Source organism: Paraburkholderia sp. BCC1885 (assembly GCF_900996235.1).
Lineage (GTDB): Bacteria > Pseudomonadota > Gammaproteobacteria > Burkholderiales > Burkholderiaceae > Paraburkholderia.
The window spans coordinates 1-57671 of record NZ_CAAJGM010000133.1; the positions used below are offsets into that span (position 1 = coordinate 1).

52 protein-coding genes and 2 pseudogenes (1 of these 54 running past the window's edge) are annotated in these 57671 nt (G+C 62.0%); 33 read left to right on the top strand and 21 right to left on the bottom strand.

Features of this window, described 5'->3' with window-relative positions:
• From FQ755_RS13675 to FQ755_RS13710, 8 genes and pseudogenes are all read left to right on the top strand, one after another.
• Positions 1-485: YoaK family protein (locus FQ755_RS13675; protein ID WP_144154989.1), on the top strand; the 485-nt coding region annotated here is incomplete at its 5' end.
• A 132-nt stretch (positions 486-617) separates the two neighbouring features.
• Complete coding sequence (locus FQ755_RS13680; RefSeq protein ID WP_260858575.1) at positions 618-1019, top strand: two-component system response regulator; 402 nt, start codon at positions 618-620, stop codon at positions 1017-1019.
• 128 nt (positions 1020-1147) lie between these two features.
• Complete coding sequence (locus FQ755_RS13685) at positions 1148-1594, top strand: hypothetical protein (RefSeq protein ID WP_186308524.1); 447 nt, start codon at positions 1148-1150, stop codon at positions 1592-1594.
• 57 nt (positions 1595-1651) lie between these two features.
• The gene (locus tag FQ755_RS13690) at positions 1652-1915 is read left to right on the top strand and encodes an HPr family phosphocarrier protein (RefSeq protein ID WP_144154993.1); all 264 of its coding nucleotides are present in this window, start codon (positions 1652-1654) and stop codon (positions 1913-1915) included.
• A 61-nt stretch (positions 1916-1976) separates the two neighbouring features.
• A pseudogene (locus FQ755_RS13695) lies at positions 1977-2740 on the top strand (fused MFS/spermidine synthase).
• Positions 2741-2834: 94 nt separating this feature from the next.
• Positions 2835-3062: a hypothetical protein gene (locus FQ755_RS38120; RefSeq protein ID WP_144154995.1), complete on the top strand. Its 228-nt coding sequence runs from the start codon at positions 2835-2837 to the stop codon at positions 3060-3062.
• A gap of 168 nt (positions 3063-3230) precedes the next feature.
• Positions 3231-3428: a ribbon-helix-helix protein, CopG family gene (locus FQ755_RS13705; protein ID WP_144154997.1), complete on the top strand. Its 198-nt coding sequence runs from the start codon at positions 3231-3233 to the stop codon at positions 3426-3428.
• Positions 3429-3554: 126 nt separating this feature from the next.
• Positions 3555-3953 carry a hypothetical protein gene (locus FQ755_RS13710; RefSeq protein ID WP_144154999.1) on the top strand — a complete coding sequence of 133 codons (399 nt, stop codon included), beginning with the start codon at positions 3555-3557 and terminating at the stop codon, positions 3951-3953.
• A 126-nt stretch (positions 3954-4079) separates the two neighbouring features.
• Here the strand turns inward: FQ755_RS13710 and FQ755_RS13715 are convergent, their stop codons facing one another.
• Entirely contained in the window at positions 4080-4895 is an 816-nt protein-coding gene (locus tag FQ755_RS13715) for a fused MFS/spermidine synthase (RefSeq protein WP_144155001.1), read from the bottom strand.
• A gap of 593 nt (positions 4896-5488) precedes the next feature.
• Between FQ755_RS13715 and FQ755_RS13720 the strand changes: the two genes are divergently transcribed.
• A complete protein-coding gene (locus FQ755_RS13720) occupies positions 5489-6466 on the top strand; it encodes a beta-ketoacyl-ACP synthase III (protein ID WP_144155003.1) in 978 nt (325 codons plus the stop codon).
• Between the two features lie 128 nt (positions 6467-6594).
• On the opposite strand, the gene FQ755_RS13725 is transcribed toward FQ755_RS13720, so the two are convergent.
• The 3 genes from FQ755_RS13725 to FQ755_RS37330 form a co-directional block, all read right to left on the bottom strand.
• On the bottom strand, positions 6595-6909 hold the full coding sequence (locus FQ755_RS13725) for a hypothetical protein (protein WP_260858566.1): 315 nt from the start codon (positions 6907-6909) through the stop codon (positions 6595-6597).
• 136 nt (positions 6910-7045) lie between these two features.
• Positions 7046-9358, bottom strand: coding sequence for an NADP-dependent malic enzyme (locus FQ755_RS13730; protein ID WP_144155005.1), 2313 nt, complete (start codon positions 9356-9358; stop codon positions 7046-7048).
• A gap of 173 nt (positions 9359-9531) precedes the next feature.
• Positions 9532-9762 carry a hypothetical protein gene (locus FQ755_RS37330; protein WP_186308518.1) on the bottom strand — a complete coding sequence of 77 codons (231 nt, stop codon included), beginning with the start codon at positions 9760-9762 and terminating at the stop codon, positions 9532-9534.
• Positions 9763-9889: 127 nt separating this feature from the next.
• Here FQ755_RS37330 and rpoD point away from each other — a divergent pair, with 127 nt between their 5' ends.
• The gene (gene rpoD / locus FQ755_RS13740; protein ID WP_144155195.1) at positions 9890-11968 is read left to right on the top strand and encodes an RNA polymerase sigma factor RpoD; all 2079 of its coding nucleotides are present in this window, start codon (positions 9890-9892) and stop codon (positions 11966-11968) included.
• A 217-nt stretch (positions 11969-12185) separates the two neighbouring features.
• Positions 12186-12641 carry a 3-hydroxyacyl-ACP dehydratase FabZ gene (fabZ, locus tag FQ755_RS13745; protein ID WP_144155009.1) on the top strand — a complete coding sequence of 152 codons (456 nt, stop codon included), beginning with the start codon at positions 12186-12188 and terminating at the stop codon, positions 12639-12641.
• Positions 12642-12656: 15 nt separating this feature from the next.
• Here fabZ and FQ755_RS38125 read toward each other — a convergent pair whose 3' ends face one another.
• Positions 12657-12782: a hypothetical protein gene (locus tag FQ755_RS38125; protein WP_260858568.1), complete on the bottom strand. Its 126-nt coding sequence runs from the start codon at positions 12780-12782 to the stop codon at positions 12657-12659.
• On the opposite strand from FQ755_RS38125, the gene FQ755_RS13750 reads away from it, so the two are divergent.
• Complete coding sequence (locus tag FQ755_RS13750) at positions 12781-13818, top strand: isocitrate/isopropylmalate dehydrogenase family protein (protein ID WP_144155011.1); 1038 nt, start codon at positions 12781-12783, stop codon at positions 13816-13818. The two genes, FQ755_RS38125 and FQ755_RS13750, sit on opposite strands and share 2 nt — an antisense overlap.
• 329 nt (positions 13819-14147) lie before the next feature.
• Here the strand turns inward: FQ755_RS13750 and FQ755_RS13755 are convergent.
• A pseudogene (locus tag FQ755_RS13755) lies at positions 14148-14300 on the bottom strand (IS110 family transposase); the annotation flags it as partial.
• 836 nt (positions 14301-15136) lie between these two features.
• Between FQ755_RS13755 and FQ755_RS13760 the strand changes: the two are divergent.
• Positions 15137-15805, top strand: a complete 669-nt coding sequence (locus FQ755_RS13760) for an H-NS family nucleoid-associated regulatory protein (RefSeq protein WP_144155013.1) — start codon at positions 15137-15139, stop codon at positions 15803-15805.
• 380 nt (positions 15806-16185) lie between these two features.
• Here FQ755_RS13760 and FQ755_RS13765 read toward each other — a convergent pair whose 3' ends face one another.
• On the bottom strand, positions 16186-17139 hold the full coding sequence (locus FQ755_RS13765; protein WP_144155015.1) for a DNA-binding protein: 954 nt from the start codon (positions 17137-17139) through the stop codon (positions 16186-16188).
• Between the two features lie 179 nt (positions 17140-17318).
• On the opposite strand from FQ755_RS13765, the gene FQ755_RS13770 reads away from it, so the two are divergent.
• The 3 genes from FQ755_RS13770 (at position 17319) to FQ755_RS13780 (ending at position 20034) form a co-directional block, all read left to right on the top strand.
• Complete coding sequence (locus tag FQ755_RS13770) at positions 17319-18461, top strand: tyrosine-type recombinase/integrase (RefSeq protein WP_144155017.1); 1143 nt, start codon at positions 17319-17321, stop codon at positions 18459-18461.
• 188 nt (positions 18462-18649) lie between these two features.
• Entirely contained in the window at positions 18650-19285 is a 636-nt protein-coding gene (locus tag FQ755_RS13775) for a LexA family protein (RefSeq protein WP_144155019.1), read from the top strand.
• Positions 19282-20034, top strand: a complete 753-nt coding sequence (locus FQ755_RS13780) for a DUF5131 family protein (RefSeq protein ID WP_144155021.1) — start codon at positions 19282-19284, stop codon at positions 20032-20034. Before FQ755_RS13775 ends, FQ755_RS13780 begins: the two co-directional genes overlap by 4 nt.
• Positions 20035-21037: 1003 nt before the next feature.
• Here FQ755_RS13780 and FQ755_RS13790 read toward each other — a convergent pair.
• Positions 21038-23614: an adenosylcobalamin-dependent ribonucleoside-diphosphate reductase gene (locus FQ755_RS13790; protein WP_144155023.1), complete on the bottom strand. Its 2577-nt coding sequence runs from the start codon at positions 23612-23614 to the stop codon at positions 21038-21040.
• 296 nt (positions 23615-23910) lie between these two features.
• Here FQ755_RS13790 and FQ755_RS13795 point away from each other — a divergent pair, with 296 nt between their 5' ends.
• Complete coding sequence (locus FQ755_RS13795; protein WP_144155197.1) at positions 23911-24417, top strand: thioesterase family protein; 507 nt, start codon at positions 23911-23913, stop codon at positions 24415-24417.
• A gap of 36 nt (positions 24418-24453) precedes the next feature.
• On the opposite strand, the gene FQ755_RS13800 is transcribed toward FQ755_RS13795, so the two are convergent.
• On the bottom strand, positions 24454-24756 hold the full coding sequence (locus tag FQ755_RS13800) for a DUF3331 domain-containing protein (RefSeq protein WP_144155025.1): 303 nt from the start codon (positions 24754-24756) through the stop codon (positions 24454-24456).
• Between the two features lie 357 nt (positions 24757-25113).
• Here FQ755_RS13800 and FQ755_RS13805 point away from each other — a divergent pair, with 357 nt between their 5' ends.
• On the top strand, positions 25114-26241 hold the full coding sequence (locus tag FQ755_RS13805; protein ID WP_144155027.1) for an AI-2E family transporter: 1128 nt from the start codon (positions 25114-25116) through the stop codon (positions 26239-26241).
• Positions 26242-26264: 23 nt separating this feature from the next.
• On the opposite strand, the gene FQ755_RS13810 is transcribed toward FQ755_RS13805, so the two are convergent.
• Positions 26265-27377 carry an OpgC domain-containing protein gene (locus FQ755_RS13810; protein ID WP_144155029.1) on the bottom strand — a complete coding sequence of 371 codons (1113 nt, stop codon included), beginning with the start codon at positions 27375-27377 and terminating at the stop codon, positions 26265-26267.
• Between the two features lie 291 nt (positions 27378-27668).
• Here FQ755_RS13810 and FQ755_RS13815 point away from each other — a divergent pair, with 291 nt between their 5' ends.
• The gene (locus FQ755_RS13815; protein ID WP_144155031.1) at positions 27669-28823 is read left to right on the top strand and encodes a porin; all 1155 of its coding nucleotides are present in this window, start codon (positions 27669-27671) and stop codon (positions 28821-28823) included.
• A gap of 40 nt (positions 28824-28863) precedes the next feature.
• Here FQ755_RS13815 and FQ755_RS13820 read toward each other — a convergent pair whose 3' ends face one another.
• Positions 28864-29448 (bottom strand): NUDIX domain-containing protein, encoded by a 585-nt coding sequence (locus FQ755_RS13820; RefSeq protein ID WP_144155033.1) that lies wholly within the window; start codon positions 29446-29448, stop codon positions 28864-28866.
• Positions 29449-29552: 104 nt separating this feature from the next.
• On the opposite strand from FQ755_RS13820, the gene FQ755_RS13825 reads away from it, so the two are divergent.
• The 7 genes from FQ755_RS13825 to FQ755_RS13855 all read left to right on the top strand — a co-directional run bounded on the left by FQ755_RS13825 (position 29553) and on the right by FQ755_RS13855 (position 38320).
• Positions 29553-30308: a DeoR/GlpR family DNA-binding transcription regulator gene (locus FQ755_RS13825; protein WP_144155035.1), complete on the top strand. Its 756-nt coding sequence runs from the start codon at positions 29553-29555 to the stop codon at positions 30306-30308.
• Positions 30309-30691: 383 nt separating this feature from the next.
• Complete coding sequence (locus FQ755_RS13830; protein WP_144155037.1) at positions 30692-33520, top strand: xanthine dehydrogenase family protein molybdopterin-binding subunit; 2829 nt, start codon at positions 30692-30694, stop codon at positions 33518-33520.
• Entirely contained in the window at positions 33517-34170 is a 654-nt protein-coding gene (locus tag FQ755_RS13835; protein WP_144155039.1) for a (2Fe-2S)-binding protein, read from the top strand. The genes FQ755_RS13830 and FQ755_RS13835 overlap by 4 nt, the downstream gene beginning before the upstream one ends.
• Positions 34171-34172: 2 nt before the next feature.
• Positions 34173-35432, top strand: coding sequence for a c-type cytochrome (locus FQ755_RS13840; protein ID WP_409937510.1), 1260 nt, complete (start codon positions 34173-34175; stop codon positions 35430-35432).
• A 72-nt stretch (positions 35433-35504) separates the two neighbouring features.
• A complete protein-coding gene (locus FQ755_RS13845) occupies positions 35505-36407 on the top strand; it encodes a DMT family transporter (RefSeq protein ID WP_144155043.1) in 903 nt (300 codons plus the stop codon).
• A 160-nt stretch (positions 36408-36567) separates the two neighbouring features.
• Positions 36568-36864, top strand: a complete 297-nt coding sequence (locus FQ755_RS13850) for a hypothetical protein (protein WP_144155045.1) — start codon at positions 36568-36570, stop codon at positions 36862-36864.
• Positions 36865-37000: 136 nt separating this feature from the next.
• Positions 37001-38320: a serine hydrolase domain-containing protein gene (locus FQ755_RS13855; RefSeq protein WP_186308519.1), complete on the top strand. Its 1320-nt coding sequence runs from the start codon at positions 37001-37003 to the stop codon at positions 38318-38320.
• Between the two features lie 46 nt (positions 38321-38366).
• On the opposite strand, the gene FQ755_RS37335 is transcribed toward FQ755_RS13855, so the two are convergent.
• Positions 38367-38516 carry a hypothetical protein gene (locus tag FQ755_RS37335; protein WP_186308520.1) on the bottom strand — a complete coding sequence of 50 codons (150 nt, stop codon included), beginning with the start codon at positions 38514-38516 and terminating at the stop codon, positions 38367-38369.
• On the opposite strand from FQ755_RS37335, the gene FQ755_RS13860 reads away from it, so the two are divergent.
• The gene (locus tag FQ755_RS13860; RefSeq protein ID WP_144155048.1) at positions 38515-39057 is read left to right on the top strand and encodes a DUF1003 domain-containing protein; all 543 of its coding nucleotides are present in this window, start codon (positions 38515-38517) and stop codon (positions 39055-39057) included. The two genes, FQ755_RS37335 and FQ755_RS13860, sit on opposite strands and share 2 nt — an antisense overlap.
• A gap of 195 nt (positions 39058-39252) precedes the next feature.
• Here the strand turns inward: FQ755_RS13860 and FQ755_RS13865 are convergent, their stop codons facing one another.
• Positions 39253-39618 carry a hypothetical protein gene (locus FQ755_RS13865; protein WP_144155050.1) on the bottom strand — a complete coding sequence of 122 codons (366 nt, stop codon included), beginning with the start codon at positions 39616-39618 and terminating at the stop codon, positions 39253-39255.
• A 742-nt stretch (positions 39619-40360) separates the two neighbouring features.
• Between FQ755_RS13865 and FQ755_RS13870 the strand changes: the two genes are divergently transcribed.
• A complete protein-coding gene (locus FQ755_RS13870; protein WP_409937504.1) occupies positions 40361-41428 on the top strand; it encodes a peptidoglycan DD-metalloendopeptidase family protein in 1068 nt (355 codons plus the stop codon).
• A gap of 23 nt (positions 41429-41451) precedes the next feature.
• Here the strand turns inward: FQ755_RS13870 and prpF are convergent, their stop codons facing one another.
• The 3 genes from prpF to prpC all read right to left on the bottom strand — a co-directional run bounded on the left by prpF (position 41452) and on the right by prpC (position 46566).
• Positions 41452-42642: a 2-methylaconitate cis-trans isomerase PrpF gene (gene prpF / locus FQ755_RS13875; RefSeq protein ID WP_144155052.1), complete on the bottom strand. Its 1191-nt coding sequence runs from the start codon at positions 42640-42642 to the stop codon at positions 41452-41454.
• Positions 42643-42665: 23 nt separating this feature from the next.
• Positions 42666-45263 carry a Fe/S-dependent 2-methylisocitrate dehydratase AcnD gene (gene acnD, locus FQ755_RS13880; protein ID WP_144155054.1) on the bottom strand — a complete coding sequence of 866 codons (2598 nt, stop codon included), beginning with the start codon at positions 45261-45263 and terminating at the stop codon, positions 42666-42668.
• 136 nt (positions 45264-45399) lie between these two features.
• Complete coding sequence (gene prpC / locus FQ755_RS13885; RefSeq protein ID WP_144155056.1) at positions 45400-46566, bottom strand: 2-methylcitrate synthase; 1167 nt, start codon at positions 46564-46566, stop codon at positions 45400-45402.
• 227 nt (positions 46567-46793) lie between these two features.
• On the opposite strand from prpC, the gene prpR reads away from it, so the two are divergent.
• Complete coding sequence (prpR, locus tag FQ755_RS13890; protein WP_144155058.1) at positions 46794-48734, top strand: propionate catabolism operon regulatory protein PrpR; 1941 nt, start codon at positions 46794-46796, stop codon at positions 48732-48734.
• A gap of 129 nt (positions 48735-48863) precedes the next feature.
• On the opposite strand, the gene FQ755_RS13895 is transcribed toward prpR, so the two are convergent.
• Positions 48864-49262, bottom strand: a complete 399-nt coding sequence (locus FQ755_RS13895; protein WP_144155060.1) for a hypothetical protein — start codon at positions 49260-49262, stop codon at positions 48864-48866.
• 168 nt (positions 49263-49430) lie between these two features.
• Here FQ755_RS13895 and FQ755_RS13900 point away from each other — a divergent pair, with 168 nt between their 5' ends.
• The 3 genes from FQ755_RS13900 to FQ755_RS13910 are packed head-to-tail and all read left to right on the top strand — an operon-like array spanning position 49431 to position 53473.
• Positions 49431-49886, top strand: coding sequence for a (2Fe-2S)-binding protein (locus FQ755_RS13900; RefSeq protein ID WP_144155062.1), 456 nt, complete (start codon positions 49431-49433; stop codon positions 49884-49886).
• Between the two features lies 1 nt (position 49887).
• Complete coding sequence (locus FQ755_RS13905; protein ID WP_144155064.1) at positions 49888-52179, top strand: xanthine dehydrogenase family protein molybdopterin-binding subunit; 2292 nt, start codon at positions 49888-49890, stop codon at positions 52177-52179.
• 13 nt (positions 52180-52192) lie between these two features.
• Positions 52193-53473 carry a c-type cytochrome gene (locus tag FQ755_RS13910; protein WP_144155066.1) on the top strand — a complete coding sequence of 427 codons (1281 nt, stop codon included), beginning with the start codon at positions 52193-52195 and terminating at the stop codon, positions 53471-53473.
• A 124-nt stretch (positions 53474-53597) separates the two neighbouring features.
• Here FQ755_RS13910 and FQ755_RS13915 read toward each other — a convergent pair whose 3' ends face one another.
• The 3 genes from FQ755_RS13915 to FQ755_RS13925 all read right to left on the bottom strand — a co-directional run bounded on the left by FQ755_RS13915 (position 53598) and on the right by FQ755_RS13925 (position 55973).
• Positions 53598-54254, bottom strand: coding sequence for an amino acid ABC transporter permease (locus FQ755_RS13915; protein WP_144155068.1), 657 nt, complete (start codon positions 54252-54254; stop codon positions 53598-53600).
• A gap of 2 nt (positions 54255-54256) precedes the next feature.
• Positions 54257-55000 carry an amino acid ABC transporter permease gene (locus FQ755_RS13920; RefSeq protein WP_144155070.1) on the bottom strand — a complete coding sequence of 248 codons (744 nt, stop codon included), beginning with the start codon at positions 54998-55000 and terminating at the stop codon, positions 54257-54259.
• 133 nt (positions 55001-55133) lie between these two features.
• On the bottom strand, positions 55134-55973 hold the full coding sequence (locus FQ755_RS13925; protein ID WP_260858570.1) for a transporter substrate-binding domain-containing protein: 840 nt from the start codon (positions 55971-55973) through the stop codon (positions 55134-55136).
• Positions 55974-56292: 319 nt separating this feature from the next.
• On the opposite strand from FQ755_RS13925, the gene FQ755_RS13930 reads away from it, so the two are divergent.
• The gene (locus tag FQ755_RS13930; RefSeq protein WP_144155072.1) at positions 56293-57168 is read left to right on the top strand and encodes a LysR substrate-binding domain-containing protein; all 876 of its coding nucleotides are present in this window, start codon (positions 56293-56295) and stop codon (positions 57166-57168) included.
• Positions 57169-57231: 63 nt separating this feature from the next.
• On the opposite strand, the gene FQ755_RS13935 is transcribed toward FQ755_RS13930, so the two are convergent.
• Positions 57232-57671 carry the 3' portion of a calcium:proton antiporter gene (locus tag FQ755_RS13935; RefSeq protein WP_144155074.1) on the bottom strand. 643 nt of this gene lie beyond the right edge of the window, so the window shows 440 of its 1083 coding nt (coding positions 644-1083); the start codon falls outside the window, past its right edge; its stop codon occupies positions 57232-57234.

Genomic DNA, 57671 nt, shown 5'->3' on the forward strand with positions numbered 1-57671 from the left:
ATTGGGGGCGACGCAGGCGACTGAACAGTCAGTACGCTTCACCCTTGCTGATCGAGGCTGGGCTGCTCCTTTGCTTCGGGCTGATCGGCAGTCATCTGGCGCTGTGGGAAGCCCTGTTCGTCCCAGCGACGGTCGTGCTTCTCTACTTCATCATGGGGCTGCAAAACGCGATGATCACGAAGCTCTCGGGCGCGGAAATCCGTACCACCCACATGACCGGTATCGTGACGGATATCGGCATCGAGCTCGGCAAACTCTGCTACTGGAATTCCTCCAGGGGTGGGCCTGCAGAGCCGGTGGTGCTGGCCAACCGGACGAAACTGAAACTGCACGGCACGATGCTGGTAATGTTCTTCGTCGGCGGCATCACCGGAGCGCTGGGATTCAAACACATCGGATACGCGGCCACCATTCCTCTCGCGGGACTGTTGATCGTGCCGCTGATTGACGACCTGCGCGACCAGATATACCGGCTTGACCGCTAGTGCTACCGCTGAAGATCGCCGGATGGAGGAACCTGCATTGCGTCAACCCGGGCGGTCCCGCCCCATGTTGAGAATCTTCTCGTTGAGCACTCGATCTCCGTCAGAAGAGGCGTTGCCGCGCTCCTTGAAACCATCGAAGGGGTCGAGCTTGTCGGCGCAGCGGACGAGCCCGGCGTGGCATTGGCTGACTTCGCGGCAATGCATGCAGATTTCGCCATTGTGGATCTGAGATTGACCGGTGGTAGACCAGAAATCATCGGTGGCCTTGAGCGAAACAGGCCGCTTGTCATCACGATAGTGCTGACCAGTTATTCGGGCAAGGGATACCGGAAGGCCTGCATGCTGGCCGGAGCGAGCTATTACTTCGACAAGACGACGGAGTTCGATCTTGCCCTGAGCGTGATCAAGCGGATCGCCGTCGAACATTCAGCGGGCGCCGCCGGGCAAACACGCACTGATCTCCTCTCACCTGAAGGGTGGTGGTCCGCTCGCGAAATCGCTACCAACTCCAGGAATTGTACGCACATTGTATGATAATGAAATCATCATTTGTTTACGCTACAATTAAACCTGAATGGCATCCATGGCCCGGTCCATCGATGCAAGGGGTGATCAGATCAGGCAAGGTGGATCGTTCACTGGCGCTTGGCAAGGAGGTTGATGTGATCGACGCGAGTGTTGCCCTGCTGTCGCATGACTACACGCACCGGTTTTTGCGGGATGTGATGGGGATTCGTGGATTGATCGTGATCGGTGTTGGCAAGGCGGGCGAGCGCGGATTTCAGATGCTTTACCGCTTTTCGGACATTTGCGATCGCCTGGAAGAGTGCGGGATCAATGTGATCTTCGTCTATCAGAAGGAATCGGCACGACACGTTCAGGATGCAACGTCGCGGTTCGGGGCCCGGTACAGGCAAAAGCCCTGTCTGTTTCTGGACGATGATGGCCAGTTCTTTCGCGGTCCACCCCATCCAAAGTCACTTCGCGTCGAGTATCTGGATCGGGTAATGCGGCGGCTCGCGACGGTCGAAATTCCGTTGCGGGATGAAACATGGGATCCGCTGCTGCGAAACTTCCTTGTCGAGGTCGTCGCGGGTTCCATGCACTGAGCGGGACCGGGAGGGGATGTGTGACCCCGGGTCGCGATTACGCACAAGGGGAGCAGGGTGGTTGAGGCATTGATTAAGGTAGGCGGGCGGTGGGGCCTGCACGGGCAAGGGTCGGCAAGACTCGCGGTGAGTGCAGCCGGGTTTGCCAGCGACATCGTCTGCATGGCGAACGGTCGGTCCGTCAACGCAAAGGACGTCATGTCGGTCATGTCGCTGCGGGCAAGACCGGACACGCTCGTGCGCATCCTCGCAACTGGGCCCGACGAAATTGCGGCGCTTGAAGCGCTTTCGGCCCTCCTGCGCACACAGGAATCCTTCTGATCTGACGGATGCAAGACCTCACGCACCCGAAAACCGGCCGCGCAACGACCCACGTTCGATCATGCCCAGGAAAAGAAAGAGAAATCTGAACAGGCCGCTGGTCATCCAGAACGAGCAGGTTGTCTCACTGTACTTTGACGCGCGCGGAGTCCAGAGCACGATGTTGCGGCGCGATCCCTGCGCCCTTGCGCTGGGCTATACGCGGACCATGATGGGTTTCCTGCTGTTCAGACCGTCCCCGCGCCGCATTTCGATGATCGGTCTGGGTGGCGGCTCACTGGCGAAATACTGCTATCGCCACTTGCCCGACACCACCATTACTGCGGTCGAAATCAATCCGGAGGTGATCGCGCTGCGCGACCAGTTTCACGTGCCGCGCGATGATGAACGTTTCAGGGTGGTTTGCGCAGATGGTGCGCAGTACGTCACCGTTCCGGACCACCGACCCGATGTGCTGCTGGTCGATGGCTTTAACGCCGAGGGCCTGCCTCCCGAGCTAGGCAGCCAGACGTTCTACGAGGCTTGCCGCCGCCGGTTGAGCGATGACGGGGTGCTGGTGGTCAACCTTGTGACGGACGAGCCGGATTTCCATCGTTACCTACGCTGCTCAGGGACGTTTTCGCGGGTGCAGTGACCCTGGCGCCGTCCGAAGGTAGCGATCACAACATCACTGTTTTCGCATGGAAAGGAACGGACGGACTGCCGTCCTTTGCGGCCATGCTTGACCGGGCGGGCGCGCTCGCCCCGAGACACACGGTGAATCTTCATGCGACGGCCACGCGCATCGAGTACGGCAAGAAATTTAACTGGAACCGATATGGCTAGGCCTGATTGGTAGAAACCGTCTGCCGCGGGGCACGGGGCGCGATCCCTACACCTGCGCAGACTATCTGGGTGAGCGCACTCTTGAGGTAGGAAGATGACAACCGAACGCGACAATCCCGGCCGCACCTTGACACTTGCGGCCGTTTGGGCACTTGAACGTCTGGCGCAACAGCGATATGGCCGCGACGCCCCCGCTCTGAACTGGTCGGTCGCGCAGGAATTGCGTAATGCAGGGTTTGTTTCCTCACCGGCAAACTGGAGGGGCGCCGTGTCAATTACCCGGGCTGGCCAGAACTACCTGCGTGCCAGAGTGGAGCTTTAGGACGCCGGCCGCGCGTTGCGTTTTGTCGGCTCTGCGACGGCCCAGCGGCTGACCACAGGCAAACGCACGAGAATCGCCCCCGAACGAATGCTTCTGGCACCGCGAAAATGACTGCGGTCGCGTGGTGTATTATAATTACATTAACATACTTGGACATCGCACCCCGTCATGGAAACGAAAAGCGCTCGACTCACGATTTTAATCGATCCTGTGAAGAAGGAAGCGTTCGAAAAACTGTGCGCAGCGCAGGACCTGACGCCTTCACAGGTGGTGCGGCAACTGATTCGCGAATACCTTGAGCATCACGGCGTCACCTACAAGACAAAGAGCACCGTCGGTGCGCGCCCACGTCGAAACACTGCTTGAGCTACGCCTGCGCCAGGCCAGCGATGTGATCTCGCGCAGGCACCGCGCTGGCTCCTGGTTCCGGGGCACCGCAGGTCTCTCCGGGCAGCGCGCATCGGTAAGATAGCGCGATGTGAGAACGTGGCGATGTCCGGCGGTCGCGGACGCAACGATATGACAGGCCGCAGGATGCACCGACTTGAGACGAATGCAGAACTGCTGTGCTTTCTCACGTTCTCCGAGATATTTGCATTTCGCACCACCGGAGCGTGGCTGCAGCCCGATCATCTTGTTGAAAGCACGAGGATCTGGCTGAGTTGTCACGATCATCATGCCGACTGGCGCCTGCGGGTTCACTTGAGCCGAATGGCCGCAGATCTCGCGCAGCAACTCGTGAAGGCCGGCGACATCGTGCGCGGCCAGCCGGACGCCTCCTGGTTCTTTACCCGCGACATGCAGATCAACTTCGCATCACCGCGGGTGATCGTCGTCTACGCCCGATGCGTGGCTACCCTGAGCCGGGACATTAGCGGCGGTGCGGTATAGCCCCGGCATTCAGCGCGCCACCTATGCTGCCTGGACCATCCCGGTTTCCGGCACCTCGAATGTCATGTCTTCCGCGGCCCCCTTCATGAGGGGCTGTATCGACCGTCGCGCGAGCCTGCCGTTTCGTCAGCCGGTCAGTTTCTGCCTGAATGTCCAGTCCGAAGCGAACCCCACGCCTTGCTTCAAACGGCGCGCGGTCCTGCGCAGGTTGAGGGGATGTGTTCTGGCTAGGACGCGTGCACGCGCGAGGAGCTTATCCCGGGAGGGAAGTCCCGGTGCGCCCTTCCAGACAAACAATGTGTAGTTGCAACTGTCCTCGGCCATGAAAATGGAAAGCGACTCGCCGAACACCGAACGCGCCTCTTCCAGGTAGTATGGAGTATGAGGATCATCGTCGACGAAATTGGCGACCAGCACGCCACCGTCGGCAAGCCGCGCATGGCAAGCCGAGTAAAAGGCGGCGTTGCCCAGCTGTCCGGGCATACCCCGCGCCAGAAAGCCATCGACCAGAATCACGTCCGGGCGCGCATCGTGGCTTTTGACGTATTCCGCCCCGTCCGCACAGATTACTTCGAGTCGCTCATCATCGGGCGGAATGTGAAATGTATCGCGCAACGCGATCACCCCGGGATCGATCTCGATGGCCACTATCCTTGTGTCCGGAAGATGCCTGTAGCAGTACTTGACCAGCGATCCGCCGCCTAAACCGATCATGGAAATTCTGATGGGCGCTGGCTGCAGCAGCAGGAATCCCATCATGGTCCGGGTGTAGCCGAGCGCCAGTCTGTCAGGGTCGCGTCGGGACATGAAACTCTGTGTGGCCAGCAGATCGAAGTGCAGCGAAAGCGCGTGTTCGGTTTCCAGCACCACGGGCGCACCATCTGCGGATGGCGCGGCAAGAAACTTCATATAGGCGTCGAACGACGCGTGAGAGTGATCCATGCTGCGTTCTGAATGACGTTCCTGTCAGGGTCTTCCGCCCACCGGCCACACTGCAATCGCGACCGCCCCTTCGGGCCGAGCGGCGGCCCGCATCCGCCCTCCGGCGCCAGTCAGGGAGGGCAGCCGCGTCTTGCCGCCAGGGCCATCGACCTGCGACAGCGCGGCTAGCGCTCTGGGGCATGCACCTACCCTTGCTGATAAACAGCATGGGATGATAATGATATTATCATAGAGTGCGCTCATCGTCCGTCTGGCATCCAGGTTCGGCCGGGTCACGGTGTTGATCCATCCAGCACCCCGCGCAACCGTTGTAAACGCATCCTCATCAATGTCCGCATGCTGCTGGCGGGTTCGTCAGCAGCCGGGCAGGGTATGCGGGAGATGGTACCTGGGTGGTACGGTAACGAATCCAGAAGCCTGTGACCGATCGTGCTGCAGCCGGCGGGAAAAGCATTAGCGATATGCCGACGGCGCACGTGGCGGCTGGAGTTGCCGTTCATCGCAGGTTGCAAAGCTGATATGAGACTCGCTCACTCCGGGACGTCCATCCCGCTGGCGGCGAGATTCCTTCCACATTCTGACCGGTGTTATTCATGTCATTTGCACGGATTGTCGGAACAGGCAGTTTTCTGCCTTCGAACGTCATTTCCAACGCGGACATGGTGTCGCAGCTTGCCAGCAGGGGCATCGAAACGAGCGACGACTGGATCTATTCACGCAGCGGCATCCAGTCCCGACGGTTCGCTGACCGTCAATCGCAAACGAGCGATCTTGCCGTAGCGGCCGCGTCGCGGGCCCTGTCTGCGGCAGAAATCAAAGCGGATGCCATCGATCTGATCATAGTAGCCACCACCACACCCGATGCAATCTTTCCGAGCACAGCTTGCCTCGTCCAGCGGAAACTCGGAATGCGAAACCGCTGCGCAGCCTTCGACATTCAGGCGGTGTGCGGTGGGTTCATCTATGCACTGACGGTTGCCGACGCGCTGATACGGGGCACATCGGTCAGGACGGCACTCGTCATCGGAGCGGAGACGTTCTCGAGACTTCTTGATTTCGAGGATCGCAGTACCTGTGTCCTGTTTGGCGATGGCGCAGGCGCCGTGGTTTTGAGATCATCAGGTGAGCCGGGGATACTTGGCGCGGCCTTGCATGCCGACGGACACTACTCGGAAATCCTCAAGGTGTCGGGCAGCATTGCAGGTGGAACTGTTTTGGGTGATCCGTTTGTGCGGATGGACGGGCCGGCCGTGTTCAAGCTGGCGGTCAGTGCGCTCCAGGAGGTGAGCGAGGAAGTCGCGGCGCAGTGTGGATTGGCGATGTCAGACTTCACCTGGGTCGTGCCTCATCAGGCAAACATCCGCATCATGGAAGCCACCGCACGCAAACTGGGTATCCCGCTCGATCGTCTGGTCGCTACTGTCCGTGAGCACGGCAACACGTCTGCCGCGTCGATCCCCCTCGCGATCGATCAGGCGTACCGGGACGGTCGGATCTGTCGCGGTGACAAGGTGTTAATGCATGCCGTGGGTGCTGGCGTGACATGGGGTGCTTTGGCAATGCAAGCGTAGGGGGATCGCATGGGGAAGCCTGCTTCCATAGTTGTTCCATGTTATGGGAGCAGGGCACCGCACCCTGTGTCTGCGGAGCTCCTGATTGCTACAGGCAGTAGGCGACACTTAGGTGCTTCAGTTCTGCGTTAAAGATCAGCGGCCGAGAGCGTTATCCGTTCGCCAGTGCCCGGAAGCGCTTTCTGCTCTATGGCATGCAGCAACTGGCGCTTGCCAAGTTCGAAGGCGAGCAGCAACTGTTTCGTGGTCCTGTTCGCAGCACCGAGTTTTTCGCAGACCGTTTCGGACGGTAGCGCAAAGGCGCAGTATCCCCAGCCGACGCCGTATGCCGAAAACCAGACGGTCGAGTCGGCGGAGAAAATTGGTGCCGTGAGGTTCGTACTGGGCTGATCCATGGTTGATACCTTCCTGTCCGATTGGCGTGGTTTGAAGAGTTCTTGCACAGCGACTTTCCGAAACCGGTGTGGCGGCGATCGTGACGTGCCTCACACGGTGGGCTGCACCATTTCATTGCGTACCAGGCAAGATTAACGCCGAAACGTGCTGGCCGTCAGTGCTTGCCTGGGATAGTGAAAAACATCATGTGGTCCGGAACGAAGGGATTGCGGCACCCGCATCGGCGACGACCAGCGCCGTCATGTTGACGATGGCACGCACCGTCGCCGAAGCGGTCAGCACGTGCACCGGCTTGGCTGCGCCCAGCAGCATCGGGCCGATCGCTATGTTGTTGCCGGCCGCCGTCTTCAGCAGGTTGTACGAAATGTTGGCCGCGTCGATGTTCGGCATCACCAGCAGGTTAGCGTCACCTTCCAGCGTCGACTCCGGCAGCACTTCGCGACGCAGGTTGGCGTCGAGTGCGACGTCGCCGTGCATTTCGCCATCCACTTGCAGATCCTGCGCGCGCTCGCGCAGGATCGCGAGCACGTCGCGCATCTTCTGCGCGGTCGGCGCATTGCTCGTGCCGAAGTTCGAGTGCGACACCAGTGCAATCTTCGGCTCAATACCGAAGCGGCGCACTTCTTCTGCCGCCATGATCGTGATCTCGGCCAGTTCTTCCGGCGTCGGATCGACGTTCACGTGTGTATCCACCAGGAAAATCTGGCGGCCCGGCAGCACGAGGCCGTTCATTGCCGCGTAGACGTTGCGGCCTTCCTTCTTGCCGATCACCTGATCGATGAAGTGCAGGTGCCGGTGCGTCGTGCTGACCGTTCCGCAGGTCATGCCGTCCGCTTCGCCCTTCTTCACCAGCATGGCGCCGATCAGCGTGGTGCGGCGGCGCATTTCCAGCTTGGCCATCTGCTCGCTGATGCCCTTGCGCGCCATCAGCTTGTGATACGACTGCCAGAAGTCACGATAACGCTCGTCGTGGTCCGTATTGACGATCGTATAGTCCTGGCCGTTGACCAGACGCAGGCCGTAGCGCGCGATGCGCTGCTCGATCACAGCCGGACGGCCAATCAGGATCGGCTTGGCGAGCTTTTCGTCCACGATGATCTGCAGTGCACGCAGCACGCGCTCTTCTTCACCTTCCGCGAACACAATGCGCTTCTTCTCCGGCTCGACGCCGCGCGCCAGCTGGAAGATCGGCTTCATGGTCGTGCCGCTGTGGTAGACGAACTGCTGCAGATGCTGCTCGTACGCGTCCATGTCCTCAATTGGACGCTCCGCCACGCCGCTATCCATCGCAGCCTTCGCCACGGCCGGCGCGACCTTGACGATCAGGCGCGGGTCGAACGGCTTCGGAATCAGGTATTCCGGGCCAAACGACAAGTCCTGAATGCCATAAGCGGTCGCGACGATATCGCGTTGCTCCTGGCGAGCCAGTTCCGCGATTGCGTTGACGGCCGCGATTTCCATTTCCCGCGTCACCGTGGTCGCACCGGTGTCCAGCGCGCCGCGGAACAGGAACGGGAACACCAGAACGTTGTTCACCTGATTCGGATAGTCGGTGCGGCCCGTGCACAGCACCGCGTCCGGACGCACTTCCAGCGCCAGTTCCGGCAGAATTTCCGGGGTCCGGTTGGCCAGCGCCAGAATCAGCGGCTTGTCCGCCATCTGCTTGACCATGTCTTGCTTCAGCACGCCGCCCGCCGAGAGACCGAGGAAGATGTCCGCGCCGCCAATCGCCTCAGCCAGCGTACGGGCGCCGGTTTCGCGCGCAAAGCGCTCCTTGTCCGGATCCATCAGTTCGGTGCGGCCCTTGTACACCACGCCGGCGAGGTCGGTCACCGTGATGTTCTCGAGCGGCAGGCCAATGTCGACCAGCAGGTCCAGACATGCCAGCGCCGCTGCGCCCGCGCCGGAGGAAACCAGCTTGACGTGCTTGATGTCCTTGCCGACCACCTTCAAACCGTTGGTGACAGCGGCCGCCACGACGATAGCCGTGCCGTGCTGGTCGTCGTGGAACACCGGAATCTTCATGCGCTTGCGGCATTCGCGTTCGACGATGAAGCAGTCCGGCGCCTTGATGTCTTCCAGGTTGATGCCGCCGAAGGTCGGTTCGAGCGCGGCGATCACGTCCACCAGCTTGTGCGGGTCGGACTCGTTCAGCTCGATGTCGAACACGTCGATACCGGCGAACTTCTTGAACAGCACCGCCTTGCCTTCCATGACCGGCTTCGAGGCGAGCGGGCCGATGTTGCCGAGGCCCAGCACCGCGGTGCCGTTCGTCACGACGCCGACTAGGTTGCTGCGCGCGGTGAAACGGGCAGCATTCAGCGGGTTCTCGACGATTTCCTCGCACGCGAACGCGACGCCCGGCGAGTACGCCAGTGCGAGGTCGCGCTGGTTGATCATCTGCTTGGTCGGCGCGATAGCGATCTTCCCGGGGGTCGGGAATTCGTGATAATCGAGAGCGGCTTCGCGGAGTTTGCCCTGATCTGGGGTTGGCATGGCGTCTCCACGTTAACAAAATTTGCAGACAATGATAATGATATTATCACGTCAGCGACATGCGAAGTGAGGGGAGAGCGCCAAAGCTGGCGGCACCGCATGAACCTGCCGCAGCCCGGCAGGGCGGCACAACCTACAGCAACGGATCAGGGAAAACCTAGATGGATTCAAGTTCATGTGACGCTAACCACGGACAACTGCGCCTGCAACGGAATTCCGTCAGCACAATCGGTGACGAAGCGCGGGCACGTCGTGACGTCGTACTGCAGGCGTCGTTCGATGGCAGAACCGTCGTGCTGGTCGAATTCGATGAACGTTTCAGCGACCACCACGCGACCGGCCCGGAACAGGAGGTTCGGCACGAAATTCCAGTATCTGAACTGATTCAGCTGATCCGCGTGCACGGCGCACGCCTCTGAAGTGGATAACCACCTCGGTACGGCTGTTGCGCGTGTTGCGTGCTGACCCCGATGTCATATGTAAAGGAGCGACGGCGTGACGAATAAAACTGCGGAGAAGCAGACACCGGACATGGTGCCTGAGAACACAAACGTTGCGGACGGTTCACGCACGGCTGCCGTGGCTGCATCCAGAACGCAATCTGCGAGCTCCACGGCCTCGGATAGCGCGCCCGACACCGATACGGCGGTCGGCGTAGTTCCCTCGGCTGCACGCTCACGCCGGACCAAAGCAAATGCGCGTGCGCGCGACGCTAGTGCCACGCGAGCCGACGGGTCCTCCGGAGAGGTCGACGACGACCGCGTGGGCCTGCGCGCGTTGATCAAGCTGGGTGGTGACCGTGGGTTTGTCACCCGTGGAGAGATCAGCGATTGCCTGCCCGACCACCTTGCGCAACCGGACGCGATCGAGAACGTGATCCGGGCCTTCAGCGACATGGGTATTGCTGTGTTCGAGCAGGCCCCGGACGCCGAGTCCATGGTGATGCACGATGCGGTCGCAGTTTCATCCGACGAGCAGGCTGAAGAAGAGGCTGTTGCGACAATCTCGAGCGTCGATGCGGAGTTCGGCCGTACCACCGATCCGGTGCGTATGTACATGCGCGAGATGGGCGCAACTGAACTCCTGACCCGCCAGGGCGAAATTGACCTGGCGCGACGCATCGAAGAGGGCCGCAACGAAATGATCCGCGCCATATCGTCGTGCCCGACAACGATTGCCGGCATACTGGCGATCGCCGACGCCGTCGCCAGCGGTGAAACGGCCATTGGCGAATTTGTCGATGGCATGATCGACATGGCTGCGGTGGAGACAGACGACATTGCTGCGGTCGCGGAGGAAAGCATCGACGGCGATCCCGTCTTGTGTGAGGATCAGGGCGACGAAGATGACGAAGATGACGAAGGCGCGGAAAGCGAGTCGGCTCGTCTGCACAACGAGACCCTGAAGCGCGACGCGCTTGCGAAGTTTGCGGTCGTGGCCGACTGGTTCGAGCAATTGCGGGACGCATACGAAACGGAGGGCTACGGTTCGGGGCGCTATCGCACCGCACAGGCGGCGATCGAGACCGAACTAATGACAATCCGCTTCACGGCGCGCACGATCGAACGTTTGTGCGCTGCATTGAGGCTGTCGGCCGACGAGGTCCGAACGATCGAGCGCGAAATCGTACGGATCACGGTTGACCGGTGTGGCGTGCCTCGTGACACATTTGTGGCGCATTTCCGCGGCAATGAGACCAACCCGGCGTGGCCGCAGAAACTTCTCGCAGTTGGGCAACCGTTCAATAGCATCCTGGAACGAAATCTGCCGGCGATCTGGTTAGAGCAGGAAAAACTGCTTGCCCTTCAACAGCGTGTCGTGCTGCCGCTTGTGGACTTCAGGAATGTCTGTCGCGCGATGACCGCGAGCGAAGCAAAAATGCTGTGCGCGAAAGGCGAGATGGTCAAGGCGAATCTGCGGCTGGTGATCTCACTCGCCAAGCGATATACCAACCGCGGCCTGCTGTTTCTCGACCTGATCCAGGAAGGCAATATTGGCCTGATGCGAGCCGTCGACAAGTTTGAATACCGTCGTGGGTACAAGTTCTCCACTTACGCAACCTGGTGGATCCGGCAGGCCCTCACCCGGTCGATTGCGGATCAGGCGAGGACAATCCGGGTCCCGGTCCACATGATCGACTCGCTTAACAAGCTGAAACGGGTCTCGCACCAGATTCTGCAGGAAACTGGGCGTGAGCCCGACGCCGCAGTGCTGGCGGAGCGGATGGAGATGCAGGAAAAAAAGGTTCGCGCAATGCTGCGGATCGTCAGGGAGCCGGTTTCCCTGGATGCGTCTGTCGGGGAAAACGACGACACATCCATAGGCGACCTGATCGAGGACACTACGGCGATTTTACCGCACGAGGCTGCGCTTCACGCAAGCATGCGCAATGCTGTCAACGAGGCGCTCACGACGTTGACGCCACGTGAAGCGAAGATCCTGCGCCTGCGTTTTGGTATCGAAAGCGGGAGGGATCATACGCTGGAAGAGCTCGGAGAGCAGTTTGACCTGACGCGCGAACGGATCCGCCAGATTGAAGCGAAGGCACTGCGCAAGCTACGACATCCGGGTCGGTCTGAACAACTGAAGTCGTTCATGGACTGGGAGTGAAACCAGGGGAAATATGCGTCCCTACAGTGAGCTTCGTATGCGGGTGCAGACATCACGTGCACAACGAGGGCAGTCGACGGCCCGCGGCGAAGCAACCGCTGCGTCGCAGGAGCAGGGCAAGCGGAGGCACGCCGATGGATGGTACTGGGCCAGTCCATCCACGCGAGCTGGTATCGGCGGGCATCATCACGCAGTGAACGACCGAAGACGAAATACCATGAGCACCGATAAGATCAATCTCGACATTCACAGGATTCTGACGCTGCTGCCCCATCGCTATCCGTTCCTGCTCGTCGATCGGGTCCTCGAACTCGAACCGCACAGGCACATCAAGGCGCTGAAGAACGTATCCATCAACGAGCCGTACTTCACGGGTCACTTCCCGAAGCGCCCCGTGATGCCGGGTGTGCTGGTTCTAGAAGCGCTGGCGCAGGCAGCGGCGTTGCTAACTTTCTCGGAGGAGGCGCATGATCCAGCCAGCACGCAGTACCTCTTCGTTGGCATCGACGATGCGCGCTTCAAGCGGGTGGTCGAGCCAGGTGACCAGCTCATTCTGACGGTCTCGTTCCAGCGCCAGATGCGCAGCATCTGGAAGTTCATGGCGCGAGCTGAGGTGGAGGGCACGGTGGCAGCGGAAGCCACTCTTATGTGCACGGTCAGACATGTGGACTGACCTCGCCTGATTCGTTCACGTCAGGATAGTGAAATAGCGCTTCTGGCCGATGCCCGGCACGCACTCCGTCGCACCAGTTGCGACCACAATCATCACCCATCCTGGCGGGTCACCGCCATCTAGATCTGGAAGAAAAGTCATGGAAAGTTCGACAAGGCAACAAATTCCCGCAACGCTGATACCCGGCGACGGAATCGGGCCGGAAGTGGTTGACGCTACGGTTCACATTCTTGACGCTTTAGCGTCACCATTCGTTTGGGACGTGCAGCATGCCGGAGTCGCAGGGGTCACCCACAGTGGCGACCCGCTGCCAGCCGCGACGCTCGATAGCGTTCGCAGGAACAGGCTTGCCCTCAAAGGTCCGTTGACGACCCCGATCGGAGAGGGGTTCCGTTCTTCCAACGTCCGGCTTCGGGAAGAATTCCAGCTTTTTGCTAACGTCAGGCCCGTACGTACCATCGTGCCCGGTCGCTACGACAAGATCGATCTCGTGCTCGTACGCGAGAACCTGGGCGGGTTTTATGTTGCGCATGAGTACTATGTGCCTGTCGGCAATGACCCGAAAGCGGTCGCGGTCGCGACAGGGGTTAACACACGTGACGCCTGCACGCGAATCACAAGATTCGCTTTTGAATACGCCTTGAAGCACGGACGAAAGAAGATCACCGTTGTCCATAAGGCCAACATTCTGAAGGCACTCACCGGATTGTTCCTAGAAGCCGCGAGAGACGTGGCCCGGGAGTACGCAGGCCGTGTGGAAATGAATGACATGATTGTCGACGCGTGTGCCATGCAACTGGTGATGAACCCGTGGCAGTTCGATATGCTGCTTTGTACCAATCTGTTCGGAGATATTCTCTCGGACCAGTTAGCGGGTCTTGTCGGCGGACTTGGTATGGCTCCAGGTGCGAACTACGGCAATGACACTGCGATATTTGAAGCCGTGCACGGATCGGCGCCGGACATCGCCGGCAAGGGCGTGGCCAATCCCATATCCTTGCTCCTTGCCTCAAGCTTGATGCTTGACCATGTCGGCAGAGGTGATCTCGCACAACGATTGCGGGCTGCAATCACTGAAACACTGAACACGGACCAGATCTGTACGCGCGACCTGAAAGGCGCTGCGTCAACGCGCGAGTTCGCTGACGCAGTCGTTCGGCGGATCGAGAACGCCTAGTTGTTGAATTGCATGGAATCCTGACCCGCGGGGGGCAGGATTCCATGCATGTATGGACCCGACGCATCTTGCAAGATTTTTTACGGACGAGGAAATGGTCTGCATGCATGTATCCGGCCTGCTATTGGGCATGCGCCGAAGCATGCACGCAGCCTCGATGAGATCCGCGCACACGGTTCTGAGCAAATCATCGGCTTGACACTCGTCAGCGGGCACTGAAAGCAGGTTTTCGGGATGCTGGTTCCACCAGTTTCGTCATCACGTTAAAAAGCTTCGCAAACCTGTGCTGGGCAAAACAAAGACTTGAGATGCCTGTTCAGACGAAGGATTCAGGCATTTTTGTTAGCTAGGGCGACTGCCGTGCAGTTATAGCCGTGCCTGGCACCAAGTTGCTGAAGCCATCGGCTTCGCGCATCCGTTTTGGACGCTGCATACTGGAGGACGGTTCTGGCGCCGTGAACTAGGAGTGTCCGCAGGTAGGTTTATCTGCCCATGGATTTTTCGGGATGAGTATTTTAAGGTCACTGCGTCGGGCCAACGGGTGAAAACATCGTCCCTCTCCAGGGTAGATGTCGCCCGTGCACTCGTGGATCGGAAGTTCGATTACCGCTCCTGCTTTGATCATGGCGATGGCCTTGGCCGCAGCGTCGAACAGCTCATTGACACGATCGTGTGCTGGACATGTTTTAATAGCCAAGGCGTGGAGGCTGCCTCCAAAGGACCTATCCTCTCGGAAGGAGCACGCGCAAGCCAAGCAAACATTCGTCGTTAACTCCGGAAACTTAGCGTCGATGTGAATCGGAATATCTCGTCAAGTTACTTCGAGAATACGCAAACTTGATTCTCGACTACTCTGGCCTTGTGTCCAACTGAAGTTGCGGCCATTCTGGCTGTGCATACACGATGCGCGACCAGGGAGCGATTGTGCGTCGCATGGGGGCGAGCCGACGGGCTGATGACAGCGCATTCGCAATGCAGTTGCGATCGTGACTGCTTTGGAGCCGAAATGTGTCCTGGACTTGCTCTGTAAAGGTTCAACTTTTACTGCTGATTCGCTCCAGACACGACTGAAGAAGCACATCGAAAAAACAATTGCCTGAGGGGCGTACGTTGTGAAGCCATGTAGAGGGCGGCGGGTGTATTTCTGTTCGCCGGGTTTGCCTTCAGCACCCTGATCGAGGTCACCCTCGCAGCCTTACGAGCCGTAACGGAAATTGAAGCCTATACGATAGCCTTTTCGTCCCTGTTATGGGTCACTCTGGTAATTCCGAACCACCGTATGGCATAGTGCGGCCATTATTCATCCAAAGGGAAAGCAATGGCTACGCTCGAGAACATACAGGCGAGAATCGCGAAACTGCAAACACAAGCGGAAGCGCTGATCCGGCAGCAGTCTTCAGGCGTTCTCGAAAAAATTCGCGAACTGGTGGAGAAACATGGCATCACCACCGCCGACATCGAGGCGCACATTGGTGGCAAGAAGCGTGGCCGCAGGCCCGGAGAAAGCGCTGTTGCGAAACCGGGCGTGAGCTCGGCGAAGTACCGTGACCCGAAGACCGGCGCGACGTGGACCGGCCATGGGCGTGCGCCGGTGTGGATTGCGAGCGTGAAGGACCGGAGCAAGTTCCTTGTTGATGGCGTTTCGTCGAACTCGGCACCAGCGGCGAAGAGGGCGGCAGAAGGCAATTACGTGCGCGGCCCGCAGCCTCCAAAATACCGGGACCCGAAGACCGGTGCCACGTGGAGCGGCCGCGGTCCAGCGCCTGCGTGGCTCGCTGGCGCGGGAGAAGACCGCGCAAGGTACCTGATTACAGAGACACGAGGGCGCGCTACGAAAGCAACGTCCCAGGCTCCGGGGACGCAGGCGACCGCAAAGAAGTCGGCCGCTAAAACGGGACCGGGGCGGAAGCTTCCAGCGAAAAAGAGTGCGCGCGCAGCGGTGACAGCGGCCGAGAAACCCGTCGCGGCAAACGAGGCCGCAAAATAAGTACCTCCAGGCGCGCTCTCGAAAGTAGATTACAGGCCTCACGCGGACGTTGATCGGGGCGCCGACCCTGAGTTGCCGTGCAGGAAGGCCAACTCAGCCGAGCCGTCCTTCGCTTAAGCGACCTTCTGTGCCCGTGCTGCGGCAGCTCGCGGCTGGCGAATTGAAAGTATCATGGGTAAGCTGCCGTGGAAAACTGTCAACTGCACGGGCGAATGGACGATGGTGATCGTAATTCATTCATGTTCAAGACTCACGGCTTCCTGTTGTGCGGTCGTCCGTGGCTGCACGTCTGTCATATCGCATCTGCCTGGTACAGAACGCCAGGTCGCAAGGTGAATTCTCGCGCCATCCTGTGTCCTCCCCGATCGTGCCAGGTAACATCAGGTTTCGTGACGTGACCGTCGGGTTGCACGTGCCGGCGTGGCTTCGCCACGGACCTTGAGCTGCCCCTGCAGTAACGCGGCCTGTTGCGCGAGTGCATCACGTTCACGGCGCAGATCGCGAACCTCACCCATCACACTGGCGAGCTGCTTTTCGTGCCGTTCGGCAAGCCGACGATGTTCGGCGGCATCGGCCGAGATTCGCTGGACATCGGCAACGAGCTGTTCATTACGCTGCCGGGTTTTCGAAAGCGCCGCCTCGGCGCGCCGTTGTGCGTCACGGGCCTCCTCGGTCTGCAGCATGACGCGCTTCTGGACGCCCTCAAGCCGGACCGTCGCCTGTTCGACCTCTGCCCGCAAGGCCGCTTCATGTTCGGCGTGGGTCGCTCGCAACGCTTCGAGTTCACGGAGATGGGTAGAACGCACGTCGCACAGCGCCTGTTCCGATTGCGCGCGGACGGCGTCCCTTTCGGCCGCGGCAGCTTCGGCCAGCCGGAGGGCGGCGTCACGTCCGGCCTGGGCCTGCGCGTGCTCAGCAAGCACTGCAGCAAGGCGTGCCTGCTGGTCGTCAAGCTGGCTGCGAACGGTGCGCACTTCGCCCTGAAGTTCCGCCCTGGCGGTCTCGAGTCCCCCGGCGCGTGTGATGGCTGCCGCCGCTTCCGCTTCCAGTTCGTCGCCGCGTTGCGCAAAGACCCGTTCGCCTTGCTCGACCGCAAGCGCCCACACCGACAGCATCGCATTGGCAACCGCCGGCGGCAGTGCCGCGGCGAGTGCGTCGTTGCGCGCCTGCTCGTCCTTCCACAGCTTCAGTTCGTCATTGATCGTGGTGCGGCTGCCCTGGCGGATTTCCGCGTAGATCAGGTCGACGGTGAGTTCATGCGCGAGCCGGCCTGAGGTGACAAGTTGCGCGGCGGCTTCCCGGGTGCGGATTCGGGTATCGCTGATTCGGCTCATAGACGGATTTTCACCGGAAAAAGTCATGGAGGAGGGCGCTTCGTCAAAAAATTATAATCGTATATCTCTCTATAACGTTATATCTGTAACGATATCGGATGAAAATTTGTGATAACGCCCATAATCACAAGTTTCTATCGTGTACGCTGCGAAAAGTCCATCCGAAAACGCGTCTCACCATGAATCTGCCAGCCACCACCGTGGAACCACCAGAACCAGTCCTGCCGATCGCGCTGCCTGCGGCCCTCGACGGCCACGACGGCACCAACCGCGCCCGCGGCGGGCATCGGCAGATTGCCGCGGACAGCGACGTCGAGGCCGTGCGCCTATGGCTCGCGGAATATGCGGGTTCGCCGCACACCTTGCGCAGTTACCGCAAGGAAGCGGTGCGCCTGCTGCTGTGGGCCACGCGGACCTTGGGCAAGCCTCTGTCCAGCCTCACGCGCGAGGACTTCCTGCTGTATGAACGGTTTCTCGCGGCACCCACCGGAGATTGGGCGGACCCGGCCCGGCCGCGTCGGGGTGGCACGCGCCGGCTGTTCGACGGCCCGCTGTCGGAGCGCAGCCAGCATCAGGCGCTCGGCATCCTGTCGGGCCTCCTGTCATATCTGGTTAGTGCCGGTTATCTGGCTGGCAATCCGCTTGCGCTGCGTCGCAGGACCGGCGCGGCGGCGAAGCTCAAGCGGCGGGCCGAAAGGTATCTGGATCACGCGCTGTGGGACTATGTGCTCGCCAGCGTCGAGCAGTGGCCTCGGCTAACCGCGCGGGATCACCAGCACTACGAGCGCAGCCGCTGGCTGATCCGCCTGCTGTACCACACAGGGCTGCGGGTCTCGGAAGCGGCGCATGCAGAGGCGGCCGACTTTTATCAGCGGCGGGGTAACTGGTGGCTGCACGTCGTGGGGAAGGGTGGCGCCGAGGGAGAGGTGCCGGTGAGCGCCGCGCTGATGGCGGACTTCGCGCGGTACCGGGTTTTTCATGGGCTCGCGCCAACGCCATTGGGAAACGAGACGGCGGCCGCGGTGATGAGCGTCGCGGGCGACCCGTGCAGACATCTGACGTCGGCGGCGGTCTACCTGATCGTCAAGGAAGTGTTCCGACGGGCCGCCGACACGCTTGCGATGAGCGATCCCGCGGGTGCCGCGACGCTTCGACGCGCATCCACTCACTGGCTACGGCATACCGCGGCGACACATCAGGCCGATGCGGGCACTGACCTGCGCTTCATCCAGAAAAACATGCGCCACGCGTCGATCCAGACGACCGGCATCTATCTTCATGCTGAAGATGATCGGCGGCATTCCGAGACCGTACAAGAGTGACGACAACATTGCACCGGAAGTACACCCCAGCGCTACGGGCATCTGAAGCGATGCGAAACCGATCGCGCGAACGTGTTCGAGTTGAGTCGGCGGTGACGGGATGGCGTTCGAATCGCGTCACGCAGGCTATTGAAACGGCTGAGCAGAGGCCACTTCAAAAGTGGACGAACGTACACTAATATAGAGTCATGGGGCGGCCGAACAAAGACCACATCTATCTGGAGAAAATCCGCGAGTATTTCGGGATGTACCGGTCGTTGCCGTCCTACGCGGAGCTAGGCAGGATGCTGGGCTTCAAGACGAAGAACGCGGCGTTCAAGGCGGCTGAACGGCTCACCGCCGCCGGGTTTCTAGAAGCGGGGCCAGGCGGGCGACTGGTTCCAGGCCCCGGATTCTTCCAGATCCCCTGGGTGAGTGATCGGCTTCCCGCTGGCCCTGTCGAAAGCGGCAGTGTTTCAGATGCGCTGGAATTTCAAGACATTCAGGAGTTGCTGATAGAGCGGCCAGCAGAGACGCTCCTTGTTACAATCCGCGGCGACTCGATGATCGATGCAGGCATTCTCGACGGCGACATCGCGATAGTGCGTAAAAGCAGCAACGCAACAGCTGGTGATTTTGTGGTTGCGCTGGTCGACGGGGGCTTTACGTTAAAGGAACTGGGATATCGCCGGGGGCAGCCCGTTCTCGTGCCTCATAACAAACGGTACAAGACCATCGTTCCTCAAGCTGAATTGAGCCTGCTGGGCATAGTGACAGGCATCATCCGTCGCTATCAGATGAAAGCCAGCGGCATTCGAGCGAGTTCGAAAAGGAAAAGACCATGACAACCGTTAGCAGCATTGAGTGGACTGAGCAGACCTGGAACCCTACCGTTGGATGCACCAAAATATCTCCGGGATGCAAGCATTGCTACGCGGAAGGAATGGCTCGCCGTCTAAAGGCAATGGGCACGCCGGGCTATGAGAATGGCTTTTCACTTACACTACTACCGACGCGGCTTGAAGATCCACTCAAGAGAAAGCGGCCGACAACATACTTCGTGAATTCGATGTCGGATCTGTTTCACGACAGAGTGCCTGATGCCTATATCGAACAGGTATTTGATGTTATCGCGCGCACCCCACATCACACCTACCAGATCCTGACGAAGCGCGCTCCGCGGATGGCCCGTTACTTCAGGAAGCGCGTCGTGCCGACCAACGCATGGCTTGGTGTATCAGTCGAAGACCGAAAGTACGGCGTTCCGCGGATCGACCATCTCCGCACGATCGATGCGACGATCAGGTTTCTGTCCGTCGAACCCCTTCTGCAGGACGTCGGCGACCTTGACCTGTCCGATATTCACTGGGTCATCGTCGGTGGCGAGTCGGGCCCAAAAGCTCGGCCCATGAAAACCGAATGGGCATTGTCAATCCAAAGGCAATGCGAAGAGCAGAAGGTGGCGTTTTTCTTCAAACAATGGGGCGGCTGGGGGGCGGATGGCAAGAAACGCGCGAAGGCAGCCAATGGCAGACTACTCGATGGACGAACCTGGGATGAAATGCCCGCCGTCGTTTCCGAGCGCCTCGCGTAGCGTGCCCCGTTGTTTTAACGGTAGGGCTTGATTTTCCTGCTTGATTTCACTGAGGCTTTTAGGGCAAATTGTTTGCCTGATAAAAAATACGCCGCGATACGAGGCCGGTCGCGGATGACCTCACATGATTTCAAATCACTATGACTGGGTTTCCGGGGGGGCGCCGCCGTTAATCAAACGGCATAGCGAGGTCAAACACTCGCTGTTGCGGTCTTATCTGGTCGACTATTTCCTGACGCTCGTTTCCTCGCCGGCACAAGATCGGATCAAACTGACAATCGTCGACGGATTCTGCGGGGGCGGGTGTTACGTCAATAGTGCCGGGCCCGTAGTACGGGCGAAGCCGGTTAATGCTGGCGGAGGGGAGGGGCCTCAGTTCAAGACCAACGCAACACGTAGTGAGGGTTGTTATCCTCACAACCGCATTACATGCAAAACAAGAATTGATCCGCATTTGATCCCCGAGTTGATTGTTGGTTGGCGACGTCCGAACGCAAACCGAGATACAGTCAGAATACCGTCGGCATGCGCCGGCCAATTGTATTCGTGATGTGACAGTGACGTACTTGAGGAGCACCGCCATCAGGATGAGAACAATCCGAAACCAGATAAAGGCACTCAAAGAGAAAGCGCATGCCGACGTCTACGTTCGTGAGAGGCATATTAATTCGAGCCCCATGGATGGCGCGGAAGAAGACGTAGCGTGCTGACGAATACCGCTGAATTAACGGACGTCCAGGGGAGGAGCTCAAGATCGTTCGGCAGACGAGTTGGCCCTCTGCTTTGAGGGACCCCGAAGTCCGCCTGGACACGGGTGTCCTCAATAATTGCTTGAGTAGAAAACGCCCGCTATCTAGCCGGGCGTTAGTGGGGGCGACTTATTATATGGAGCTTGCGTGAGATGCAATATTTCAACTTATACGGTCGGGTATTTCATCTTATGCGGTCCATATTTCACTTTATGGTGTAACCCACAGCAATTCCTTGCGCGCTTCGAACTACCTCACCCGCAGGCCCCCACTTCACCGCATGCCGTACAAAAGTCGCAACCGTCCTTGCGGATCACCGCATTGGCTCCGCAGGTTCCACACTTGCGGCCCAGCATCGTGCGCAACTGATTGATGCCTTCGGTTTCCGAAGAGGCATCATCGTCACTGTCATGGCTCGCCGCGCTCGCCACGGCGAAAGGCGTAGGCGTGGCTGAAGGAGCGGCTGTTTCTGCGGCACGTGGTTCGGGTCCCCGCCGAGCCAATACGCGTGACGGAACCTGATTGCCTTCGGCGTCGAGAAAACCCCGCCGATGCAGGATCTGCTGGATCGCGTAAGCCAGCGCCGCGACTTCGGAGTCGTGCCACAGCGGCGCACGATGGCCGTCGAGCCGTTGGACGTCGCCGAGCCGCACCTGGCCTCGATCCCACGACACCTTGCGCAGGTCCTGCAGATTGCGCGCGACGAAGCCGCCGCGGGCGGCGAGCGACAGCGAGCGCATCTGCGCGGTGATCCACTGCTGCGATTCGTCGCGCTGACCGACCGGAATGAAGAAGTCGATGGGCCGCTCGATCGTCACGTCTTCGCCGGCGAGGCGCCCGGTGACTTCCATGAACGACACCGCGACATACAGCGATTTCTTGCCGGCCTGCGTGAGGTATTCGACCTTTTCGATAATGGCCGGCAGTTCGCCCTTGGGGCGATGGTCGATGGCGATACGCAGCGGGTCGAGATCTGTTTCGGAGAGCGAATCATCTGCAGATTGCGGCGTTACGCTCAGCACCGCGCCCAGCGTTTCGTTGGGACGATAGGTGGCGAGACCTTTGAGGCCGCTTTTCCATGCATCGAAATAGAGGCTTTCGAAGGCTTCGAACGGATAATCCGCGGGTACGTTGACGGTCTTCGAGATTGACGTATCGACGTAAGGCTGCACGGCGGCCATCATGTCCAGATGATCGCGCGCCGACATTTCCAGCGCGCTGACGAAGTAGTCGGGCAGCGCCGCGACATCGCCGCCCAGCTCGCGATAGAGACGATACGCATAGTCTTCCACCGCGAACGACTCGCGGCTGTCGTCCGCCATCACCTTCATGCGCGTGTAGGTCCACGAGAAAGCGGGTTCGATACCGTTCGAGGCGTTGTCGGCGAATGCGAGGCTGACCGTGCCGGTCGGCGCAATGGATAGCAGATGGCTGTTGCGGATGCCGTCGCGGCGGATCGCGTCCTTGATGTCCTCGGGCAGGCGCGAAGCAAAGGTGCCGTCCTCCAGATAGTGCTGTGCGTTAAATAAAGGAAACGCACCGCGCTCGCGGGCCAGCTCGACGGAAGCGCGATACGCCTCGTCGCGCATCAGCCGCGCGATGCGCACCGCGAAATCGCGGCCCTCGGCCGAGTTGTAGCGCAGGCCGAGCATCACGAGTGCATCGCCGAGGCCGGTAAAGCCCACGCCGATACGGCGTTTGGCGCGCGATTCGTCGTACTGCTCGGGCAACGGCCAGAGCGTGACGTCGAGCACGTCGTCGAGAAAACGCACCTGGGTGCGCGTGCTTTGTGCGAGCGCGGCCCAATCGAACGACGGGCTGCCGCCTTTGCTCTGCGCAAACGGATCGCGCACGAAACGCGTCAGATTCAGCGGGCCGAGATTGCAGCAGCCATAGGGCGGCAACGGCTGTTCGCCGCACGGATTGGTGGCGCGAATCGTTTCGATGGCGCGCAGGTTGTTGTCGTCGTTCATGCGCGAAATGAACACCACGCCCGGCTCGGCCACATCGTAAGTGGAGCGCATGATGCGGTCCCAGATCGCGCGGGCCGGCGTTTCGCTGTAGATCCACACGCCGTCGTCGCGCTGCCGCATGTCATTGGCGGCGCGCAAGGCCGGCGAGGGTTCGGCGCGATGCACGAGCTGCCACGTCTGGTTCTGTTCGACCGCGCGCATGAATTCGTCCGTGACGGCGACCGACACGTTGAAGTTGTTCCAGCGGCCCTTCGAATGCTTGGCTTCGATGAATTCGAGCAGGTCGGGATGATCGCAATCGAGCACGGCCATCTGCGCACCGCGCCGGGCACCCGCGCTTTCTACCGTGCGGCACGAGGCGTCGAACACGTCCATGTAGCTGCACGGACCGGAGGCCGACGAACTGGTGGTGTGAACGCGCGCGCCTTTCGGGCGGATCGCCGAGAAGTTATAACCGACGCCGCCACCACGGCGCATCGTTTCGGCGGCTTGCAGCAGGGCCACGTAAATGCCCGGCAGGCCTTGCTCGTCGACGCCCTGGATGGCGTCGCCAATGGGTTGTACGAAACAGTTGATGAGGGTCGCGGCAATACCGGTGCCCGCGGCGCTCATGATACGGCCCGCGCCCAGCGCGCCGTGGCGCAGGTTCTCCACAAAGCGGGCTTCGACCGCTTCGCGCAGCGCCGCGGGTTCCGCCAGCGCGACGCCACGGGCGACGCGCCGGTAGACGTCGTCGGCGCTTTGCTCGGCGCCTTTGGCGTACTTTTCCAGCAGGACGTCGAGCGAAAACTGTTGCGGCGCAACCGGCGGCTGCGTAGCGGAGCGAGTGGGGCGGGTTTCGATGCTGTCGTCTGCCATGGTGCAGCCCTTGATGGTGCCGCAGGTCATGCAGCACGAATGGTGGAAAGCCGTCACCTTAACGGGCCTTTGACGCCCGCCGGGTGACCTGCCGCAACGAACTCACCATAGCTTACGCGGCGTCCGGCCGCAATCCAAGGCACGGTCGTGGACGTGGTTAAAGGCCGTGCGGACGCAACGCGCCTCGTCTCAGCACCTTGAAAATACCGCACAATGCAGCGGTTGGATGACGCGCGGAGCCCGGTGCATGCGCGTCGCGAACGCACGTGGCCACGAACGAAGGAGACGACATGAAGATGCCCGATGACGTGGAGCTACCCTCGTATCGCGATACCGTGCGCATGGAATGGGTGGACTACAACGGCCACTTGCGCGATGCATCCTACATGCTGATTTTCAGTCTGGCGACCGATGCGCTGATCGAGCGGATCGGCCTGCCCGCAGCGGTTCGCGAGGCGCGCAGCCGTTCGATTTACACGCTCGAAGCACATATCAACTACCTGCGTGAGACCAGGGAGGGTGCCGAGGTGCGCGTCGACATGCGGGTGCTCGGACATGACGCGAAGCGCCTGCATCTGTATCTGGAGATGTTCGCCGATGGCCGCCCGGAGCCGGCCGCGGCCTGCGAACAGATGCTCGCGCACGTCGATACCCGCGTGCCGCATTCGGTGCCGTTCGACGACGATGTTGCGGGGCAGGTGCATGCACTTGCGGCGGCTCACCGCGCCTTGCCGCCGCCCCGCTATGCAGGGCGCCTGATCGGTTTGCCGGCGCAAGCGCCTGGAAAGTCCGCGCGGACCTGAATGAAGGACGGTAAAAATGGGACCGAAAGGACGGCTTTACGCCGCTTCTTTCAATTCCCCGACGAGACTGCACAGCGTCTCCACGGAAATCATCGCGGCGGCATTCGACGGGGCGGGGCGTTCGGCCGGCTTGAATACGGCGTCGCCACGGCGAATCTTGCGGCGCGACACGGCGCAGGTACCCGACGTATGCGCCGAGCGGCGTCGCCAGCGCTGCTCGCCGTAGTGGCAGCGACCAGGCTCGACCCAGCGGATCACCAGCGTGGTGTCGGAGCGCTCCAGAATCTCGATACGTACACCATTGGCACCGTCAAGGGGCAAGGACTCTATGGTCTTCATCGTCGGCTCCGTATATGTGGTTTGCCGAATGTAGTCCTGCGGGAGCCGGAGAGCCATTGTGTACCCGTTGAAACACTGTTCTCCAAATAGCAACAATCCTACTTGACTTTTACGGAGATACGCAAAGACGCGGGTTTGCGGATGGTTGGCGTGCGTTTTTGAGATAGAGCGGATTTTTGCAACGCAGTGTTGTTTGCAGCGCGACATGCCGTCGCGTGCAATAACTGCAGCAGGCGCGTAGCCGGGGGTGCAGGGCGCCGACTCCTTTAAGATGTGAACATTACGAGTCGAGCCGGGGCTAGTGTAGCCGGTTTAAGATTTTCCGGTCGTCTCGTGCACATATTTCACAGAGGTCACATGGTTACACCCCCGGTTACACCCCCGGATACACCGTCGGCAACCCCTCCGGCTAACCCGCCACCCGCCATTCCGCCCGAACCCGATGCACCGAACCGCCTGAAAATGCAGCAGACGGCGTCCGCGCTGCTGTATCTCGGCTTGGTACTGCTGGCCTTGTGGGTCATCCGCGACTTTCTGCCGGCGGTGGGTTGGGCCTGTGTAATTGCCATTGCGCTGTGGCCGGTGCTGCGCAAAATCGAAGATCACAACTGGCTGACCGGGCGCACGACGGTCATTGCCGCCTTTCTGACGCTCGCTATTGCCTTGCTGGTGGTGCTGCCGGTTGGTATGGGCATCGGCCAGGCGAGCCATGAGGCGCACGATCTGCTGGTGTGGTTCAAGGACGTCCAGGAGAAGGGTATCGCCATGCCCGACATCGTCCAGCGCCTGCCGTTTGGCTCGCAGCAGGTCAGCGAATGGTGGCAGGCGAATCTGGCCCAGCCGCTGCGCGAGTCGCCCGCCATGAAGGGGCTGCACGGCGCCGCCGTCGTTACGTTCGGACGGCACTTCGGCGCGCGTGCCGTTCGTGTTCTGGTGGTGTTCGCTTTTATGCTGGTCACGCTGTTTGTGATCTTTCAGGCGGGGCCGCGCCTCTCCGGCGCCTTGTTCAAGGGCGCGCAGCGCGCTTTCGGCGATCGCGGCGCGCAATTGCTGGAGCGGATGGCCGCCGCCGTGCGCGGCACCGTGGCCGGGCTCGTGGTGGTGGGAATCGGCGAAGGGGCGCTGCTGGCGCTCGCTTATGGGCTAGCCGGGGTGCCGCACGTCGCGCTGCTCGGCTTTGTGACTGCCGTCGCGGCCATGTTGCCGTTCTGCGCGCCGCTCGTGTTCTGCGGCGCGGCGTTGTGGCTTTTCGTCAAGGGCATGGTGGGGTGGGCCATCGGCATCGCCGTGTTCGGCTTCGTGGTCGTGTTTATCGCGGAACACTTCGTGCGGCCGGTGATCATCGGCAACTCCACGCGCCTGCCGTTCCTGCTGGTGCTGTTCGGGATTCTGGGCGGCGCCGAGACCTTCGGGCTGCTGGGCCTGTTCATCGGCCCTGCGTTGATGACGGTGCTGATGGTGCTGTGGAAAGACTGGGTGCAATAGCATGCAGCGGAGGCGCGGCGTATTCAACCGGATACGCCGCCCGTCGAGCCCGGTCGCCATGTCAACAGCATGCCCTTGAGCGCTTCGGACGCCCACGCCACCCCAAACAGCGCGCCGAGCGCAACCGCGTCCGCGACGAGCCCGAGCGGAATGTCGAGGTAGCCGTCAGTGGCGCTGTAGAGCAGCGAATCCACCACTAGCGAAATCACCGCGCCCGCCACGAAACACAGCAGCCCCTTGCGGCCGATCATGCCGAGCCACGGAAGCCGTTCGGCCGCCTGCTTCGCCCATCCAAGCCGGACGAGATTGGCGACGAGCCACGCAAGCGCCAGAAAATTCCCTGCCCGCAGCCACGAAAGATTCTGTTTGAGGCTGCCGTCGAGCGGCGTGCGTTCGATCCCCAGCTTGTAGTACGCCGCCGCCGCGACGATGCCGAACGCCAGTAGATTGACGAGCCACTTTGTTCGTGGCGCGCTGAGCCTCTGATAAACCGGCTGGCAGCGCGCCAGTACACCGAGCACGAACAGCAATTGCCAGGCGAGCGGATTGAAGTCCCATTGCGTATCTTCGACGGCGGGCAGATATCCGCTCAAGCGCGGCGCTACCACCCACAGCGCGAGACTGCCGGCCAGCAGCCACCAGGGCCGGCGACGCGCCAGCGGCAGCACGAGCGGCACGCTCAGCGCAAAAAGCGCATACATGGGCAGCACCGAGGCCAGATACGGCTGACGCCTGAACAGCGCGATATCGCGCAGCGCGGCGAGGGGCGCGTCCAGCAGGTCGTCGAGATCGGTGACGGTCAGATTCGGCGCATCGACGCTAAAGGCGATCAGGACCGCGCTGACCAGCAGCATCAAACCCGCGGTGACGAGGAACGCACGATAGATCTGCAGCGAACGCCGCAGGAAGCGTTGCTGCGCGGCCGCTTCGGTGCGCCGTTCGGCAAGCGTCAGATAAGCGGTGGCGGTGGCAAAGCCGCCGAGGAACACGAACACCTCGGCCGCATCGCATAGCGCGTAAGCATGCAGCGTGACGCGCGACAGGATGCTGCCGCCGATGTGATCGACCACGATAAACAACAAGACGAGTCCGCGAAAGAAGTCGAGTTCGGGCAGACGGCTGGGTGATTTTTGCATTGCGTGAATGACCTGTTACAGATTCCTTTCATGATTATTTCATATGCGCTCGCCCGTCCCCATTCCTAACGGCTGAATTGCGCAATCCCGATTTCGCGCGCGTGGGCATTTCGCAACGAAATTCGGGCCTCCAACTTGTCCCAATGGACGGCCCACTATCGGTGTGCAAGCATCATTTTCGGCACTCGTGAAAACAAAAAAGCCTCAAATATCGTTGCGGCTGAAGAACAGGAAGAGCTTTTCAAAGTTGGCGAGCAGTTGGCTAATGATTAGCGATTCGGGAGATCTTCAATGAAAAAGAACATGATCGCGCTGGCTGCGGCTACAGCCGTCGCTTTGCCAGCGCATGCGCAGAGCAGCATCACGCTGTACGGGGTGATCGACGAGGGCATCAACTACACGAACAACGCCGGCGACAAGTCGGCCTATCAACTGGAGAGCGGCTACGCCCAAGGCAGCCGCTGGGGCCTGAAGGGCTCCGAAGACCTGGGCAGTGGCCTGAAGGCCATTTTCGACCTTGAAAACGGTTTCGACGTAAATAGCGGCGCGCTCGGCGAGGGGGGCCGCATGTTCGGCCGTCAAGCCTTCGTGGGTCTCACGGCGGCCAATTACGGCACGATCACGCTGGGGCGGCAGTACGACTCGGTGGTGGATTATCTGGCGCAGGCCACGGCGAACGGCAGTTGGGGCGGCTATCTGCTCTCGCACCCCTACGACAACGACAACACCGACAATTCGTTTCGCGTCAACAACACGATCAAATACACCAGCGAAGATTTTTCCGGCCTGCAATTTGGCGGCACGTACAGCTTCAGCAACGACACCCACTTCGCCAACAATCGCCAGTACAGCCTGGGCGGGCAGTACACCAACGGCGGCTTGCTGCTGACGGGCGCCTACCTCGAAGCGACCAGTCCGGGGCTGACCGCGAACGGGGCCATTGCCACCGACGACGCGAATTTCATCTCCCAGCGGCTGCGCATTTTCGGCGGCGGCATCAACTACACGTTCGGCGCGGCGACGCTGGGTTTCGTCTATACGAACACCAACGTGGGCGAGCCGTCCGCCACCGACACCTCGGTTTACGTGGGCACGATCACGCCACCCAATGGCGGCACGATGACCGCGCTCAAGTTCCAGAACTTCGAAATCAACGGCAAGTATCAGTTCACGCCGGCTTTCTTCGTCGGGCTCCAATACGTTTATACGGCTGCCACGATGGACGCGACTTCGGGCAACGAGAATCCGAAATATCACACGTTCGGCCTGATGGCCGACTACAACCTGTCGAAGCGCACCGACTTTTATTTCCAGGCGGCTTACGAGAAAGTGGCCGGCGACAAGACCGACACCGTGCTGGACGACGCGTATATTCCCGGTTCGGCGGGGGTGTCGTCGAACTCGAACCAGTTCGCGGTGCGCGCGGCGATCCGGCATAAGTTTTGAAATTTTGAAACTGCATTGAACCGTCGATTGCCGCGAAGCGTTAGCCAAACAGATTCAACGCCGCATACTGCAACAACATGATCGTCTTGCCGTCGACGATCTCGCCGCGCTGCACCATCGCCAGCGCCTCGTCGACTGGCAACTCCAATACTTCGATGTCCTCACCTTCGCTGGCGACGCCGCCGCCTTCGCTCACCCTGGCGGCGGCAGCGTATTCGGCGACGAAGAAAAACAGCTTTTCCGTCACCGAGCCCGGGCTCATGAAGGCCTCGAACACCTTGCGTACTGACTGCACCCGGTAGCCGGTTTCCTCCTCGACCTCGGCGCGGATGCGCGCTTCCGGCGACGCTGCTTCCAGCAAACCTGCCGGCGCCTCGATCAGCATGCCGTCGTGGCCGTTGACGAAGGCGGGCAGCCGGAACTGGCGCGTGAGCACCACCGTGCGGCGCTGCGGTTCGTAGAGCAGCAGGGTCGCGCCGTTACCGCGGTCATACGTCTCGCGGCTTTGGCGCTGCCACGTGCCGTCGGCGCGCTGGTAATCGAAGGTGGTTTTCTTCAGCACGTACCAGTCGTCGGACAGCAGCTTGACGTCGACAATGCGTACCCGCTCGGCAGTTTCGTTCATATCCCATTCCTGAAAACACGGTTTCAGCTGCGAGATTTTATGTTATCGTGCAATCTCGTGCAAAAACAAGATATTTCGTGTAAACATCCAGTGCCGCTCGCGCCATGCTCACTTCGCAAAGAAAGCAGTTGATTCTCGACGCGCTCAGACGCGACGGCCAGGTCATCGCCAAAAACCTGAGCAGTGAATTTGCCGTTTCTGAAGACACGATCCGCCGCGATCTGCGCGAACTCGCCGCTGACGGTTTTTTGCAGCGCGTCCATGGCGGCGCGTTGCCGGCGTCGCCCGCTGCGGCGGATCTGGCAGGCCGGCAGGGTATTCAGTCGGCGTCGAAGGCGGCTATCGGCAGGGCCGCGGCGCAAATGGTTGCGGCCGGACAGATCGTGATCGTCGATGGCGGCACGACGGCGGTGCAACTGGTGCGGCATCTGCCGCTGGATCTGCGCGCGACGATCGTCACGCATAGCCCGAACGTGGCCGTCGAACTCGCCGGTCACGCCGGTATCGAGGTCATCATGATCGGCGGACGTCTGTACCGGCATTCGATGGTCAATGTCGGCGCCGCCGCCATCGAAGCGCTCAGCCACATTCGCGCGGACCTGTATTTCATGGGCGTCACCGGCGTCCATCCTGAAGCCGGGCTGAGCACGGGCGATCTCGAAGAGGCCTATGTCAAACGTGCGCTGGCGGCGCGCGCGGCGGAAACCGTGGTGCTGGCGTCCGCGGAGAAGCTGAACGCCGCATCTGCTTTCATGATCGCGGAGGCGACGGCTGCTCATGCGATTGTTGTCGAGAGGCAAACTGCCGCGGCGCTCACGGCTCCGTTCGAGGCGTTGGGCATCGGGATCGTGCGCGCCTGAGTCGTGCGAGCCTGCGACTTGTTCTACATCAATAAGGATGCCGAAATAACGATATTTATATCGAATCCCTTATCTGAAAAATAGGACAAAAAATTACGAATTCTGCTGCGGATGACGCCATAATCGCGCGCTTTGCCCGGCTATTGGGCAGGGAAGTTGGCAACACCAGCAGGTTTAAGAGCAGTTCAAGTCCCATCAGATCGACTGGGGCGGCGCCGAGATTCTGGCCGCCTCGCGTCGCCGGTATGCCCGCACGCATGCGTGCGGGATTCGCTTGAGTCTCCAATGCGGTGTGTCGTCACGGGCGGGTTCAGCCGGTGAAGTGGCACGCGCATGTGTTCTGCTGCTGGCGTTGCCGCCGTCGTTCACTCAAGGAGGCGTCAATGGGGAAACTCGACCTTTCGCGTCGCAGTTTTCTGAAGGCCAGCGTGCTTGCCGGCGTGTCGGTGTATATCGCGCCGATGGGCAGCCGTGCGTTCGCTGCGTTGTTCGAAGAAAAAATTCTCACGCCCATCCAATGGGATGCGGTCAATGGTGAGGCGAAGTTCCGCATCGACGGTATCGCCAAGGTGACAGGGGCGAAAGTGTTTGCACGCGACGTCCGTGCCGCCGACATGCCGCATTGGCCGAAGCAGCAGGCCCACGCGTTCATTCTGCGCACCACCCAGGCCGACCGTCTTTACGAAGGCTTCGATCTGTCGCTGCTCGGCGCCGAACTGCAGCCGGACCGCATCGTCACCGCCGACGATCTGGCGCGCGACCGGTTGGTCTTCCCGGCCTTCTATGGCGACGACATGCTGCTGCCGCGCGGCAAGACGCCGGCGTATCTCGGCCAGGCGGTGGCCATCCTGATCTATCACGACTTTGCACGGTTTCGCTTCGCCAAAGACCGGCTCAAGTTCCATGACGAGATCATCCGCTACGGCGCGCAGACGGGGCCGCTCGAACGCGATCCGTGGGGCACGTTCCGCTTCGTGCGCGTGGGCGGCAAGACGCCTTATGACGACGATACCTTCTCGAGCCTGAAGAATGCACCGGTTTTTCCGAGCATGATGCGCAAGCACCAGCCGGTCTGGCCGGACGGCAAGGAGCACGGCAAGCTCGACGAGCAGGGCATGTTCTTCGCCGGCCAGATCCAGCAGGAACTCGATCATCCGTCGGCGGACTGGCTGGTGATGGAGCGCGAATACAACACGCAGTCCATCGACACGGCCGCGCTCGAACCCGACAACGCAAACTGCTGGTACGACGCCGCGACGCAATCGCTGCACATGGTTGTACCGACCCAGGCGCCGCAGGAAGTCGCGCAAAGCGCCGCGGGCATGGTGGCCAAGTGTGCGTTCCCGGTGAAGAACCTGTTCGTGCATCCGTGCTACACGGTGGGCTACGGGTCGAAGGACCATTTCAACGTGCCGTTCTACGGCCTCGTCACCGCCATGTATGCGGACGGCCGGCCGGTGCGTCTCGCCAATGACCGCTATGAGCAGTTCCAGACCTCGCTCAAGCGCCATGCGTTCAGGATGAACTACCGGATTGCGGTGGACCGGAAGACCGGTTTGCTGCAATCGTTCAAGGCACAGATGGAGGCGAACGGCGGCGGGCGCTGCAATTTCTCGCCGTCGGTGGCAATGGTGGGGGCCACCGCGGCGCAGTCGATCTACTACTTTCCGAAGAACGATCTGGCGGCCGTGGCGATTGCGTCGCGCGCCATCGACGCCGGTTCCGCGCGCGGCTACGGCACGCTGCAAAGCATGGCCGCCACCGAAATGATGATCGACGAAATGGCCGCGCAACTCGGCATCGATCCGATCCAGTTCCGTCTGAAGAACGCGTTGCGCTCGGGCATGAAGAATACGCAAGGCGCAGTGCCGGCCGGCGCGATTCGCGTCGACGAGGTTCTGCAGAAGGCGCAGGTGCATCCGCTGTGGGTGAATCGCGCGAAGAAGAAGCTCGAATTCGAACTGGCGAATCCGGGCCGGCGCTATGGCGTTGGCTTCGCCTGCGTGCAAAAGGACTTCGGCACGGGCGCGGAGGCGTCGTTGGCGCGGGTCGAGTTTAGCGCCGACGGCAAGATCAGCCTGCATCATAGCGCCGCCGAAATCGGCACCGGCATGTCCACGTCGCAGGCGATTGCGGTGGCGAAGTGGCTCGGCAAACCGGCCACCGAGGTGCGGGTGGCCGTGAACGACTGGTCCGACTTGCCGGTCGTGACTAGCGGCGATCCTTACATGATGTCGCAAGCCGAGCAGGACAGGCTGTCGGCGAATCCGCGCTGGTCGCCGAACTATGCGTCGCCGGCGAGCGCGACCAACTCCGCGTTTTACTTCACGCACAGCACGCGCGAGGCGGCGCGGGTGGTTTTCATGCATGGGCTGTGGCCGGCCGCTATGGCGATCTGGAGTCAGGGCCCCGGTGGCGGCCAGGCCGCGCCGTTGACGGTGCGTATCGAAGATGCCCGTTGGGTCGACGGCAAGCTGTCGGCGGCAGGGCTCGAAGCGTTGCCGTTCGAGCAGCTCGCGAAGCAAGCCCACGAACTCGGACTCGTGACGGGCGCGGCAGTGCATGTGTTCAATCGCTGGCAGTGGACCGAGGCGGAATTTTCGATTGACGGCAATGTCGATCGTCTGTCGATCGACGGCCTTTCGCTGCGCTATGGCGATAACGCCAGCGCCGGGAAGAAGCGCCAGCAGACCACGCCGAATCACTACCACGTGCTTGATCGCCAACGCGTGTTCATTCCGCCCGTGCAGCGTAACAACGCCGCGGTCACGTATTACAGCGCGGTGGGCACGCTGGTCGAACTGGCTGTGCACGAGGCCACCGGCAAGGTGGAACTGCTCGCGCATCACTCGATCATGGAGTGCGGCAACCAGATCGCGCCACAACTCGTTTCGGGTCAGTTGCAGGGCGGTCTGGCAATGGGCATCGGCCACGCGCTGCACGAATTTCTGCCGCTCTACGAAGACGGTCCCGGCAATGGGACGTGGAATTTCAACCGCTATCAGCTGCCGCGCGCCAAAGACGTCGCCGTCTGGACCCAGACCGGCGAAGTGCTGCCGCCGCTGACCGAAACCGATCCGCCCAAGGGCATTGCCGAAGTGGTGATGATCCCCGTAGTCGGCGCGATCGTGAACGGCATTGCCCATGCCATTGGACATCGTTTTACCGACCTGCCGGTGACCCCGCAAAAAATTCAGGAGGTGCTCGCATGACGGCCCCTAATCAAACTTCCGCCCTCGCTGCAGGTGCAGCGCCGGCATCCGATACGAAGACATCGCAGCCGGCGAATGCGGCTGTCGTGGAACGTCCGCTGACGCAATACCGTGCAGAGCCGCTCTCGCTGAAATTGAACGGCCGTGACGTGACGGTGCAGGCGCCGGCCGGTCTGATGATGATCGACCTGCTGCACGAATACCTCGACCTCACCGGTTCGCGGCTGGGTTGCGGGCAGGGCATCTGTCACGCCTGCGTGGTGATTCTCGACAAGCCGGATGGCACGAGCGAGGAAGTGCGCACCTGTATCACCGGGGCGAATTTCTTTGCGGGCAAGTCGATTCGCACGATCGAAGCCCATGCGCAGCGCAATGAGCAGGGCGAGGTGGTGGCCTTGTCGCCGATCCAGCAGAAGTTTCTCGAGCACTTCAGTTTTCAGTGCGGCTACTGTACGCCCGGCTTCGTCAATGCGGCCACGGTGTTGATCGAACGACTCGCGCGTCAGCCGGTGTCGCGCGACAAGGTGGAAGAGACCATTACCGAAGCGCTCAACGAGCATATCTGCCGTTGTACGGGGTATGTACGTTATTACGAGGCAGTGAAGGATGTCGTCATGACGATGCCCGGACTTGTTAAGGATACCGTATGAAAATGCGATTTCTGGATCTGGGTCGGATTGCGGTGATGACGGGCGTGGCGTTGCTGGCCGCCTGCGGCCAGCAGCACGATGACACGAGTGCGGCGACCAGCGCGACGCTGGCCGCCTCGTCCTCGGGTACATCGCCCGATGCGCAACTGGCGCGCGGCCGCTACCTGGTAAAGGCCGCCGACTGCGCCGCCTGCCACACCGCAGCGGACGGCGCGCCGTTCGCCGGCGGCGTGAAGCTGGCGTCGCCGTTCGGCACTTTCTACGGCACCAACATCACGCCGGACCAACAGCATGGCATCGGCAAGTGGAGCGCCGACGATTTCTACAAGGCGTTGCACGACGGCGTCGCACCGGAAGGCCAGTTGTATCCGGCGATGCCTTATACGTCGTACCGGCAGCTCTCGCGCGCCGACACCGACGCCATGTACGCCTGGCTGATGGCGCAAAAACCGGCCGCCGTGGCGAACCATGCGCCGGAATTGACGTTCCCGTTCAGCCTGCGTTTTGCAGTGCGTTTCTGGGACCTGATGTTCCTGAAGGACACGTTGCCCGATGCATCGAAGGGTGATTCGGCCGACTGGAACCGTGGCCGTTATCTGGTTAGCGCGCTCGGCCATTGCGCCGAATGCCATACGCCGCGCGGCAAGTTCGGCCAGATGGATCACTCGTTGGCGCTTGGCGGCGGGGCGCTGGGCCGCACCGTGGCGCCGGATATCACGCCGCAAGGGCTCGCTGCGCGTGGCTGGACCGCGGCAGATCTGCAGAGCTTTTTCGCAACCGGCATCGCGCCGCAAGGCTCGGCTTTTAGCGAAATGTATCCAGTCGTGCATCTGAGCAGTCAGTATCTGAGCCACGACGACCTGCGGGCGATGTCCACTTATCTGTTGGGCGATCAGCCGCCGGCGGTGCAGCCGCTGCAATCGGTTTCAGCGGATGCCGCGCAACTGGCCGCGGGCCGCAATGTCTATCTCGCTGTGTGTGCCGGTTGTCATGGCCGCGACGGCGAGGGCAAACCGCACGTGGCGGTGCCGATGCGCGGCAATTCCACGGTGCGGCAACGCGATCCGCATAACCTGATCGTGGCGATGCTCGACGGTATCGAGGCGCAGGATTTCGCCGGGACCGAACGCATGCAGGAAATGCCGGGCTTCGCTCGTCAGCTCGACGACGCGGAACTCGCGCAACTGGCGGGATATCTGCGCGCGACGTGGGGTGGTCAGCCGGCGGATGTGACGGCCAACGCGGTGAAGGCGCTGCGCTAGTCCGCGCCCTCTACCGAAGTCTTGCGGGGCGTATGAGATGATGCCGTTTCGTTCGTCCTTACGTCCCTCGCCATGTCATCGTCGAGCGCCACGCGCACGGCCGCGCTTCCGTGGCACAGCATCGCAAGCATCCTGGCGTCGATGCTGTGCTTTGCCGTGGTGGATGCGCTGGCGAAGACGGTTGCGCTGCACTATCCGGCCAATGAGGTCACGTTTTTCCGCATGCTGTTCGGCCTGGTTCCGGCTGTCGCCTTGTGCTGCCGGGGTCGTCTATCGGTGATGGAAAGGCTGCGCGGCATCGACATCAAAGGACAGACAATCCGCGCGCTGACGCTGCTCGGCGCTTCGGGACTGTTCTTCGCCGGTTTGCCGTATGTCCCCCTGGGTGAAGCGGTCGCGCTGGCTTATTCGGAAACGCTGATCGTCATTCTGCTGGCGCCGCTGCTCCTGAAAGAACGCTTGACGGCCACGGGCATGGCCGCGGCCCTGGTCGGCTTCTGTGGTGTGCTGCTGGTGGTGCGCCCAGGCGGCAGCGAGGCGAACTGGCCTGGTCCTGGTTTGCTGTTGCTAAGCGCGCTGTGCGGTGCGCTATCCATCATCCAGATCAAACGTATCCGCTCGACCGACGACTCGGCGACGACGGTTCTGTTTTTCACCGTGATCGGCACGATCGTGATGGGCCTGACACTTGCATTCAATTGGCGGGCGCCGTCTTTGTCGGCGCTGCTGATCATGGCGCTTCTCGGCGTGTTCGCAACTGCAGGACAGCTTCTGATGACCGTCGCGTTTCGCCAGGGCGACGCCGGCAAGCTCGCGCCCTACAACTATACGAGCATCGTGTGGGCGGCATTGTTCGGCTATGTCATATGGGGCGAGACGATCCAGCCGTGGTCACTGGTGGGGATCGCACTTATCGTGGGCAGTGCCATTGCGGTTGCGATTCGGCGCAAAGACAAAGAAGGGCCGCTGGCGTGATGCTGTTTGAATGAAAGACCCCTGTTTTGGCCGTTGAGACGCTCCGCGTCAGTGTGCGATCATAAGGCGTTGTCCGCGCAGATGAGCAGAGCGCAGCATTGACCGGCTGGTACCCAGCCGAACGTAGAACAAATCAAATCGATTAAGGCGGGGGACGGCAATGCAATCCGATCAGCAGGAAACAGCGCGCGCGGTTCCTGGCCGGGATCTTCTCGCGCCCCGGTTAATCGCCGGTATTTTTCAGGGCGTCGCGCTGTATCTGCTTCTGGACGCGGCGCACAATCGCAGCGGCATCGCGACCGTCCCCATCGTATTCTTTCCGCTGCTCCTGGTTATCCTGTTCATTCCGCCGACGCTGATGGTCGGCTTCTGCCGCATGAGCGGGGCGCGGCTCGCGATGTGGGCCGCTATTCTCGCCGCGGTTGTCGCCGTTCCTGGTTACCACGATTCCCGCTAGCCTAAGGCAACGCACAGGACTGTTTATGACTAACACCCATTCTCCAACGTCTCAACCCGGCGCGGTCCCGCAACCAAGCACCGACGCGCTCATTACCGGCTTGCTGGCGGCGATCAACTCGAACAGTCGACAGTCCTTGCTGGAGTTTCTGCGTAATCACGCGGTTCTGCCGTCCTCCAGCCCGATGACTCTCGACGACTGCGCCGATTGGCTCGCGTCGTTCGCCCGTTTAACGCAAGGGCTGGTTTTGCGGGAGATTAAACCCGTGGACGTCACCCATCTTACCCAGACAGCGCTGGTGGACGACCGCCTGTACTGCGCCGCACATCGGATGCATTTGCGCTTTGACGCGCTGGCCGGCAGCAAAATTATCGAAATCGACTTCGGCCCCGGCGAGATGCGCAGCGTCGCCATGTCCAAGGCCGATGGTCTTGCACAAATCCGGTCTTACTGCGATCAGGGCGCGCTAACCGATGTGTTCTCCGGGACCGTGCTCGTTGCGCGCGGATCGGACGTGCTGTTTGAATATGCGTGCGGCGCGGCGAATAAGCGCTATGACGTGCCTAACAATCTGGACACCCGATTCAATCTTGGTTCTGCTAACAAAATGTTCACTGCCGTGGCGATCGCCCAGCTGGTGGAACGCGGACGCCTGAGCTTCACGGATAGCATCGATCGATACATCGACGATAGCTGGCTGCCTGCGTCGGTGACGAGCGGCATCACCGTTCATCATCTGCTTTCTCATACCTCGGGACTGGGGAGTTATTTCAACGAGACCTTCTTCAACGGCTCGCGCGCCCGGTTTCGTGCCATTGACGACTTCAAGCCGCTCGTGCGTGACGATCGACCTGCATTTACGCCGGGCGAACGATTCGAATACAGCAATACCGGCATGCTGCTGGCAGGGGTGATTATCGAGCGTGTGTCCGGCAAGAGCTACTACGACTATATCCGCGAGGCGATCTACGCGCCGTGCCTTATGCAGGACACGGATTGCTACGACATCGACGCGCCCGTTCCGAATCTCGCGATGGGCTACATTCCTCTGATGGATGCAATGACGGGCCAGACGAAGCCCCGAACCGCAACCGGCTGGCGCGAGAATATTTTCGAGCATGTCGCCAAAGGTGGGCCGGCGGGCGGCGGCTATTCGACCGTGCGCGATCTGCACCGCTTTGCCACTGCGCTCGTGGCGGGCGAGCTCGTCGGCCCGGCAATGCGCGAGGCGCTCTGGACCGATTACACCGGCAGTGGCTATGGCTACGGGTTCGAGGTCGGCCGGACTGCAACGAAGACAACGATTGGCCATGGCGGCGGTTTCGCCGGCATCAGCGCGAGCTTCGAGGTCACGTTGGAGACGGGACGCATCGCGATTGTTCTGTCCAACTACGAGGCGGGTACCTTCGGGCTGGCTCGTTGTATCGGTCATACGCTCGACCAGATGGAGCCGTGAATCGAAGGGGGCTTTTGCCCAGCAAGGGCCATTGCTGACTGAACGCTTACGAATCGCCACCGCGCTTGTTAGCCGAAAGAAAGGGCGAAAGAAAGGGCGAAAGAAACAGATCCGACGCAATGGCGCGCGCGCCGGCGAATGCAATATAGCTCGTGTAGATTGGCGGCTCCATCAACCAGAACGAGTTCGCTGCCATGACGCCCTTCGATCAAGCCAAAGACGACAAATCGCCGCCCAATCACGCGCGTTGGCCTCATCTGCGGTTTCATCTTCCCTACAATCAGGTGACTTCGACTTTCGGTGACGACTGGTTTTCGCTCAAGGCCGAGGCCTTCGCGCGCTTCTTTGGTACGCCGAAGTTTCTCGTCGGCCAAACCCTGGTGGTCGCACTTTGGGTGATTGCCAACGTGACGGGTCTGACGAAGTTCGACGTCTATCCTTTCATTCTGCTAAACCTCGCCTTCAGTTTGCAGTCCGCGTATGCGGCGCCGCTGATCCTGCTCGCGCAGACGCGCCAGGCCGATCGCGACAAGGCGCTCGCCGACGCGGACGCACGTCATCGCGAGGACATCGCCAAATCAGCCGAAGAGCGCCAGCTGCAAATGGCTGAGCACACCGCGCAGATGGCCACGTTATTGAAACAAAACACCGAACTCACGGAGATCACGCGGCAACTGAGCGCGAGGATCGAGGCGCTGACCATCGAAATGCACGCGAAGGTGCTGGCAGGGAATTGAGTTGGTGGCAGCTTGCGCGCGGTAGTCGTGCTACCGCGCGATAAAGTCAGACGGACGCCGCTTCATCTCATGGGAATATCGCCAATGTACGCGGCCACGCGCCGGGAATTTCTCAAACGAAGCGCGATGGTGCTGTCCATGAGCGCATTGTCACCGCTGCTCAGTCAACCGTTGTCCTCCGCACGCGTCAGCCGCTCAGGAAAACATCCAGCGCCGAAGCGCGTCTCGAACCGGATGCGCAACCGCTTCGGACTGCTGAGCATGACTTGCGACCCGGATCAAATAAATCTCGCGAAGATGTTTGAGCGCCGCTCGCGCGACTCTCGCCGCATCGCATAACCGGTCGACGGACCCGGCCACGAAGATCAGAAACAGCGCGCCCACGATCAACGCATACGCCGTCACCGACATAACCGCATAACGTGAATTCTCGTCGTTACTATGCATCGCCCACACGTCGGGTAAGTGCAGCAGGACAAACCCCGCGCCCACCGCGAGCGACCCCCACAGCAGAAATACGGCGATCGAAAAGAGAAAAAAAAAGGTGGCATCCGACTTCACCCGCCGCGCGTAGATAGCTCATGATCGACTCCGGAAAGAACCGGACTGGCGTCGTGATTGACCGAACCCAGCCCCGATACCTTGCTTACGGCATCCAGAACGCATAGCTTGATATCGAACAGGCGCTTGAAATGCGTCGGGCGGGCCGAATGCGCCGCTGCTCGTGTCAGGCGCATTTTTGATCAAACATATCGTCAGCACAGCAAAATATTCGGCGCCGAAATGTTCAGACGTTTGCCGCTCGACCAGCAGGCGGCCGTGGTGAAAGCGTGGGCTGAGGCCTGTCCCCGCAAAGGTGGAGCACAGCGAAGCATTTGAGACGATGCCCAGGGACGGACATTTTCTCCGCGCCGTGGTTCGGCCAGACTCGATTGCACTGCCGCGGCGATTAGCCCATTCAAGTTTTAACGATTACTGCCGTTAAACAGGGCGGTATCGTGGGCGCGGTTCCGCGATACCGATCGTAAGGATTTGTATCAGTATGTTCAGACGGCTCGTATTTTGTCTGAAGCATTTTACAATTCCGCTTGAATTTTAATCGCCTATCTGGCCCCGTTTGCAGCAGATCGCGTCATTTTCGAGCGGTTTAGCGCACCAGCGCCAGATGGCGGGCAGGGCACGAGTGATGGTCGCACGAGGCGGCTTTCGGTGTCGTGTGGTCGCAGCGCTTCGCCGACGAACGCGCGCATCGCACGCAACGCGAAACGCTCGGGCCTGCCCAGTAACGAGGCAGGAGTCGAATTTGTTGAGAAGTCGTTTCGACAAAACCATGCTGGCGAGTGTCGCCGGCGTGTGGGTCGCAGTAGCAATGAGTGGCTGTGTGAACGTGGCGCAGCAGGACACGCAGACGGGCGTGGCCGCCTCCGGGGTTCCGGCGGCATCGGCCGCTTCGGCGGGGGCGGCGCCCGATGCGGCGTCGTCAACGGCAGCCACGGCGTCCGTGGCGTCGCTGCAGGCGACGGCGGACGCAGCGGCCGCCAAGGCGAAGAAGAGCCCGCCGCTCGTCTATCGCGTGCGGCGCGGCGATACGCTGGGCCATATCGCCCAGAGTCATCACTGCAGCGTCAAGGAATTGCTGGCGTGGAACCAGCTCAAACCGTCCACGCGTCTCAAGCTCGGACAGGTTTTGCATGTGGCTTCGCCGGAAACGGTGAAGCAGGCGAATGCGGCGGCAGCGGCTGCCGTCGCGGCCGAGGCTGCGGCAGCACAAGCTGCGGCGGCGGCAAAGACGGCTGCTACGGTAGCGCCGGTTTCGGGTGCAGCGACAAGCGCGTCCGCCAATGCGCCAGCCGCGGCCTCGGCCACCATGGCGGCTGCGGTTGCGACCACTGCAACGACCACCCTCTCGGCGTCAAATCCAGACAATGCTGCCGGCTCGCCCGCACCGGGCGCCGCCGAAACCCGTCAAGTAGATGCGGAGATGGCGCGCCACGCCAAACGCGTCACGCTGGCATGGCCGGCTCAAGGCGACGTCGTTCAGGGGTTCCAGCCCGGCGAGACGCGCGGCATCGAAATTGGCGGCAAGCCGGGCGATCCGGTGCGCGCCGCCGCGGACGGCAAGGTCATGTACGCCGGGACGGGCTTGAACGAATACGGCAGCCTGATCATCGTCCAGCACAACAAGGACTTTCTGACCGCCTATTCGCATAACCGCAAGCTGCTGGTGAAAACCGGCGACATCGTGCGCCAGGGGCAGGAAATCGCGGAGATGGGCGACGAAAACAATTCGCGCGTTTCCGTGCTGTTCGAGTTGCGCCGCGACGGCAAGCCGGTCGATCCGATGCCGTATCTGCCCGGCAAACAAAGCTGAGTTTGCGTGCCGGGCAGCGTGTTTCAGAACGTGTCGCCTGGCACGCGAATCCAGCCTTCCATCAGCACGCGGGCGCTGCGGCTCATGATGGCTTTTTTCACGGCCCATTCGCCGTCGATCTGACTCGCCTGCGCACCGACGCGCAGCGTGCCCGACGGATGCCCGAAGCGCACCGCCTCGCGTTCGCCGCCACCCGCCGCCAGATTCACCAGGGTGCCGGGAATCGCGGCGGCGGTGCCGATCGCCACGGCAGCGGTGCCCATCATCGCGTGATGCAGCTTGCCCATCGACATCGCCCGCACCAGCAGGTCGACATCGCCCGCCGCGACCTGCTTGCCGCTGGAGGCGACATAGCCGCGCGGTTTGGCAACGAAAGCGACCTTCGGCGTGTGCTGCCGGGTGGCGATTTCATCGAGGTGCTTGATGAGGCCCATGCGTAGCGCGCCGTGCGCACGAATGGTCTCGAACTTCGCCAGCGCCTTGTCGTCGCCGTTGATCGCGTCCTGCAGTTCGGTGCCTTGATAGCCGATTGCTTCGGCGTCGACGAAGATGGTGGGAATGCCCGCGTTGATCATCGTGGCCTTCAGCACGCCAATGCCCGGCACCTCGAGGTCGTCGACCAGATTGCCGGTCGGAAACATCGCGCCGCCCGCGCCGTCTTCCTCGGCAGCCGGATCCATGAATTCGAGTTGCACTTCGGCGGCCGGGAAGGTCACGCCGTCGAGTTCGAAATCGCCGGTTTCCTGCACCGCGCCATTCGTGATGGGTACGTGGCTGATGATGGTCTTGCCGATATTCGCTTGCCAGATGCGCACGACGGCCACGCCGTCATGCGGAATGCGGCTCGCGTCGACGAGGCCCGCGCTGATGGCGAACGGCCCCACCGCGGCCGAGAGATTGCCGCAATTGCCGCTCCAGTCCACCAACGCCTTGTCGATCGATACCTGGCCGAACAGATAGTCGACGTCGTGATCCGGCCTGCTGCTCTTCGCGATGATGACGGTCTTGCTGGTGCTCGACGTCGCGCCGCCCATGCCGTCGATCTGCTTGCCGTAAGGGTCCGGGCTGCCAATCACGCGCAGCAGCAGGCGGTCGCGCGCAATGCCCGGCGACTGCGCGGCCGCGGGCAAATCCTGCAGTCTGAAGAACACCCCTTTGCTGGTGCCGCCACGCATGTAGGTGGCGGCAATCCTGATCTGCGGTACGTGGGCCATTGTGTAGTTGTCCTCGTAATTTTTTAAGCGGCTGCCTGCGACGATTCGAGGAAGTCCTGCGCGAAACGCTGCAACACGCCGCCGGCTTCGTAGATCGACACTTCTTCCGCCGTGTCGAGACGGCAGGTGACCGGCACGTCCACACGCTCGCCGTTCTTGCGATGAATCACCAGCGTGAGGTCGGCGCGCGGCTTGCGCTCGCCGATCACATCGAAGGTTTCCGTGCCGTCGATGCCGAGCGTCAGGCGATTCACGCCCGGCTTGAATTCCAGCGGCAGCACGCCCATGCCCACCAGGTTGGTGCGGTGAATCCGTTCGAACCCTTCGGCGACGATAGCCTCGGCGCCGGCCAGCCGTACCCCCTTGGCGGCCCAGTCGCGCGACGAGCCCTGGCCGTAATCGGCACCGGCAATCACGATCAGCGGCTGCTTGCGTTCCATGTAGGTTTCGATGGCTTCCCACATGCGCGTGATCTTGCCCTCAGGTTCAATGCGAGCCAGCGAACCGGCTTTAACCTTGCCGTCTTCCAGCACCATCTCGTTCTTGAGCGTGGGATTGGCGAAGGTGGCGCGCTGCGCGGTGAGGTGATCGCCGCGATGGGTTGCATACGAGTTGAAGTCTTCTTCCGGCAAGCCCATTTTCGCAAGGTATTCGCCCGAGGCGCTATCCGGCAGGATCGCGTTGGAAGGCGAAAGATGGTCGGTGGTGATGTTGTCGCCGAGCACCGCGAGCGGGCGCATGCCCTTGAGCGTGCGTTCGCCTGCAAGCGCGCCTTCCCAATAGGGCGGGCGGCGGATGTAAGTGCTCATCGGGCGCCAGTCGTACAGGGGATGGGCGCGCTCGCCGGTATCGGCGGTGACTGCGAACATTGGTTCGTACACCTTGCGAAATTGCTCCGGCTTCACACTCGACGCGACGACGGCATCGATCTCTTCGTCGGACGGCCAGATGTCCTTGAGCAGCACCGGCTTGCCGTTCGCATCGATACCCAGCACGTCCTTCTCGATGTCGAAGCGGATCGTCCCGGCAATCGCATACGCCACCACGAGCGGCGGCGAAGCAAGAAATGCCTGTTTGGCAAACGGATGGATCCGGCCGTCGAAATTGCGGTTGCCGGACAGCACCGCCGTGGCGTACAGGTCGCGCTCGACGATTTCCTTCTGGATCACCGGATCGAGCGCGCCCGACATGCCGTTGCACGACGTGCAGGCATACGCGACCACGCCGAAGCCGAGCTGTTCCAGTTCCGGCAACAGTTGCGCTTCTTCCAGATAGAGGGTCACCGCCTTCGACCCCGGCGCGAGCGAACTCTTCACCCAGGGCTTGCGGGTCAGGCCGAGCCGGTTTGCATTGCGAGCCAGCAGCGCCGCGGCGATCATGTTGCGCGGATTGTTGGTGTTGGTGCAGCTTGTAATGGCCGCGATGATCACTGCGCCGTCGGGCATCAGCCCCGGCTCGTTCTCGACCTTGCCGCTGATGCCGCGTGCAGCCAGCTCCGACACCGGCAGGCGCCGATGCGGATTCGACGGCCCCGCGAGCGTGCGCACGACCGTCGACAGGTCGAATTTCAGCACGCGTTCGTACTGTGCGGTTTTCAGGCTATCGGCCCACAGGCCGGTGTGCCTTGCATACGTCTCCACCAGTTTGACGAGTTCGTCGTCGCGGCCGGTGAGCTTCAGGTACCTGATGGTCTGCTCGTCGATATAAAACATCGCGGCGGTCGCGCCGAATTCCGGCGCCATGTTGGCGATGGTGGCGCGGTCGCCCAACGTGAGATTGGCTGTGCCCGCGCCGTAAAACTCCAGATACGCGCCGACCACTTTTTCCTTGCGCAGAAATTCGGTCAACGACAACACCACGTCCGTCGCCGTGATGCCCTCGCCAGGTTTGCCCGTCAGCTCGACACCGACGATATCCGGCAGGCGCATATACGACGCACGCCCGAGCATCACGCTTTCCGCTTCGAGACCGCCCACGCCAATTGCGATCACGCCGAGCGCATCCACCATCGGTGTGTGCGAATCGGTGCCCACGAGGGTGTCGGGGAATGCCACGCCGTCTTTCACCTGCACGACCGGGCTCATCCGTTCGAGGTTGATCTGATGCAGGATGCCGTTGCCCGGTGGGATCACGTCGACGTTCCTGAACGCCTTCCGGGTCCAGTTGATGAAGTCGAAGCGGTCTTCGTTACGGCGGTCTTCGATGGCGCGGTTCTTGTCGAACGCGTCGGGATCGAAGCCGCCGCACTCGACGGCGAGCGAATGATCCACCACTAGCTGTGTCGGCACGACCGGGTTCACCAGCGCGGGGTCGCCGCCTTGCGCGGCAATCGCGTCGCGCAGACCGGCGAGGTCGACGAGCGCCGTTTGTCCGAGGATGTCGTGGCAGACCACGCGCGCCGGGAACCACGGAAAATCGAGGTCGCGCTTGCGCTCGATGATCTGCCTGAGCGACGCATTCAAGGACACCGGATCGCAACGGCGCACGAGATTTTCGGCCAGTACGCGCGAGGTGTAGGGCAGCGTGTCGTAGGCGCCGGGCTGGAGGGCCTCGACCGCGGCGCGCGTATCGAAGAAATCCAGCCGGGTGCCGGGCAGGGGTTTGCGGTTTGCTGTGTTCATACCGTGGGAAATGATAATGAGGTGCTCAGGGAGACGCTTGCGGCCATCAGCGGCAATTATCCCCCTTTCCTGAACAGCGCTTTCAGACGGCCGGCGCCTTCAGCCAAGGTCAGCCAAGGTCAGCCAGCGGCTGCGCTCAACGTTTTGCCAGCGGCACGAACTTGAGGTTGTCTGGACCGGTGTAATTCGCGCTCGGCCGGATGATCTTGTTGTCGATGCGCTGCTCGATGATGTGCGCGCTCCAGCCCGCCGTGCGGGCGATCACGAACACCGGCGTGAACATGGCCGTCGGCACGCCCATCATGTGGTACGACACCGCGCTGAACCAGTCCAGGTTCGGGAACATCTTCTTGGCGTCCCACATGACCGTTTCGAGCCGCTCGGCGATGTCGAACAGCTTCGTGCTGCCGGCTTCCTTCGAGAGCTGCTTCGCGACTTCCTTGATGACCTTGTTACGCGGGTCGGAGATTGTGTACACCGGATGGCCGAAGCCGATCACGACTTCCTTGTTCTCCACGCGGCGGCGGATGTCTGCTTCCGCCTCGTCCGGCGTCTGATAGCGCGACTGGATTTCGAACGCGACTTCATTGGCGCCGCCGTGCTTCGGCCCGCGCAGCGCGCCGATCGCGCCGGTCAGGGCCGAATACATGTCCGAGCCCGTGCCGGCGATCACCCGGCCGGTGAAGGTCGAGGCGTTGAATTCGTGCTCGGCGTACAGGTTCAGCGAGACGTGCATCGCGTCGACCCACGACTTCGACGGCTCCACGCCGTGCAGCAGATGCAGGAAATGGCCGCCGATCGAATCGTCGTCGGTTTCCACCTCGATGCGCTTGCCGTTGTGCGAGTAGTGGTACCAGTACAGCAGCATCGAGCCGAGCGAGGCCATCAGCTTGTCGGCGATATCGCGCGCGCCCGGCAGGTTGTGGTCGTCCTTTTCCGGCAGCACGGTGCCGAGCACCGAGACGCCGGTGCGCATCACGTCCATCGGGTGAGCGGCGGCCGGAATCCACTCCAGCGCGGCCTTCACGTTGGCGGGCAGGCCGCGCAACGCCTTTAGCTTGGCCTTGTACGCGGTCAGTTCCGCCTGCGTCGGCAGCTTTTCGTGCACCAGCAAATAGGCGATTTCCTCGAATTCGCAGGTGCTGGCGATGTCGAGAATGTCATAGCCGCGGTAGTGCAGGTCATTGCCGGTCTTGCCGACCGTGCACAGGGCCGTGTTGCCGGCCGTCACGCCCGACAGCGCGACGGATTTTTTCGGTTTGAATGCGCCGGTTGCCGGCGCGCTGTTATCTGCTTCGCTCATGGTGTCGTCCTCTCGCTCCTTGATTCGGGTGCCCTGTCGGTGCAAGGAGTGGGCCAGCTTTGAGGCGTGCGCTTAAGTAATTGATTGCCCGAGGAATTGACGCCCGCCCGACTTCCAGCCGCAATACAATGTGGTTTCACAAGTGAAAGTACGCATTTCACAAATGAAATCCGGCGTTCATAATGGCCACGACCTTTAGAGAATTGCCAGCGCCCACGCCATTCACCATGAATCGACCCTCCGAACCCGGCTCCCGTCCCCGCATCTGGGCCATCGGCATCAGCAAGCTACGCGACCTGTTCCGCGACATCGCCGACGAATACGACATCCGCGCCGACCTGCGGCTGGTGACGCGCGGGTATGAAGACGCCGTCAACGAAATCGCGGCGGCCGGTGCGAACCGTCCGGACATCGTGATCGCCGCCGGTTCCAACGGCACTTACCTGAAGGCGCGCGTTGACCTGCCGGTGGTGCTGATCGCGCCCACCGGCTTCGACGTCATGCATGCGTTAGCGCGTGCGCGGCGCGACGCCTCGTCGGTGGCGCTGGTAACGTATGGCGAGACGCCTGCTGAAGTACGCCGCTTCGTTGCGGCCTACGGTCTCGACGTGGTGTTCGCCGCGTATCAGTCGGCGCAGGATGCCGAAGCCTGCGTGCTCGATTTGCGCGACCGTGGCGTGAAGACCATCGTGGGACCGGGCCTCGTCACGGATCTGGCGGCGCGGGCCGGCATGGAATCCGTGTTTCTCTATTCGCGCGCCTCGGTGCGTGCCGCGTTCGATACCGCGCTTGAAGTCGCCCAGGCCACCTGGGGTGAAGCGGTGCGGCGGCATCGATTGGACAACGTCTTGCAGCATCTGCGCGACGGCGTGGTGGCGCTCGATGCGCAAGGCCGCGTCGAAGCCATCAATCAGCGGCTGGCACTCGTGCTCGGCATCGAGCCGGCGGCGGCCGTCGGACGTCCCTTGCTCGAACTCGCGCCGGATCTCGTCGACGCCGTCCCGGACGCGGAAGGCGAGTCGCTCGAAACCGTGCGCGGCGTGAGCTATGTCGTGCATCGCGGACCGTTGGTCGACAACGGCGTGACGACGGGTACCGTGCTGACGTTTCAGGAGTCGCGCGCGGTGGAACGGCTCGATCGCACGCTGCGCTCGCGCCAGCGCGCGCAACAGTTCGTGGCTCGCTACCGGCTCGACGATCTGGTGGGCCAGTGCGCACCCATCGAACGGGTGCGGCAACTCGTGCGGCGCTATGCGAAGTCGGACGCCACGGTCCTGATTCGTGGCGAGAGCGGTACGGGTAAGGAGATGGTCGCGCAGAGCCTGCATCACTTAAGCGCGCGGCGCGACTTTCCTTTTGTCGCGCTCAATTGCGGCGCGTTTCCGGAGGCCCTGCTGGAAAGCGAGCTATTCGGCTACGAGGAGGGCGCGTTCACCGGCGCGCGGCGCGGCGGCAAGGCGGGCCTGATCGAGGCGGCGCACCGCGGCACGCTGTTTCTCGATGAAATCGGCGAGATGCCGTTGCCTTTGCAAAGCCGCCTGCTGCGCGTGCTGCAGGAACGCGAAGTCGTGCGGCTGGGTTCGACGGAGCCCACGCGCATCGACGTGCGGATCGTCGCTGCGACCCACCGGGCATTGACGGCGGCCATCGAAGCCGGCGAATTCCGCACCGATCTGTATTACCGGCTCAACATTCTGAACATCGGTTTGCCGCCATTGCGCGAACGGCTGTGGGACATTGTGCCGCTTGCATCCGAGTTGCTGTATCAGGCGGCGCGCCGTGAGCCGCGCCTCGCGACGCGGATTCGCAGCACGGGCGATGCCGCGGCTTTGCTCGAGGCGGTGAGCGAATCACTTGGCCGTCATACGTGGCCTGGCAACGTGCGGGAATTGCAGAACGTGATCGAACGCATCACAGTGGAACTGGCCGACGCGGACGACGCGGTCCTGACCGACGCGGTGCTGCAGTCGATCGCGCCCGAACTGTTCGAGCGGCCCGAAGGCGCGGCGAACGACGCGGCGTTGACTTTGCGGCAGCGCAGCCGTCAGGTCGAAGCCGACGAGATTCGCGCCGCGCTCGAAGCGTTCAACGGCGACCGCGATCAGGTGTGCGAGGCGTTGGGGATCAGCAAGACCACGCTGTGGCGCAAGTTGAATGCGGCGAGGTGAGGGGGCAGGCTGGCCTCCAGCGCACGCAACGGCCAGCGATGCCAGCGAGGCCGACGAGGCCAGCGGAGTAAGCGGAGTAAGCGGAAGCGGCGCAATTGACACCGTCCCGCCACCGGCTTCGCATTAGTCCTACTTCCCCTCAACCGTCCGCAGCACCTGCGCGACTTTCCCATGCTCGTGCAGGATGGCCGGGCTCGCCTGCAGCAACGGCAAATAGCGCGGCAAGAAAATATTCTCCGGCCGCTCGGACGAAAACAGCATGGTCACCGCTTCCGCCGCGCCGATCCGCTCGACGTCGGTGGCCTTCTTGTCGTCGAGCGTCTCGTCGACATTGGCGATTACCGTCGAAAGCGGCGTCAGCCAGCGAAACCCCGAACCGTTAATTAGCACCTGCAGGAACGCGGCGGGCGTCGCCGGGCCGAATTCCTTCTCATAGGCCGCGCGTTCGTGATCGAGAATCGCCTTGTGCAGCGACAGCAAGGGCCGGCGAACCTCGGACAGGAACTGGGTGGCTTGCTCGTCGGTCATGGCGCAACTCCTGATCAATAGATAGAAGGCCCATGCTAACAAAATTGCCCCGCGCGGACAGGGTGACAGGTTATCAACACAATTTTTAAGGCGAGACTACAATCGATTCGCCCTCCATAGGCCGCAGGCTCACCACCTTCAAAACAATAACCCGCAACTGGAGTCCCCATGACAACGCTCAACATCAATGGTCAGACGCATACCGTCGACGCCCCGCCTGACATGCCCCTGCTCTGGGTTTTGCGCGACATCGTCGGTCTGACCGGTACGAAGTTCGGCTGTGGCATTGCCCAGTGCGGCGCATGCACCGTGCATCTGGACGGCGCCGCGGTCCGTTCGTGTGTGCTGCCGGTGGCGGCGGTCGGCGACAGAAAAGTCACCACCATCGAAGCGGTCGGCGAGACCCCCGCCGGCAAGAAAGTGCAGCAGGCATGGCGGCAGATCGACGTGGTGCAGTGCGGCTACTGCCAGTCCGGACAGGTGATGTCCGCGTCCTCCTTGCTTGCGCAGAATCCCAATCCCACCGATGCGGATATCGACGCCGCCATGGCCGGCAACATCTGCCGCTGCGGCACCTATAACCGCATTCGCGCGGCGATCAAGCAAGCGGCAAAGGAGGCCTGATATGTCGCAAGGATTGATCGATGCGCAGATCGGCGCCAAAGCGGATGCGGCTCACACAGCCGGTCGAGAGTCGGGCGGTGGACGCTTTTCGCGCCGCACGTTTCTGAAGTTCAGCGCGACGGTAGGCGCGGCAGCGGGCGGCGGCCTGCTGCTCGGTTTCAGCCTGCCGGTGCTAAGCCAGGGGCAAAACCAGGAACTGGAGCAGGGGCCGTCCGGCAAATCGGTGGTCGGCGGCGACGCGAGCGAGCCCGCGCCGGCTGGCGTATTCGCGCCGAACGCCTTCATTCAGATCGACACCACCGGCAAGGTCGCGCTGGTGATTCCGAAGGTCGAGATGGGACAGGGCGTCTACACGTCGATCCCCATGCTGATCGCGGAAGAACTCGAAGTGCCGCTCGACAGCGTCACCGTGGACCACGCCCCGCCCAACGAAAAGCTGTTCACGGACCCGCTGCTCGGCGGTCAGTTGACCGGCGGCTCGACCTCGATCCGTTACGCATGGGACCCGATGCGCAAGGCCGGTGCGACCGCGCGCGTGCTGCTGATCAACGCTGCGGCGCAGCAATGGCAGGTCGATCCGGCCACCTGTCACGCACAGGCTGGCCAGGTGCTTCACGCGGCCAGCAATCGCAGCATCGGCTACGGTCAACTTGTGGGTATCGCGGCGAAGCTGCCGGCGCCGCAGAATGTGCCGCTCAAGGACCCGAAGGACTTCAAGCTCATCGGCACCTCGGCTAAACGCCTCGATTCGCCGGAAAAGGTGGACGGCAGCGCCGTGTTCGGCCTCGACGTGCGGCTGCCGGACATGGTCTATGCGGCAATCTCGACGTGTCCGGTGTTCGGCGGCACGCTCGGCAGCGTCGACGACAGCGCCGCGAAGAAAATCCCCGGCGTGCGCCAGGTGATCAAGGCAGACAACGCGGTGGCCGTGATCGGCGACCACACGTGGGCCGCCAAGCGCGGCCTCGCGGCGCTCGTCATCACCTGGAACGAAGGCGCGGGCGCCAATCTGTCGATGAAGCAGATCGTCGACGATCTCGCCGCCGCCGCCGACCACGGCACGGGCGCCGTCGCGCGCAAGGACGGCGACGTGGGCAAAGGCTTCTCGGACGCCAAAACGCGTATCGACGCGGTCTATCAGCAGCCGTTCCTCGCTCACGCGACCATGGAGCCGGTCAACTGCACGGTGCACGTGCGTCCCGACGGCTGCGACATCTGGCTGGGTACCCAGGTGCCGACCCGCATCGTCGACACGGCTGTCAAGATCACCGGTCTGCCCGCCGACAAAATCACGGTGCATAACCACCTGCTGGGCGGCGGTTTCGGGCGCCGGCTGGAATTCGACATGGCGACCCAGGCGCTCAAGATCGGCAAGCAACTGTCGGTGCCGGTCAAGGTGGTCTGGACGCGCGAGGAAGACATCCAGCACGACATGTACCGGCCGTACTACTACGACAAGATTTCCGCCGGGCTCGACGCCAACGGCAAGCCGATTGCCTGGCAGCACCGCATCGTCGGCTCGTCGATTCTGGCGCGTTTTGCGCCGCCGGCCGTCCAGCACGGCGTCGATCCCGACGCGGTGGAAGTGGCGTCGGATCTGCCCTACGACCTGCCCAACCAGTTGATCGACTACGTGCGTCAGGAGCCACGCACGGTGCCCACCGCGTTCTGGCGCGGCGTCGGCCCGACGCGCAGCACTTTCGTGGTGGAGAGTTTTATCGACGAACTGGCCGCGCAAGCCAAGGTGGATCCGGTGAAATACCGGCGCGATCTGCTCGGCAAAACGCCGCGTGCGCTGAACGTGCTCGACACCGCCACCCGCGCGGCCGGCTGGGGCAGCACGAGCCTGCCGCAGGGACAAGGCCGCGGCGTCTCGGTGATGCATGCATTCGGCAGCTTCTTCGCGATGGTCGCGGACGTCACCGTCGACGAGGGCGAGGTGACGGTGAACCGCGTGGTCTGCGCAGTCGATTGCGGCATGACGGTCAATCCGAACACCATCGAGGCACAGGTGCAGGGCGGCATCATCTTCGGCATTACGGGGGCGCTGTACAGCGAGATCACGATCAAGGACGGACGCGTCGAGCAGAGCAACTTCACCGATTACCGCATGCTGCGTATCGACCAGACGCCCAACATCGACGTGCATATCGTCAAAAGCACGGAGGCGCCGGGCGGGATCGGCGAGCCCGGTACAGCGGCCCTTGCCGCCGCCGTGGCGAACGCGATCTATGCCGCGACCGGCAAACGCCTGCGCCAGTTGCCGGTGGGCAGCCAGTTGAAAACCGCCTGACCGGAGACCGACCATGATCAAGACACTGAAGGTTTTCGGGGCGGCGCTGGGTTTGGCCTTGCCGTTTGCCGTTGCATCGACGGCGCATGCCGCGGACGATGCGATGGTGCAGCGCGGCGCCTATCTGGCGAAGCTCGGCGATTGCGTGGCGTGCCACTCGGCGCCCAAAGGCAAGCCGTTCGCAGGCGGCCTGCCGATGTCGACGCCAATGGGCCAGATCTACACCACCAACATCACGCCCGACCCCGACACCGGGATCGGCCGTTATACGGAGGAAGATTTCGCCCGGGCCTTGCGCGAGGGCGTGGCGAAGGACGGCCACAACCTCTATCCGGCAATGCCGTATCCGTCCTACGCCAAGGTCAAGGACGACGACGTGCAGGCCCTCTATGCGTTCTTCATGAAGGGCGTGGCGCCGGTGCAGCAGGCCAATCGCGAATCCGCCATTCCGTGGCCGCTCAACATGCGCTGGCCATTGAAGCTATGGAACGTGGTGTTCCTCGATAAGGCCGTCTATCAGGACAAATCGGGCAAGGACGTGGCGTGGAATCGCGGCGCCTATCTGATCCAGGGGCTGGGACACTGCGGCTCTTGCCACACGCCGCGCGGCATCGCGTTCCAGGAGAAGGCGCTCGATGAAAGCGGCAGCGCGTATCTGACGGGCGCGGCGCTGGACGGCTGGTTCGCGGCGAATCTGACCCAGGAGCACAACGTCGGCCTCGGGCGCTGGTCGGATCAGGACCTCACGGCGTTTCTGAAGACTGGCGCGAATGCGCATGCCTCGGCGTTCGGCTCGATGACCAGCGTGATCAACAACAGCACGCAGGCCACCAACGACACCGATATCGCGGCGATGACGAGCTATCTGAAGTCGCTGCCGGCTGCGGGCGGCACGGGCGCGGCGCCGTATTCGTATGATGCGCAGGCGACCAAGGTGTCGTTGACGCGTCCGGCGAACGATGCCGGCGCGCGCGTCTACACGGCCTATTGCATGCACTGTCACGGAGTGGATGGCCGGGGGTTCGCGCCGATGCTGGCGCCGCTCGCGGGCAATCCGAATGTGCTGGAGCACGACGCGTCGTCGCTGATCAACGTGACGTTGAACGGCACCGGCGATCTGGTGATCCAGGGCATTCCGGCGCCTTATCCGATGCCGAAGTACGCGCCGGTGCTGACCGACAGGCAGATCGCCGATGTGCTGACCTTCGTGCGCGCGGGATGGAACAACGGTGCGCCGGCGGTGAGTGCCGAGGAAGTGGCGAAGCTGCGCAAGTCGACGCAGGCGGCGAGGTAGATACCGGCGTGGGCTGATTGACGGTGTCTGGTCGCGGGCAGTAACCGCAGTCAGTCCAGCGACAAGAAAAAAGCGGCAACCGAAGTATTACCGGTTGCCGCTTTTCATTTTTAGTCGCGCCGTTTCAGCGATGCTGCCCGATCTTCTGCCGCTTCTCCAGCGCCCGCGCATACCAGGTGAGCGGAAAGCACATCGCGAAGTAAATCAGCGCCACCATCCCGTAGATGGGAAATGGCCGGAATGCCGCGTTGGTGATCATGGTGCCGGTCTTGGTCAGTTCGGTGAAGCCGATGATGGACGTCAACGCCGTGCTTTTCACCACCTGCACCAGGAACCCGACGGTCGGCGCCACCGCAATCTTGCGCGCCTGCGGCCAGACGATATAACGCAACTGCTGGCCGAACGTCATGCCGAGACTCGCGCCCGCGGCCCATTGACCGCGCGCCACGGCTTCGACGCAGCCGCGCCAGATATCGACGAGGTAGGCGCTGGTGTAGAGCGTCAACGTGACGGTGGCCGCGGTCCACGGCGAGACGTCCACGCCGAGCAGCGGCAGGCCGAAGAAGGCCAGAAACAGTTGCATCAGCAAGGGCGTGCCCTGGAACAGCTCCACGTAGACCGACACCGCGCGCCGCAGCCAGGGCAGCGGCGAGACCCGCATGGCCAGCAGCACGAATCCCACCAGACCTCCGCATACAAAGGCGATCAGCGACAGCAGCACTGTCCAGCGCGCGGCCAGCAGCAGATTGCGGGCGATATCCCACAGCGTGAATTCGACCATGATCAGCGCTCCGTCAAGGCGGTGCGGCCGCCGCGCCACGCGAACAGGACGCGCCAGCCGCGCGGCTCGTCCGGACGATGCGGCAGGCGGCCGGCGAACAGGCCGCGGGCGAGCCAGTTGAGCACCTGGCGCAACACGATGGAGAGCACCAGATAGGTCACGGTGACGATCACGTAGCTTTCGAACGAACGGAAATTGCGCGACTGGATGAAGTTCGCCGCGTAGGTCAGATCCGGCACGGAGATCTGCGAGACGACGGCCGAGCCGAGCATCACGATCAGCACCTGGCTTAGCAGCGACGGGAACACGTTGGCCAGCGCCTGCGGCAGCACGACGTGGCGGAACACCTGGCGTGCGCGCAAGCCGAGCGCCTCGGCCGCCTGGACCTGGCCGCGCGAAATGGATTCGATGCCGGCCCGCACGATCTCGATGGCATAGGCGCCGAGATTGACGGTCATCGCCAGAATGGCGGCCTGAATTTCGTCGATATGAATGCCGAGGCTCGGCAAGCCGAAGAACACGAAAAATAGCTGCACGATGAACGGCGTGTTACGGATCAATTCCACATACGCCGCGGTGAGCGCGCGCGCCCAGCGCGGCCCGGCCACCGCGACGAGCGCGCCGCCGATGCCGACCAGGCCGCCCAGCACGGTGGACACCGCCGTGAGTCCCAAAGTAACCGCCGTACCGCGCGCGAGCATGCCGACGTAGACGCCGAAGCCGCTGAAATCGAACGCATAACTCATGACATGCTGCTCATCGTGAAACAGGCTCCATCGGAGATTGGGTCAAAGCGCGGTCAATGCGCTTCCAGGCCGCGGCCAGGGCGCGCCCGACCGGTCGACCCGAAAAAGGCCCCAAAAAAGGCCCAAAAAAAGGTTATAAATCGCCGGGCAGCGGCGCCCGCAGCCATTTCTGCGAAATCGCGTTCAGGGTGCCGTCCTTGCGGGCGCGGGCAATCGTGTCGTCGATTTTCTGCTTCAGGCGCGGTTCGTTCTTGTTCAGGCCCACGTGATCGGGCGAGCTGAACAGCGCGAACTTCTGCTCGGGATCGTTCGGCGGATGACGCGCGAGGATCGTCGCCCCCACGTCGTTGCCCACCACCATCAACTGTACCTGACCAGAAAGAAACGCCGAAATTGCGCCGTTGGGGTCGTCGAAACGTTTGATGGTGGCCGTCGGCGGCGCGATCTTGCTGACGCTCAGGTCTTCCAGCGTGCCGCGCGCCACCGAAATGGTCTTGCCGGCGAGGTCGGCCGCGTTTTTCACCGGCAGGCTTTTCGGGCCGAACACGGCGAGATAGTAGGGCGCATAGGGCTGCGAGAAATCGATCACTTTCTCGCGCTCCGGCGTTTCGCCGACCGACAGCAGCATGTCGGCCTTATGGTCGGTGAGGTAGGCCATGCGGTTGTCGCCCGTCACCTGGACCAGTTCGACCTTCGCGTTGAGCGCCTTGCCGATCAGGTTGGCGACGTCGATGTCGTAACCTTGCGGCTTCATGTCCGGGCCAATCGAGCCGAACGGAGGATAGTCTTCGAACACGCCGATCCGCACCACGCCCGACTGGGCGATGGTGTCCAGCGCGTCGGCATGGGCAAGCGGGGCGACGAAAGCGGACAGCGCGGCGACGGCGGCGAATGTCAGCGCGCTGGCCGCGCCGGCCAGAAGGCTGTGGGCGCGGCGGCGGCCGTGCGGCGCGGATGCATCAGGTGCGGTCATGGTCGTTCCTCTGTCGAAAACGTGCGTGATGACGTTGGCGTGGGCCGGGGCGAGCGAAGCGGTACGAACTTCAGTGAGGCGACGAACCTGTTGCGGGTAGTCGCACTTTAAGTTTGCCAAAATCACGCAACAACTGAAATCTCTGCATAGGCGTCATGACGTAGGCTCATGCGTGGCGCTTCGAAACCGGGTCGGCACGCGAGCGGAAGATTTTTGATCGCATTATGATGCGAAAGCCCTATGGCCCGCAGCGAAGGCGCGGGTGGTCCGCTCGCCGTCCCCGCCGGCGATGCATTTTCCTGATACCTGGACGGCGCCCATGCGACGACTTCCTCCGCTGAACGCCCTGCAGATCTTCGAGACGGTGGCGCGGCATCGCAGCTTCACGCGTGCGGCCGATCATCTGTGCCTCACGCAAGGCGCGGTCAGCCGGCAGATTCTCGCGCTTGAGGACTATTACAAGTTTCCGCTTTTCAGACGTCAGGCGAAGGGGCTCACGCTCACGGCCGAAGGCGAGTTGCTGCTGCCGGCGGTGAAGGAGAGCTTTGCGCGGATCGAGGAAATCTCGCTGCGCCTCACGCGCCAGCGCACCGATCTGGCCTTGAAGGTGCCGACCTGCGTGATGCGCTGGATGCTGCCGAAGATCATGCAGTTTCAGGCCGAGTATCCGGATCTGCATGTGCAGATCACCACCGCCTGGCAACACGACGTGGATTTCCAAAGCGAACCGTTCGACGCGGCCATCATCTACGGCACCTCGCCGGGCGCGGACGTGCAGGCGCTGGCGCTCTTCGAGGAACGCCTCACGCCGGTTTGCACGCCGGAGCTGCTAACCGGCAAGCCGCTCGACAGCGTCGCCGATCTGGCGCGCCACACGCTGCTGCATCCAACCCGCGACCATCGCGACTGGAAGATGTGGCTCGATCATGTCGATGCACGCGACGTCGACGCCGCTCATGGTCCGAGCTTCGACACGCTCGATCTGGCGACCAATGCGGCCCTGCAAGGATTTGGCGTCGCCATCAGCGACCTGGCGCTGATCGACGAGGACGTGGCGGCGCGGCGCCTGGTGCGGCCGTTCGATGCGGTGCTGACGACCGGCGCGCGCTATTACTTCGTCTATCCGGACTGCGTGGCGCATCAGCAGAAGGTCAATCTGTTCCGCGAATGGATTGCGCAGCGTTGGGCGCAGTGAGGACGAGCGCGCGGGCGCGGTCCGCGCATGGCCCTCGCGCGGATCGACGCCGCTCGCCCGGCCTCACGGCGCAAACGACAGAAACAGATACGCCGCGAACAGCGAGAGATGTACCGCTCCTTGCAGGATCGTCGTGCGCCCGGTGCTCAGGGTGAGGGTGCCGACCAGCAAGGTCAGCGCCAGCATCACCATCTCCTTGCCGTTGATGCCGAGCACGAGCGGCTGACCGGTCCATAGAAATACAGCGGCCACGGTCGGAATGGTCAGGCCGATACTCGCGAGCGCCGAACCGAGCGCCAGATTCAGGCTGTTCTGCAAGCGGTCGGCCCGCGCCGCGCGAATCGCGGCGAGCCCCTCGGGCAGCAACACCAGCGCGGCGATCACGATGCCCACCACCGCCGGCGGCGCACCGATGTTCTGCACGGCCGTTTCCACCACCGGCGAGAGCAGCTTGGCGAGCAGCACCACGGCAACCAGGCACACCAGCAGCAACCCGCCGGCCA

Coding starts and splice junctions, on each gene's coding strand:
- FQ755_RS38120 (WP_144154995.1), top strand. CDS start 2,835: ATGACAACCGAACGCGACAATCCCGGCCGCACCTTGACACTTGCGGCC.
- FQ755_RS13705 (WP_144154997.1), top strand. CDS start 3,231: ATGGAAACGAAAAGCGCTCGACTCACGATTTTAATCGATCCTGTGAAG.
- FQ755_RS13710 (WP_144154999.1), top strand. CDS start 3,555: ATGTCCGGCGGTCGCGGACGCAACGATATGACAGGCCGCAGGATGCAC.
- FQ755_RS13715 (WP_144155001.1), bottom strand. CDS start 4,895: ATGGATCACTCTCACGCGTCGTTCGACGCCTATATGAAGTTTCTTGCC.
- FQ755_RS13720 (WP_144155003.1), top strand. CDS start 5,489: ATGTCATTTGCACGGATTGTCGGAACAGGCAGTTTTCTGCCTTCGAAC.
- FQ755_RS13730 (WP_144155005.1), bottom strand. CDS start 9,358: ATGCCAACCCCAGATCAGGGCAAACTCCGCGAAGCCGCTCTCGATTAT.
- rpoD (WP_144155195.1), top strand. CDS start 9,890: ATGGTGCCTGAGAACACAAACGTTGCGGACGGTTCACGCACGGCTGCC.
- fabZ (WP_144155009.1), top strand. CDS start 12,186: ATGAGCACCGATAAGATCAATCTCGACATTCACAGGATTCTGACGCTG.
- FQ755_RS13750 (WP_144155011.1), top strand. CDS start 12,781: ATGGAAAGTTCGACAAGGCAACAAATTCCCGCAACGCTGATACCCGGC.
- FQ755_RS38125 (WP_260858568.1), bottom strand. CDS start 12,782: ATGACTTTTCTTCCAGATCTAGATGGCGGTGACCCGCCAGGATGGGTG.
- FQ755_RS13760 (WP_144155013.1), top strand. CDS start 15,137: ATGGCTACGCTCGAGAACATACAGGCGAGAATCGCGAAACTGCAAACA.
- FQ755_RS13765 (WP_144155015.1), bottom strand. CDS start 17,139: ATGAGCCGAATCAGCGATACCCGAATCCGCACCCGGGAAGCCGCCGCG.
- FQ755_RS13770 (WP_144155017.1), top strand. CDS start 17,319: ATGAATCTGCCAGCCACCACCGTGGAACCACCAGAACCAGTCCTGCCG.
- FQ755_RS13775 (WP_144155019.1), top strand. CDS start 18,650: ATGGGGCGGCCGAACAAAGACCACATCTATCTGGAGAAAATCCGCGAG.
- FQ755_RS13780 (WP_144155021.1), top strand. CDS start 19,282: ATGACAACCGTTAGCAGCATTGAGTGGACTGAGCAGACCTGGAACCCT.
- FQ755_RS13790 (WP_144155023.1), bottom strand. CDS start 23,614: ATGGCAGACGACAGCATCGAAACCCGCCCCACTCGCTCCGCTACGCAG.
- FQ755_RS13795 (WP_144155197.1), top strand. CDS start 23,911: ATGCCCGATGACGTGGAGCTACCCTCGTATCGCGATACCGTGCGCATG.
- FQ755_RS13800 (WP_144155025.1), bottom strand. CDS start 24,756: ATGAAGACCATAGAGTCCTTGCCCCTTGACGGTGCCAATGGTGTACGT.
- FQ755_RS13805 (WP_144155027.1), top strand. CDS start 25,114: ATGGTTACACCCCCGGTTACACCCCCGGATACACCGTCGGCAACCCCT.
- FQ755_RS13810 (WP_144155029.1), bottom strand. CDS start 27,377: ATGCAAAAATCACCCAGCCGTCTGCCCGAACTCGACTTCTTTCGCGGA.
- FQ755_RS13815 (WP_144155031.1), top strand. CDS start 27,669: ATGAAAAAGAACATGATCGCGCTGGCTGCGGCTACAGCCGTCGCTTTG.
- FQ755_RS13820 (WP_144155033.1), bottom strand. CDS start 29,448: ATGAACGAAACTGCCGAGCGGGTACGCATTGTCGACGTCAAGCTGCTG.
- FQ755_RS13825 (WP_144155035.1), top strand. CDS start 29,553: ATGCTCACTTCGCAAAGAAAGCAGTTGATTCTCGACGCGCTCAGACGC.
- FQ755_RS13830 (WP_144155037.1), top strand. CDS start 30,692: ATGGGGAAACTCGACCTTTCGCGTCGCAGTTTTCTGAAGGCCAGCGTG.
- FQ755_RS13835 (WP_144155039.1), top strand. CDS start 33,517: ATGACGGCCCCTAATCAAACTTCCGCCCTCGCTGCAGGTGCAGCGCCG.
- FQ755_RS13840 (WP_409937510.1), top strand. CDS start 34,173: ATGCGATTTCTGGATCTGGGTCGGATTGCGGTGATGACGGGCGTGGCG.
- FQ755_RS13845 (WP_144155043.1), top strand. CDS start 35,505: ATGTCATCGTCGAGCGCCACGCGCACGGCCGCGCTTCCGTGGCACAGC.
- FQ755_RS13850 (WP_144155045.1), top strand. CDS start 36,568: ATGCAATCCGATCAGCAGGAAACAGCGCGCGCGGTTCCTGGCCGGGAT.
- FQ755_RS13860 (WP_144155048.1), top strand. CDS start 38,515: ATGACGCCCTTCGATCAAGCCAAAGACGACAAATCGCCGCCCAATCAC.
- FQ755_RS37335 (WP_186308520.1), bottom strand. CDS start 38,516: ATGGCAGCGAACTCGTTCTGGTTGATGGAGCCGCCAATCTACACGAGC.
- prpF (WP_144155052.1), bottom strand. CDS start 42,642: ATGGCCCACGTACCGCAGATCAGGATTGCCGCCACCTACATGCGTGGC.
- acnD (WP_144155054.1), bottom strand. CDS start 45,263: ATGAACACAGCAAACCGCAAACCCCTGCCCGGCACCCGGCTGGATTTC.
- prpC (WP_144155056.1), bottom strand. CDS start 46,566: ATGAGCGAAGCAGATAACAGCGCGCCGGCAACCGGCGCATTCAAACCG.
- prpR (WP_144155058.1), top strand. CDS start 46,794: ATGAATCGACCCTCCGAACCCGGCTCCCGTCCCCGCATCTGGGCCATC.
- FQ755_RS13895 (WP_144155060.1), bottom strand. CDS start 49,262: ATGACCGACGAGCAAGCCACCCAGTTCCTGTCCGAGGTTCGCCGGCCC.
- FQ755_RS13900 (WP_144155062.1), top strand. CDS start 49,431: ATGACAACGCTCAACATCAATGGTCAGACGCATACCGTCGACGCCCCG.
- FQ755_RS13905 (WP_144155064.1), top strand. CDS start 49,888: ATGTCGCAAGGATTGATCGATGCGCAGATCGGCGCCAAAGCGGATGCG.
- FQ755_RS13910 (WP_144155066.1), top strand. CDS start 52,193: ATGATCAAGACACTGAAGGTTTTCGGGGCGGCGCTGGGTTTGGCCTTG.
- FQ755_RS13915 (WP_144155068.1), bottom strand. CDS start 54,254: ATGGTCGAATTCACGCTGTGGGATATCGCCCGCAATCTGCTGCTGGCC.
- FQ755_RS13920 (WP_144155070.1), bottom strand. CDS start 55,000: ATGAGTTATGCGTTCGATTTCAGCGGCTTCGGCGTCTACGTCGGCATG.
- FQ755_RS13925 (WP_260858570.1), bottom strand. CDS start 55,973: ATGACCGCACCTGATGCATCCGCGCCGCACGGCCGCCGCCGCGCCCAC.
- FQ755_RS13930 (WP_144155072.1), top strand. CDS start 56,293: ATGCGACGACTTCCTCCGCTGAACGCCCTGCAGATCTTCGAGACGGTG.